We start from the raw sequence: 55,153 nt of genomic DNA, 5'->3' as shown, positions 1-55,153 counted from the left end.
TGCTGTTCGCTCTCGCCCGGACACGGGCTTCTCTGTCGACCCTCCGTGAGCACCGCTTCGTCACGTTCGCGGTCCTCACCGACACCATCGGTGCCGGACTCACCCTCCCGCTGACGATCGTCTACTTCACGCTCACCACCGATGTGCCGCTGGCCGCGATCGGCGTCCTCTCCACCGTCGGCTCGCTCATCGCCCTGCCCATCGGACTGATCGGTGGCGCCCTCACCGACCGGTTCGGTGCGAAGGCATCGATGATCCTCAACAACCTGATGTCCGCGGCGGGGTTCGCGCTCTACCTGATCGCCCATGACCCGGTGATGATCTTCGCCGCGATCTTCCTCGTCAACGCGTCCGAGCGATTGTACTGGACGTCATGGACGGCGTACGTCCACGACCTCGCCGACGGGCGCCCGTTCGAACGGTGGTTCGCGTTCCTCGAGGCGACGAAGGCCGCGGCCCTCGGTACCGGCGCGATCATCGCCGCCGTCACACTGGCGCACGGCCCGGGCGGGCTCCGTTGGTTGGTCCTCGCCAACGTGGTGACGAGCGTCGCCGCGGCGGTCGTGTTCGCGTCGCAACGCACCGGTCGACGGTTCACCGCTGCGACGGAGGCGATCGGACGCGGTGGCCGGACCGGGTCGTTGCGCGAGTTCGCTGCGGACCGGTCGATGCGTCTCATCACGCTCGGTCAGTTCCTCATCGGGCCGGCCATGGTCCTCCCGAACGTCGCGCTCAGCGTCCTGTTCGTCCAGCGATGGGACATGCCGCCCGCGGTCGCGCCCGTCCAGTTCGCCATCGCGACCGGCCTGTGCGCCCTCCTGCAGACGACGGTGACGGAACGAGTCGCCGGGCTGCACCGTGGCCGGTTGATCGCCTTCGGAGCGGTCCTCACAGCGCTCACCGCCGTACCCCTCGTCTTCCTCCCCGCCCTGCACGGCGCGGCGGCGTGGACGTACGTCGTCCTGGTCGCGGTCCTGCTCGCGGTGGCCGACATGGTGTACCTCCCGGCCGCGAACGCGGTCATGGCGGAAGCCCCACACCCGCGCATCCGCGGGCGAGCCATCGGTGTCTTCCAGACCGCGGGCTCGGTCGGCATGGCACTGTTCCCGCTGACGCTCGGCCTGCTCGACTCACCCGTCCCGTGGACGCTGTGGGTCGTCACCTCTGCCGTGTTCGTCGCTGCAGCGTGGGCATGGCACGCCGCGCTACAGGGGCTGTCCGGTCGGGTGCGAATCGCCTCGGCAGCTGACCTGGACGCGTGAGCCGTTCCTCCGCAGGCCGTCAGCCGATGACGCAGGGCGTCTCGAAGCGCAGGCCGAGGACGGTGGCGAGCTGGCGCCCGGAGGCTTCGGCTTCCGCACGCGTGTCGACGCGGAGCAACGGGGTCCGGCCGACCGACAACAACCACTGCGCCCCGGTGAACCGGGCACTGATCGCGTTCTCGCCCACGGCTACGCCCACTCACCGATCGTCGGGAGGCCCCATTTGTCGGCCCCTGGCGCCCACGACCCGCCGAGGTCCTGACTGAGCGCCGCTGAGGTGAGTGCGGGAGCGACACAGTGGAGGTGGAGACGAACGGGACGCTGCAGGAGGTGCTGCGATCGGGTCGACGTTCCGGTGCGGAGTCCGGGGGCGGCGGTGACGTGCTGCATGGTTGCCTTCCTGACGCGGTGTCCACGGCGGACCGGAGTCGGATCGGGGAGTGCGCGACGCGGCTGGCAGGGTCTGGGCCAGTCACGCCAGGCTACGAGCGGAACCGGCCCGCGTCATGGGGGTGGACGAGGAGCCCTCGGAGTGCTACATGGCCACCGCGCCGATCCCCGGGACACGCCGGAGCGCGTCCGCGACTTGACGGAGTGTTCGAACACACGTTCGAATACGGGAGTGGGACGGCGTCGCGAGAACCGGTGGCAGCCCCCGGAACACCCGGAGGTCGAACGCCCGCGCGCCTTCTCCCTGTCCGAGGAGGCACGCGGTGGTGACGTTTGCCACGCGGTCACCCCGATGCCGGTCTGGGCATGGGTGCAGTTCCCGACGTTCCACGTCCGGGTCAAGGCGTTCGCCCGCAGCTGGACGCGCGACGCGGTGCTCGTCGAATGGGCGCAGTTCGGGCAGCAGGCCGACGCCTGGATCTGGCGTTCGGCCGTCAAGCACCGGACCCTCCGAGCCACCGACCCACGGACCGGGCACGCACCGACGAACGGGGCGCGTTCTGATCCCCGACCGGTGCGACAGCGCTCAGCGGAGTCCGTATGACGCACTGCGTTGACTTCGCGGACGAGCGCGAGGATCGTTCCCGACACACCGGTTCGCGAAGATGCTCGAGATTCGAGACATCCGTCCGGACCGGAGATCGGAAGGAGGCACCATGAAGAAGACCGAGGTGCCGTCCTGGGTCGCCCACCTGCTCACCCCACCCGAGGTCATCGAGGCCTACGTCGACCAACGGGTCAACGACCCGTCGCTCTTGTCGGACGTGCAGGCGGAACCCACGTACGCGGACTTCCTCCGCGGCGAGTAGACGGATCGTGGTGCGCGACCGATGACGGTCGCGTCGCCGACGTGGCACGGGCCTCCCGGCCGGCCGGGAGGCCCACCTCACGTCCCGCACACCCCCGACGGTGGTCGTGTCCGCCGTCGGTCAGAGCGGCGCCGCGCTGCGGCGCGCCGTGAGCGTCACCCCGGCGCTCGCCGCCGTGACACACGCGAGGGCGACGACCTCGACGGGAGACAGCGCCTCGCGGAGGACGACGAGCCCGGCGAGCGCCGCGAGTGCCGGCCCGAGACTCTGCAGCACGCCGAACACCCGGGTCGGCATGCGCCGGAGGGCCGTCATCTCGAGCGAGTAGGGCAACACGCTCGACAGGACCGCCACGGCGCCGAAGACCAGCAGGAGCACCGGGTCCGCGACGACGCCCTCGGCCGCGGGCCGGAGCCCGAACGGCAGTGCGACGACCATCGCGACGAGCATCGAGACGCTCAGGCCGTCGATGCCCGGGATCGCCGCACCGACGCGTCGGTTCATGACGATGTAGGCGGCCCAGCACCCGGCTGCGAGCACCGCCGCGGCGACTCCCCCGAGGTCACCCACCGCGGACGGCCCGACGCCGAGCAGCACCACGCCGGCGAGCGCCAGGGCGGCCCAGACGGCATCACGCCACCGGCGGGTGTGCACGAGGGACAGTGCCAGCGGACCGAGGAACTCGATCGTCACGGCGACGCCGATCGGGATCGTCGCGAACGCGAGGTAGATGAAGACGTTCATGCCGCCGAGGGCGAGGCCGAGCACGACGGCGCCTCGCCACTGCACGCGGGTCCAGTGCCGCACCCGCGGGCGGACGAGCAGCGCCAGGACGAGCGCACCGATGACCAGGCGGAGCATGACCGCGCCGAGCGAGCCGACCTCCTCGAAGCGGGTCTTCGCGACCGCGGCCCCGATCTGGACCGACACCATCGCGGCGAGCGCCAGCAGTGGTGCCGGGACGCGGGTCATCCGAGGTACGCCAGGACGGCCAGGACACGGCGGTGGTCCTCGCCGGTGTCCTCGAGCGCGAGCTTGGCGAAGATGCTCGAGACGTGCTTCTCGACCGCGCCGGTCCCGATCACCAGGGCGCGGGCGATGGCGGCGTTCGTGCGGCCCTCGGCCATCAGCCCGAGGACCTCACGCTCGCGCGGGGTCAGGGCGGCGAGCGGGTCGCGGCGGCGGCTCATGAGCTGCGTGACGACCTCGGGGTCGAGCACGGTGCCGCCGGAGGCCACGCGGCGCACGGCGTCGTCGATCTCGTCGAGGCGGGTCACACGGTCCTTCAGCAGGTACCCCACGCCCGAGCTGCCCGCGGCGAGGACGTCCTCGGCGTAGGTGGCCTCGACGTACTGCGAGAGCAGCAGGATCCCGGTCCGGGGTGCGATCCGACGGGCCTGGACGGCGGCGCGGACGCCCTCGTCGGTGAACGTCGGCGGCATCCGGACGTCCATGACCACGACGTCGGGCGCGAGTGCGGGGAGCGCCGCCAGGAACGAGGCCGGGTCGCCGAACTGCCCGACGACGTCGATGCCGGCTTCGTCGAGCACGCGGGCCAGCCCCTCGCGCAGCAGGACGGCGTCGTCGACGACGACGGCCCGGATGCGCGCTGCATCCGGGCCGTCGGTCATGCGGTCAGCCTAGTGGCGACCGGACGCCGGTCACGCGCGGTGCGTGGGGACGCCGTTCAGCGCGCCGAGCGGGATCCGCGCGGTCGCCTCGGTCGGGCCGCCGGCGGGGCTGGAGACCGTCAGCTCCCCGTCGAGGGCGCGCATCCGGCCCATCAGCCCCTGGATGCCGTGCCCCTCGCGCGGGCTGGCACCGCCGCGGCCGTCGTCGGTGACACTGACGGTGAGGAACCAGGTACCGGACGCGTCGACGAGCAGCCCGAGGTAGACCCCCGCGGCGGAGGCGCCGGCGTGCTTCGCCGTGTTCGTCAGGAGCTCGCTCACGGTGAAGTACACGTTCCGCTGGATCTCGGACGCGAGCTCGAGCCCGTCCGGCAGACGGACGTCGAGCCCGACGGGGATCGGCGACCGCGCGCACAGTGCTTCGAGGGCCGCGACGAGCCCGCGGTCGAGCAGGATAGGCGGCGCGAACCCGCGGGACAGCGCCCGGAGTTCGTCGAGCGCGTCCTGGGCGTGCCCCGACGCCTCGGCGATGAGCTGCTTGGCGCGCTCCGGGTCCTTCTCGAACGACCGCTCGGCCGAGGCCAAGTCCATGCGGAGTCGGACGAGTCGCTGCTGCGGGCCGTCGTGCAGGTCGCGCTCGATCTGGCGGAGCGCCTGCCCCTCCGCGGTGACGGCACCGGCGCGGGACGCCTGGAGGCCCGCCACGCGCTGCTCGAGCACCTCGGCCCGGAACCCGCCGAGCAGGCCGTGGTCGATCCAGTAGTGGGCGAGCACGGAGCCGCGCAGCCACAGCGGGAACAGCAGGACGCTCGCGGCCATCGAGAGCAGCGCGAGGGGGCCGAGCCCGGCGATCGACCCGATCCCGTTCGGGTCGACCAGGTACGTCCCGGCGACGACGTAGGCGAGGACCGCGACGACCGGCCAGAGGAACCCGACCGCCAGGAGGAGCCCGGCACCGACGGTGACCACCGCGGCCATCGGGTAGACGACCACCGCGTGCAGCAGGTACAGCCAGTAGTGCGGATTCGCGACCGCGGACCCGGTGCGGGTCCACCAGTTCTGCTGCCAGCGGGGTGTCCAGTCCACCGGACGGATCGGTCGCGGGTCCGCCCAGCTCATCCGGAGCTTCTCGAACTGCCCCAGCCACCGGGCGACGAACAGCGCGACGAAGAACAGCAGCAGCGTGAACGGGTTGAGGACGTCCCGCGAGCCGAACCCGCCGATGCCCAGGACGGCGGGGAACGCGAAGTACAGCGTGCAGAGGAGCACCGCCGTGAGTGCCATGTAGCCGAAGTCCCGCGGCGACCGACGCCAGGCCTCCCGGTAGAAGGCACCGGCCGTCATGCCGCCGCCCCCGCCACGGACCGGGCTCGACGGCCCCCGCGTGGCGCTGCCCTCGGCGGACAGGGGCGGTGTCGCGTCCCAGCTCGGGTGGGTGCCGTCGCTCGGGGCGGGCTGGGAGGGCATCGGGGTGGTGGCTTCCGGTGTCGGTCGGTCAGGGGCGCTGTCGCGGTCGGGCGTCGTGTCCCGGTCGGCGGTGGTGTCCCGGCCGGGTGTGGTGTCCCGGTCGGTCGCCGTCACGTCGTGGAGCGGAACGGTCTCGGCGTGGTCGGGCGAGGCCACCGCCTCGTCCAGGGGGACGGTGCGGGCCAGGTCGAGCCGGTCGGTGTCGGTCATGCATCGAGCCTCGCGGAGACGAGGGCCCGGTCCCATCCTGCCGTCTCCCGGACCAGGGGTGGGGTTGTCCCCACCCCGACACGGTGGTCCTCGCGTTCGTCGTCCGGTGATGTGTAAGGTGCCGGTACTGCATCGCGTCACGAGGGGGAACCGTGGACCAGACCCGGTACGAACGACTGTCCGCGCTGGCCGCCGTGGTGGCCGCGCTCGTCCCGGCCGTCACGGTCGTCATCGGGTGGCTGGACCGGATGGCCGCGTGGCCGACGTCGTCGGGGCTGGGCGTCGTCGGGCTCGGCGTCGTCGGGCTGGTGGCGGGAGCCGTGACTGCCGTCCTCGCCGCCCGACGCGGGGACCGTGCATCGCTCGGCTTCGGGCTGGCGGCCGTCGCCCTCCCGCTCGGGGTCCTGCTGCCCACCGCGCTGCACCCCGTCGCGACCGTGCTGCTGCTCCTCGCGCGCGTCCTGCTCCTGGTGTTCGGCGTCGTGCTCGTGGTGCGGTCGTCCGGGTCGCGCCGCACCGCGGGCTGGTTCGTCACGGTCGGAGCCGGCGTCTGGCTGCTGTCCGAGGCCGTGATGAACGTGCTGTTCCGCGTCTGGATCCCGCCGCAGGGAGCACTCCTGCCCCTCTTCACCGTGCCGCAGGTCGGCGAGTTCGTCGGATTCGCCGCGGCTGCGCTCGTGTTCGTCCCACCGCTCGTCCGCCCGGTCGGCGCGGGCGTCCGCCGACTCTGGGACACCGCCGACGTGCGCTGACGCCGCCGGTGCGCAGGGCCGGGCCGCGCGGCACCGTGGTCGGGATCGGGATCGGGATCGGGATCGGGATCGGCCGAGCGGACCGTGCCCGGCCAGCACCGCCGGGCCCGGCCAGCAGGGCGTCACACGAGGGCGGCCGCGACCTCCGGCGTCTCGTCCGGCACCGACCACGGCCGCTGCGTCATGCCGCTGTCCCCGCGGACGGACACGACCGCGCCGGAGTCGTCCCGGGTGTACACGATGTCCTCGTCGACGGACCCGAACCGGTTGCCGGATGCCATGCGGAGCGTGTCGGCGTCGACGACCTCGAGCCGGACCGGCGACTCGGTCGGCACCGGCTGCGTCGGGTCGATCGCGAGCAGGCGGTCACCCACCCTCGCGATGTCGGTGATCCCCTCGAAGGTCGCGAAGCGCCCCGTGTACCGTGCGGCGTCGACGTCGGCGGGGATCGCCGGACCGGCCGCGTGCTCGTCGGCGGCCGCGTCGAGCAGGTGCACGATGCCGTACGCCAGCATCGTCGCCGGACCGGTGGCGCTGCTCGTCAGGACGGACACGACCAGTGAGGACGCGGGGTCGAACACGGACTGCGTGATCTGTCCGGGGAACCCGCCGGAGTGGCCCCGGACCTCCCGGCCGTTGATCCGGTCCACGATGAACCCGGCACCGTAGCCGCGGGCGGCCGGGTCGGAGTCGAGCGCACTCCACGCCTTCCGCTGCGCGAGGCGCTTGGCGTGGTCGGAGAGCAGCGTCCCGCGACCCGGCACGTGCGCCGAGAAGTAGCGGACCAGGTCCGAGGCCGTGCCGTGGAAGCCGGTCGCCGCGGCGAGCGCCCCGGTCGTCACGTGCGGGACCGGCTGCCGGGTGCGCGCCGTGTGGAGGCCGGTGTAGCCGACGACGAACTCGTCCTCGCGGGCGGGGTCGAACTCCGCACCGGTGTGGCGGAGCCCGAGCGGCTCGGTGATCGCGGTGCGGACGTGCTCGGCGTACGGGGTGCCCGTCACGGCCTCGATGACGAGCCCGAGCAGCCCGTAGCCGAGGTTCGAGTAGTTGAACGCCGACCCGACCGGGACCTTCGCGCCGCCCGCGACGACGAGGTCGACGAGCTGCTGCGCGTCCGGGAAGGGGCGCGCGAGCGCCCAGTGGTCACCGTCGGCGCCGTCACGGACGACCCCGGCACCCATCTCCATGAGCTCGCGGACGGTGGCGTCGGCGATCGGGGAACCCGCCTCGACGAGCGCGGGGACGAACGAGCCGACCGTGTCGTCGAGCCGCAGCGCGCCCTGGTCGACCAGCTGGAGCAGCGCGGTGGCGGTGAAGGTCTTCGAGTGCGAGGCGATCCGGAACAGGTCCGTCGTCGTCAGTCGCCGTCCGGCTGCCACGTCGGCGTACCCCCAGGCGTCGGCGAACAGTTCCTCGTCCTCGAAGCCGATCGCGACCTGCACGCCGGGGAGCCGAAGCTGCCACACCTTGTAGGCGACCCACTCTCGGACGTAGGGCAGGACGGACTCGTAGGCTGCGCGCTTCTCCATGCCGACCAGCCTGGCATGTGCCACGCTCGTCGCATGCGGCACACTCCCTCCTTCCTGATGACCGAGGTCGACGAGGTCCGACGACTCGTTCGCGCCAACCCCTGGGCGACGATCGTGTCCTCCACCGCGGAGGGGCTCGTCGCGTCGCACTACCCGTTCCTGCTCGAAGAGCAGCCCGACGGCAGCGACGACATCGTCCTCGTGTCGCACGTCGGTCGGCCGGACGAGGTGGCGCACGAACTCGGGCAGCACGAGGTCCTGGTCGTCGTGCAGGGCCCGCACGGGTACGTCTCCCCCGCCTGGTACCCGCCGGAACAGTTCATCCCGACCTGGAACCACACCACCGCGCACCTGTGGGGGACGCCGGAGATCCTGTCGGACGAGGAGAACTTCCGTGTCCTCGGTGACCTCGTGGACCACTTCGAGGCCGCGATGCCGTCGCCGGTGTCGCTCGACGTCGACGCGGACGCCGCCCGCCGGATCGCCCGCGGCACCGTCGGCATCCGCATCCGCGTCACCCGCTTCGACGCCCGCGCGAAGCTCAGCCAGAACAAGGCACCCGAGGTGGTCGACCGGATCATCGCCGGCCTGCGGACCGACGGCCCCTACGCCTCCCCCGCGCTCGCCGACGAGATGGCGCGCGTCCACGGGACCGGGACGACCGGCCGGGAGGCGTGATGGCGGCGACCCTGCTCCGCACCGTCCGACGGGTGGGCACCTCCGGCGCCCCCGCCGACGTCCTGGTCGTCGACGGGCGGGTCACCGCGGTCTCGCCGGCCGGCACGCTCGACCCGCTCGACCGAGCCACCGGCACCGACACCGAGGTCGTCGAGGCCGAGGGCGCCTGGCTCGGGCCCGGTCTCCGCGACCACCACGTGCACCTCGACCAGTGGGCACTCGTGCGCCGACGGATCGACGTGACGGACTGCGGCTCCGCCGAGGAGACCGCGGACCGCCTCGCCGCCGCAGTGCGCACCGGCCTCCCGGACCGGGTGCTCGTCGGGCACGGCTACCGGGACGGACTCTGGCCCCGCCCCGCTCGACGGGAGCTGCTCGACCAGGCCGCACCGGGCCTCCCGGTCGTCGTCGTGAGCGCCGACCTGCACGCCGTCTGGTGCAACGAGGTCGCCCTGGCGCACTTCGGCGCCGTGCTCGGCCGGGCGCTCCCGGCCGGTACCGACGGTGTGCTCCGGGAGCAGGACGCGTTCGACGTGACCGCCGCGCTGTCCCGGGTGCCGGAGGACCAGCTCGACGCCTCCGTCGCGGACGCCGTCGAGGCGGCCGCGGCCCGGGGCGTCACCGGGGTCGTCGACCTCGAGATGGACGCCGACATCGACCGGTGGGTGCGACGCATCCACGCCGGGACGGACGGCCTGCGCATCGCCTCCGGGGTGTACCCGGCACGGCTCGACGAGGCGGTCCGCCGAGGACTGCGGACGGGCGACGTCGTCGACGGGACGCGGGGCCTGCTCACCGTCGGGCCGTTCAAGGTGATCACCGACGGGTCGCTCGGCACCCGGACCGCCGCGACCGCCGACGGCGAGGGCGTCCTCACCTGGGCGCCGGAGGACCTCGTCCCGCTGCTGCGTCGGGCGGTCGACGCCGGGCTCGTCCCCGCCGTGCACGCGATCGGCGACCGCGCGGTCACGCTCGCGCTCGACGCGCTCGAGACCGTCGGGAGCCGCGGCTCGATCGAGCACGCGCAGCTCCTCGCCGTGCCCGACGTCGAGCGGTTCGCCCGGCTCGGCGTCGTCGCGTCCGTGCAGCCCGAGCACGCCATGGACGACCGGGACATCGCGGACCACCACTGGGCGGGACGCACGGACCGGGCCTTCCCGTTCGCCGCGCTCGAACGTGCGGGCGCCGCGATGGTGCTCGGCTCGGATGCCCCGGTCGCGCCGCTCGACCCGTGGGTGTCGATGGCCGCCGCCGTCGGACGGGACCGCGACGGCCGCGAGCCGTGGCACCCGGAACAGCGGATGTCGGCGCTCGCCGCGTGGCGGGGGTCGACGGACGGGCGGGTGTCGGTCACGGTCGGCGACGTCGCGGACCTCGTCCTCGTGCCGACCGACCCGCTCACCGCGCCGTCGGCGACGCTCCGGGCGATGCCGGTCCTCGGCACCGCGATCGCCGGCCGCTGGACCCACCGCGACCTCTGACCGGCGGGGCTACTTCTGGTCCTTGGGGCACCAGTAGAGCTTGCGGCCGGCCATGTCGGCGACGCGGATCTCGGTGCCGCACACCCGGCACGGCTCCCCCGCGCGGTGGTACACCCAGTGTCGGTCGGCCCGGGAGCGCATCGCCTTCCGGTACTCGGCGTCGGTCAGGCCGTCCATCGTCATCATCTGCCCGATGCGGACCCCGTCGTGCAGGAGCTTCGACCAGTCCTGCCACAGCGCCTTCGCCTGCCTGACGGTGATCTCCTTCCCGGGCTTGTACGGGTCGATGCGCTGCCGGAACAACAGCTCCGCCCGGTACACGTTGCCGATGCCGCTCACGACGGACTGGTCCATGAGCAGTTGGCCGATCGCGACGTTGCGCTTCCGGACGTTGTCCACGAAGACCTTCTCGGCCTCGGGCCCGTCGTCGTTCATCGGGTCCGGGCCGAGCTTGTCGAGCGCACGCTGCACCCCGGCCGGGTCCTCGACCACGCAGGCGGTCGGTCCGCGGAGGTCCGCCACGGCGGTCTCGGTGAGGATCCGCACGCGCACCTGCCCGACCGGGTCCGGCGGGAAGGCCTCGATCGGGTCCTCGACCTTCTCCTGCTCGGCCATCCGGTAGCGGGAGCGCCGCGGGGCACCGATGGAGCGGAGGGAGTCCTCGCCGTCGTCGTCGGGCACGTGCTCGGCGTCGTCGCCCGCGTCTCCGTCCTCCGCGACCGTGCCACGCTGGTTCGTCTGCCCGATCCGCCCCTTCGCGCTCCGCATCGTCGCGTCGGTCGAGATCTCACCCGCGAAGTCCCACGCGCCGTACAGGCCGAGGTGCACGCGGAGGAACAGGTCGCCCTCGAACTCGAGGAACATCTGCTTCGCCACGGCTCGTGCGGCGATCATCTTCCGGCCGTCGAGCTGCGCGGCTCCGGCGGCGAACCGACCCTGCGGGCTCGAGACCTCGCAGACCCGGCCGACGAAGTGCAGCTCGAACTGGCGGGCGATGCGGTGGACGGAGTGACCCTCGGGCATTGCTCTTGTCTACTCGGCCCTACTGGTCGATCTGCTTGCCGGCGATGTGCCCGGTGGTCTCGTACTCGGCGAGCTGCGCGATGCGGCGGGCGTGGCGCTCCTCGCCCGAGAACGGCTCGGCGATGAAGAGGTCGACGAAGCGGATCGCCTCTGCCTCGGTGTGCTGGCGCGCGCCGATCGAGATGACGTTCGCGTCGTTGTGCTGGCGGGCGAGCAGCGCGGTCGACTCGTTCCACACCAGGGCCGCGCGGATGCCCTCGACCTTGTTCGCGGCGATCTGCTCACCGTTGCCCGAACCACCGAAGACGACGCCGAGGGCCTGGACGCCCGCGCGCTGGTCCTGCACGACGGCGTGCGCGGCGTTGATGCAGAACGAGGGGTAGTCGTCGAGCGGCTCGTACTCGGTCGGTCCGTGGTCCACGACCTCGTGGCCGGCTTCGGTCAGGTGGACGCTGAGGGTCTTGGTGAACTCGAGGCCGGCGTGGTCCGTACCGAGGTGGATGCGCATGGACCGATCCTATTCCTGTGCCCACGCCGGACGGGACCTGTCCGGCGGACGGCGGACGGGCCTCCCGTCAGCGGTGCCGCACGACGACCACGACGTACCGGCACGGCTCGTCGCCGGGGTTCCGGTAGACGACGTCAGCGGGTTCGCCGAGCTCGATGCGGTCGCCGGCACCGAGGCGGCTGGTCGTGTCACCGGCCTGGAGTTCGAGCGTCCCCTCTACGACCCAGATGCAGTGCCGGAGGAAGGCGTAGGCGCTGGCGGGGTACGCGACCTCGCGTCCACCCGGAAGGCGCACCTCGGTCACGTCGGCCGGGAAGTCGGCGCTCGACAGCGGGCGGCGGCGGTACCCGGTCTCCGGGTCGGTCCAGGAGTCCGCGGACGCGGCGCGCTGGACCCCGCGGGCCTCGTCCGGGTCGCTGGAGCGCGGGACCTCGTGCTCGAGGGCCTCGTCGAGGAGTTGCGAGACCGTCAGGCCGAACGCTCCGGACAGGCGGCCGAGGATCGTCGCGGTGGGACTGGAGACGCCCCGCTCGACGCGGTTGATCATCGCGCGGGAAACGCCGGACTCGTCGGCGAGTTCGGTCAGGCTCCACCGGCGCTCGGTGCGGAGGCGCTGCAGCCGTTCCCCGAGGCGGCGCTGGTCGGCGTCGTCGGGGTCCTCGGAGGTCACGACGCCCGGGAGTGCGCCGGCGCCCTCCTGCTCGTCTACGATGTGAGACATGGCGACAGCATATGCGACGGACGCGGTCACGATCCGCGACTGCACCCCCGCCGACCTCGATGTCGTGCACGGTCTCCACGTCGACGCCGTCCTGCACTCCACCGCGATCTGGCAGGAGGAGCCGCACCCCCGAGCGTGGTTCGACACCTGGCTCGCCGAACGCCAGGGCGACGGCTGGCCGGTCGTCGTCGCCGAGGTCGACGGCGTCGTCGCCGGGTACGCCTCGTACTCGCAGTGGCGGCCGCACCAGGGCTACCGCCACACCGTCGAGCACAGCGTCTACGTCGTCGAGGGATTCCGCGGCCGGGGCGTGGCGTCGACGCTCATGCGCGCCCTGGTGGCCCGCGCGACGGCTGAGGGCCGACACGTCATGATCGCCGGCATCTGCAGCACGAACGCCGGGTCGATCGCCCTGCACGAGCGGCTCGGGTTCGAGACCGTGGCCGTCGTGCCCGAGGTCGGCCGGAAGGCCGGCCGCTGGCTCGACCTGACCCTGATGCGGTTGCCGCTGGCCTGAGCGGGCGATGCCCGCAGGGGGACGACGGACGGGAGGCGCGGTGCGGACCCGCACCGCGCCTCCCGTCGGGTCGTCGGGCCGGGCGGTCAGTCCTCGACGGTGTCGAAGACCGGGCCGGTCGTGCGGGAGCGCTTGAGCTCGAAGAAGCCCGGGTAGCGGGCTGCGGCGACGACACCGTCCCAGAGGTCGAGCGCCTCCTGCCCCTTCGGCGCCGGGGAGATGACCGGCCCGAAGAACGCGACGCCGTCGACGGCGATGACGGGCGTGCCGACGTCCTGGCCGACGCGCTCGATGCCGTTCCGGTGGCTCTGACGCATCGCGGTGTCGGTCTCGTCCGTCCAGGCCGCGTCGGCGAGGTCGGCGTCGAGGTCGAGCTGCTCGAGCACGGCCGGCACGACCTGCGCGGCGTCCTTCTGCTGGCGGTGGTGGATCTGCTCGCCGAGCGCGTCGTAGAGCGGCTTGACGACCTCCTGGCCGTGCCGGGTCTTCGCGGCGGTCACCAGGCGCGCGTACACCTGGTTCCGCTCGAGGGCCTCGCGGTACTCGGCGGGCATGTCCTCCTTGTGCTCGTTGAGGACGAACAGGCTCATCACGTTCCAGGTGACGTCGAGGTCGCGGTGCCGCTCGACCTCCCCCACCCAGCGGCTCGTCATCCATGCCCAGGGGCAGGTCGGGTCGAACCAGAACTCCACAGCAGTCCGGGTCGCAGGGGTCGTCTCCACAGTCGTGTCGGTCACGGATCGCAGCGTACGCCCGCTCGCTAGGCTGGTCCCGAGCCGTCCCACCGGTGCACGACGCCGGCCGGGACCCCGACACGCGGACATCGATCGTCCGCGTCCGCAGCGAAGATGGAGCGTCCGTGCCCGGAGAGAACCTCACCCGAATCGAAGCCCAGGAACGCGCCGGCATCGTCAGCGTGCAGACGTACGACGTCGAGCTCGACCTGACCCGCGGAGCCGAGACCTTCGGCAGCACCACCCGCGTGCGCTTCAGTGCCACGCCCGGCGCCAGCACGTTCATCGACGCCATCACGAAGACCGTGCACTCGGTCACATTGAACGGCACCGCGCTCGACGTCGACGCGGTGAACGACGGCGTCCGCATCCAGCTCGCCGACCTGCAGGAGCAGAACGAACTCGTCGTCGTCGCCGACGCGCTGTACACGAACACCGGAGAAGGCCTGCACCGCTTCGTCGACCCGGTCGACGACGAGGTCTACCTGTACTCGCAGTTCGAGGTGCCGGACAGCCGCCGGATGTTCGCCGTGTTCGAGCAGCCGGACCTCAAGGCCGAGTTCTCCTTCACCGTGACCGCGCCGGCGCGCTGGCAGGTCGTGTCGAACGCCCCGACGCCGGAGCCGCACGTCGACGGCGACCACGCCACGTGGACCTTCCCGCCCACCGCGCGCATCTCGAGCTACATCACCGCGCTCATCGCCGGCCCGTACGAGGTCGTCCGCAGCGAGCTCACCAGCCGCGACGGTCGGACCATCCCGCTCGGCGTCTTCGCGCGCAGGTCGCTGGCCGAGTACCTCGACCCGGACTACGTCTTCGAGACGACCCGGAAGGGCTTCGCGTACTTCGAGGAGAAGTTCGACTTCGCCTACCCGTTCGAGAAGTACGACCAGCTCTTCGTGCCGGAGTTCAACGCCGGCGCGATGGAGAACGCGGGCGCGGTCACCTTCACCGAGACCTACGTCTTCCGCTCGAAGGTCACCGACGCCATCAAGGAGCGCCGGGTCGTCACGATCCTGCACGAGCTCGCGCACATGTGGTTCGGCGACCTCGTCACGATGAAGTGGTGGAACGACCTCTGGCTGAACGAGTCGTTCGCCGAGTGGGCCTCCACCATCGCGACCGCTGAGGCCACCGAGTGGACCGGCGCATGGACGACGTTCCAGGCGATGGAGAAGTCCTGGGCCTACCGCCAGGACCAGCTCCCCTCGACGCACCCGATCGTCGCGACGATCAACGACCTCGAGGACGTCCAGGTCAACTTCGACGGCATCACCTACGCGAAGGGCGGTTCGGTCCTCAAGCAGCTCGTCGCGTGGGTCGGCATCGACGCGTTCTTCGCGGGCGTCGCGGCGTACTTCCGGAAGCACCATCACTCCAACACCGAGCTGAAGGACCTGCTCGTCGAGCTCGAGGCCACCAGCGGCCGCGACCTGTCCGAGTGGTCGCAGCTCTGGCTGGAGACGGCGGGCGTGAACACCCTGCGCCCGGAGATCGAGACCGACGCCGAGGGCGTCATCACCTCGTTCGCCGTCCTGCAGGAGGCGCCGTCGGACCACCCGACGCTGCGACCGCACCGCCTGGCCATCGGCGTGTACGCCTTCACGAACGACCCGTCGGCCCCCTTCGGCGCGGACACGGCCTCGTCCGGCGGCAAGCTCGACCGCGTCCACCGCGTCGAGATCGACGTCGACGGCGCCCGCACCGAGGTCCCCGAGCTGGTCGGCGTGCACCGCGGCGACCTCGTGCTCCTCAACGACGACGACCTGGCGTACGCCAAGATCCGCCTCGACGAGCAGTCGCGGCGCACGGCGATCGAGCACCTGGCGTCGATCGCGGACCCGCTCGCCCGGTCGATCGTCTGGGGTTCCGTCTGGGACGCCACGCGTGACGCCGAGTCCCCCGCCAGCGACTACGTCACCCTCGTGCTCGGCAACATCGCGACCGAGACCGAGTCGACGACGATCCGCACCACGCTGTCGCAGCTGCTCTTGGCGGCGCGCAACTACGTCGCACCGTCGAAGTCGGACGCCACCGTGCGCACCGTCGGCGACACGCTGTGGCAGCTGGCCTCGTCGGCCGAGTCCGGATCGGACGCGCAGTTCCAGTTCGTGAAGTTCTTCGCGCAGATCCCGTCGACGCCCGAGCACGTGGCGACGCTGCAGGGACTGCGTGACGGATCGGTCACACTGCAGGGGCTCGTCGTGGACACGGACCTGCGCTGGGAGCTGCTCGAGGGCCTCGTCCTCGCGGGTGCCGCGGGCAACGACGAGATCGACGCCGAGCTCGCCGCCGACCGGACCGCCTCGGGCGAGCAGGCCGCGGCCCGCGCTCGCGGGACGATCCCCACCGCCGAGGGCAAGCTCGCGGCGTTCTCGTCGCTCGTCGACACGGACGACGCGCCGAACGCCATCGTGCGGCAGACGACCGTCGGGTTCCAGCACGTGAACTCCCCGGTCGTGCTCGAGGGTCTCGTGCAGCGCTACTTCGAGGTCATCACGCGGATCTGGGACGAGCGCAGCTACCACATCGCCGACACGATCGTGACGGGCCTGTACCCGGCACCGCTGGCGTCGACGGAACTGCGTGACGCTGCCCGGGCCTGGCTCGACGCGCACCCGGAGACCCCGGCACTGCGTCGGATCGTCAGCGAGAACCTCGCGGGCACCGAGCGTGCGCTCCGCGTCCAGGCGGCCGACGCCTGATCCCGATGGGAGCAGTGGCGAGGCTCCGGCGTTCCTCCAGGGGCGTCGGAGCCTCGCCGTTTAGCATCGTCCGGACATGACCTCGGCAGCAGACACCACCGACGACGTCTCGAAGTGGGCGTCGAACACGTTCACCCAGTTCGTCGACACCTGGCACGTCCCGATCACGATCCTGATCGTCCTGCTCGCGGCGGTCATCATCCGCCTCGTGCTCCGCCGGACCATCAAGCAGGTCGTCGACCGCATCGTCAACGGCGTCAAGAAGCGGCAGGGCGCTGCGGACACCCAGGCCCTGGTGGCCTCCCCGTTGCAGACCGCCCGCGTCGTGCAGCGCACCCGGACGCTCGGCAGCGTGCTCGAGAACCTCGCGACGGTCGTGGTCGCCGTGATCGCCTTCGCCATCATCATCTCGACCGTGTTCCCGACCGCGGCGGTCGGCATCGTCGGTGGCGCTTCCGTGGTCGCCGCCGGCCTCGCAGTGGGCGCGCAGAGCATCGTCCGCGACATCCTGTCCGGCATCTTCATGATCCTCGAGGACCAGGCCGGCGTCGGTGACGTCGTCGACACCGGCCAGGCCACCGGGGTCGTGGAGTCCGTCGGGCTCCGGGTCATGCAGATCCGCGACGTGAACGGCATCCTCTGGTTCGTGCCGAACGGACAGATCCTCCGCGTCGGCAACCTGTCCCAGGGCTGGTCCCGTGTCCTCGTCGACATCACCGTGCCGTACGACACCGACATCGACGCCGTGCAGGACGCCCTGCTGCACGCCGCGGTCACCATGTCCCAGGAGGCCCGCTGGCGGCAGCGCATCGTCGAGAAACCGGAGATCTGGGGCCTGCAGTCGATCACCGACACCGGCATGGTGTTCCGCCTGGTCGTGAAGACCCGCGCGTCGGAGCTCGACGTCGTCGGACGGGAACTCCGCGTGCGGCTCAAGCGCGGCGTGGACGAACTCGGGGTCACCCTGCCGGCGATGGCCATGATCATGCCGGAGGGGTGGGAGAACGCCACGTCGGTGAACGGCCTCCGTCCCGTCCGCACCGCGCCGGTGCCCACCCCCGCGCCGCGGGCCCGCCGCGGCCGGATGAACATCCTGGGCCGGGCGATCCGGACCGGCGACGACAATGACCCTGAGGACACCCCATGACCGGACCCGCCATCCCCCTCGGTCCCCCCACGGGTGAGCCGGCCCCGGGCGTCCCCGCGCAGCCCGTCACGCTCCGTGTCGGACTCGGCGGGGCTGCGGCGAGCGGTTCCCTGTTCGACCGCATCGGCGGCGCCCCGACCTTCGACCGCCTGGTCCGCCGCTTCTACGAGGGCGTGCAGCAGGACGAGGTGATCTGGCCGATGTACCCGGCAGACGACCTCGACGGTGCGGTCTGGCGGCTCTCGCAGTTCCTCCAGCAGTACTGGGGCGGCCCGTCGACCTACAGCGAGCAGCGCGGCCATCCCCGGCTCCGGATGCGGCACCACCCGTTCCGCATCACCCCCGAGGCGCGCGAGCACTGGCTCCAGCACATGCAGGACGCGGTCGAGTCACTCGACCTCGCGCCCCTCGACGAGGCCGAACTGTGGGCGTACCTCGACCGCGCGGCACACGCGATGACGAACGCGTTCGACTGACGGGAGCGGCGGCCGCCGACGCGGCGGAACGACGGACGGGAGGCCCGTGGCGACCCCGCCACGGGCCTCCCGTCCGTCCGTCAAGAACTGAGCGTCCAGGCCCGCCGCTTCACGAGCACGTGCCCCCGGGAGGTCGTCAGCCGGCTCCACGGCCCCGTCTCGAACAGCCGGACCGGTTCGGTCCCGAGGAAGCCGAGGCTCTCGGCGGCGAAGCCCGCGCCGGCCGGCAGGTGCTCGACGTCCGGGATCGGCCGACCCCAGACCTCAGAACGGACGCGGCGGACGATGGACTCCCCCGAGCTCGTCGGCACGGAGGCGGCGACCTCGTCGATCCCCTGGCGCGCAGCACGGTGCAGCAGTTCCGCCGACACGTCGGGCAGGGGCACCCAGCCGCCGCGGGGCGGGGAGATCGCAGCCCAGGTCACGGTGTGCACCTCGAGCGGCAGCTCGACCTCGATCGGGGTCGCTCGGGTCGGGTCGGCTGCGTCGGCGTGCTCCACGTCGTTCGCTTCCGCGAGCAGACGCAGGCGCTCCTGGAACGAGCGGAGCGGCACCACGACGTCGATGTGCTCCGGCTGGGTGAGGGCGAACGTGCGCAGACCGAGCACGGTGGGCAGTTCGTCGAGCAGCCCGAGCGGGTAGAGGATCGCCGTGTAGACGGCCAGGACACCGGAGTCGGCGATGAGCCGGACGGACCCGTCCTCGATCCGAGCGGCTCGTCCGAGGTAGGTGCGGAGGTCACCGAGCGAGGCGGCGTCGGGAAGGGTGAACGAGCTGCTCATGTCACCGTCGATCCTAGCCGCGACCGTCCTGACGCTCCCTGGTCCGGCCCTCAGCGAGCTCTGAGCCCACTCTTGGCACTCTTCGGGTTCGAGTGCTAGGACGGATGGCAGTTGAGTCACGGCGACTCAACCGCGAAGCACTCAGTGAAGGAGTTGATTCAGATGGCCATGACCTTCGATCCGTTCCGCGAGCTGGACCGTCTCGCCGGATCCCTCCTCAGCGGAGCAGCAGCCGGGCCCCGCTCGATGCCGATGGACCTCTACCGCGCCGGCGACCACTACGTGATGGACGTCGACCTGCCCGGAGTCGATCCGGGATCGGTCGACATCGACGTCGACGGATCGGTCCTCACCATCCGGGCCGAGCGCACCCTCGGGGCTCCCGACGGCGCGCAGTGGCTCACGCGGGAACGCCAGCCCGGCTCGTTCGTCCGTCAGCTCACCCTCGGCGACGGCCTCGACGTCGAGCGGATCGCCGCGCACTACGACAACGGCGTGCTGAGCGTCACGATCCCCGTGCAGGAGTCGTCGAAGCCCCGGAAGATCGCCGTCAGCACGAGCGGTGCCGACACCGGTTCCGCGGCCGGCGCGCAGCCGCTCGCGGTCGGTCAGGGTGGCTCCGGCAGCTGAGCCCACGCACCCCGAGGGCGACGGGCCGACCCGCAGCGGGTCGGCCCGTCGCTCCGCCTCCCGATGGCACAGCCGTCGTTCCCACCCGTCTCGTCCCGTCTCGTTTCCTCCTGTCCCGCCCATGCCACACCTCGTCAACGCACTGCTCTCGGTCCTCGTCGTCACCGGGCTGCTGGCCGGCCCGAGCCTCCGTCCTCGTCTCGCCCTGTTCCTGGGCGGAACGGGTTCGGTCGTCGCCAACCACCTCGTCTGGCTCGTCGCACCCGACCTCTGGTCCCGTGCGCTCACCCCGTGGGTGGCCAGCGTGGGTGGAGCCCTCGTCGCGGTGGCGGCGTGGAGTCTGCTCCGGACGTCCCCGACGGCGGCGGGGCTCGTCGACCCGCAGGTGGCGGTCTCCGCGGACGTCGCGGACGACGCCACCGAGCAGGAGGACCCGGCCCCGTCGGGCGTCGGCGCCCACGGTGCCGCGATGGGTGCGCCCGCGTCCTCCCCGGCCACACCGGGACCCGTTCGTAGACTGGCGGCGTGATCCGCGAACCCGACTTCCTCACGACCCTGCGACTCGAGGACACCGGAGCGAGCACCCGGGAGACGATCCTGACCGGTGCCAGCCACTGGTCCCCCGGAGGACGGGTCTTCGGCGGCCAGGTGCTGGCGCAGTGCATCGTCGCGGCGCAGGCCACCATCGAGGGCCGGGACATCCACTCCGTCCACGGCTACTTCCTGCGCCCCGGTGCGATCGACGTCCCGATCACCTTCGGTGTGGAGCGCATCCACGACGGCCGCTCGTTCGCGACCCGACGGGCGCAGGCGTACCAGAACGGTCTCCCGATCTTCTCGATGATCGCGTCCTTCCAGGTGCCGGACGCCGGAGCGGAGCACCAGGACCCGTTCCCGGTGGACGTCCCCGACCCGGAGTCGCTCCCGTCGGCGGCGTCGGTGCTGGGCGCGGTCGACCACCCCACGGCGCAGGCCTGGGCGGAGCGGTCGATCGACCTGCGGCACGTCGACGGTCCGGTCTACTTTGACGTGCAGGGCGCCCGCGTCGCGCACCAGGCGGTCTGGTTCCGGGTCGAGGGCGACCTACCCGACGACCCCGCTCTGCACCGCGCGGTCCTGGCCTACGCGAGCGACCTGTCCCTCCTCGAACCGATCATGCGTCGGCACGGCGTCGCGTGGGGCACCCCGGGCGTGAAGCTCGCGAGCCTCGACCACGCGATGTGGTGGCACCGCGACGGCCGGGCGGACGACTGGGTCCTCTACGCGCAGGAGTCGCCGAGCGCCCAGGGCGGTCGGGGGCTGGCGCTCGGTCGCATGTTCTCCCGCGACGGCCGGCTGCTGGCGACCGTCGCGCAGGAGGGCATGATGCGCCTCCCCGTCGCGTGAGACAGGCCCCGCTCGACGAGCGGGGCCTGTTCTGGTGCGGCGGAGCGGTCAGCGCCGGACCGGGGTCACGGCCGGGAGAACTGCACGGCCGGCTCGATGTACGGCTGGCACGCCGCCCGCTCGGCTTCGGTGAGCCGTCGCGGTCGGTTGGTCGTCGCGTCCACGAGGACGAGCGCCGTGGTGGCGCGCGTGTACAGCTCCGCCGGCTCGTGTCCGACGGGCGACCAGACCTCGTACGAGATGTCCAGGCTGGCCCCGCCGATCCGCCCGATCCACAGCTGGATGTCGAGCGGCCGACGGAAGTACGGCGTGGACGCGAGGTACTCGAGCCGCTGCGCCGCGATGACCGTCATCGTCCCGGAGCCCGGGCGCCCGTCGATCACGGGTTCCGGCGCGGACCCCGACTCGTCGACCTCGTCGGGGTCCGGCGCCCAGAACGCCAGCACGCGCGCTTCCTCGAGCAGCCGGAGCATCGCCGAGTTGTTGACGTGCCCGTAGGCATCGATGTCGCTCCAGCGGATGCGGACCGGCGCGTGCAGTCTCGCCACGGGGACTAGTCCCGCGTGAGCTTGCGGTACGTCGCGCGGCCGGGCTTCGCGGCGTCGGCCCCGAGGCGCTCGACCTTGTTCTCCTCGTAGGCCTCGAAGTTGCCCTCGAACCAGTACCAGATCGGCGTGCCGTCCTCGTTCAGGCCCTCCCACGCGAGGATGTGCGTCGCGATGCGGTCGAGGAACCACCGGTCGTGCGTGATGACCACGGCACAACCGGGGTACTCGAGGAGGGCGTTCTCGAGGCTGCCGAGGGTCTCGACGTCCAGGTCGTTCGTGGGCTCGTCGAGGAGCAGCAGGTTGCCGCCCTGCTTGAGCGTCAGCGCGAGGTTCAGACGGTTGCGCTCACCGCCGGACAGGATGCCCGCACGCTTCTGCTGGTCCGGGCCCTTGAACCCGAACTGCGACACGTAGGCGCGCGACGGGATCTCGGTCTTGCCGACCTGGATGTAGTCGAGGCCGTCGGACACGACCTCCCACAGGTTCTTGTTCGGGTCGATGCCACCGCGGCTCTGGTCGACGTAGGAGATGTCGACCGTCTCGCCGATCTTGAGCTGGCCGCCGTCGAGGGGCTCGAGCCCGACGATCGTCTTGAACAGCGTGGTCTTGCCGACGCCGTTCGGGCCGATGACCCCGACGATGCCGTTCCGCGGCAGCGTGAACGACAGGTCGCCGATGATGACGCGCTCACCGAACTGCTTGTGGAGGTGCTCGGCGTCGATGACCTGGGACCCGAGGCGCGGACCGACGGGGATCACGATCTCCTCGAAGTCGAGCTTGCGCGTGCGCTCGGCCTCGTTGACCATCTCCTCGTAGCGGGCCAGACGCGCCTTGGACTTCGCCTGGCGGCCCTTCGCGTTGCTGCGGACCCAGTCGAGCTCGGACGACAGGCGCTTGGCGAGCTTGGCGTCCTTCTTGCCCTGGACCTCGAGTCGGGCGCGCTTCTTCTCGAGGTAGGTCGAGTAGTTGCCCTCGTACGGGTAGAGCCGGCCGCGGTCGACCTCGGCGATCCACTGCGCGACGTGGTCGAGGAAGTACCGGTCGTGGGTCACGGCGAGGACCGCACCGTGGTACTGCTGCAGGTGCTGCTCGAGCCACTGCACGCTCTCGGCGTCGAGGTGGTTGGTGGGCTCGTCGAGCAGGAGCAGGTCGGGCTTCTGGAGCAGGAGCTTGCAGAGCGCGACACGGCGCTTCTCACCACCGGACAGGTGCGTGACGAGCTCGTCCCCCGGGGGGCACTGGAGCGCGGCCATCGCCTGCTCGAGCTGCGAGTCGAGGTCCCACGCGTCCGCCGCGTCGATCTCCTCCTGCAGCGTCCCCATCTCGGCGAGGAGCGCGTCGAAGTCCGCGTCGGGCTCGGCCATCGCGGCCGAGATCTCGTTGAAGCGCGCGAGCTTGCCGTGGATCTCCCCGACACCCTCCTGCACGTTCTCGAGCACCGTCTTGGTCTCGTCGAGTTCGGGCTCCTGCATGAGGATGCCGACGGTGAAGCCCGGGGTCAGCTTCGCCTCGCCGTTGGACGGCTGGTCGAGCCCCGCCATGATCTTCAGGATCGTCGACTTGCCCGCACCGTTCGGTCCGACGACGCCGATCTTGGCGCCGGGGAGGAACGACATCGTGACGTCGTCGAGGATCAGCTTGTCGCCGACCGCCTTGCGGGCGCGGACCATCTGGTAGATGTACTCAGCCATATCGGAGCGAGTCTACCGATCCGACGCGGCCAGCGCTGCCCCGCTCGCGGTGTCGTCGCGGTCGGTGTCGTCGCGGTCGGTGGTGCCCAGGACGCCGTGGCGACGGTCGCGGCGTCATCCGGGCTCCTGCCCCGGGAACAGCTCGTCGGGAGACACGGGGCCGTCGCCGCGCGCCACGGTGTCGTGCACGCCGACCTCTCCCGCGTCGTACGACGCGTCCTCGAGGGGTCCGGCGAGCACGTCGTCACCGTGGTCGCCGTGTCCGCGCACGTGCTCGACGGACTCGGTCGCGTGCGCGACCGGGCCGTCGTCGTGCAGGTCCGCGTCGGGGTCGTCCGGGCCGACCTCGCCCGTCCGGGGGTCGACGTCCGGGCCCGGTGCGGTGGTGGTCTGCACATCGCCGACGTGGCGCGGGACGCGGATCCAGTTGCTGATGCCCCAGGCGAGGTCGTGGCCGAGCGCGTCGGCGTCGATCTCGACGGAGGTGCCGCCCCGCCCGTCGCGCTCCCAGTTCCGGATCCGGACGCGTCCGGTGACGACGATGCGGTCGCCCTTCTTCACGGACTTGTGCACGTTGGCCGCGAGCGACCGGAACGCCGTGACCGTGTACCAGTTCGTGGGGCCGTTGACCCAGCTGGACGTCCTGCGGTCCCAGCGGCGCGACGGCGAGGCGAGACGCATGCTCGTGATGGCGACACCCGTCTCGGTGACGAGGTGTCGGGGTTCGGTGGCGATGATGCCGCAGACCGTGATCGTGTCGTTCATGCACCGATCGTCGATCGGGGGGCCGCTCCGACCGTGGCGCGTCGTCGAACTGTGGACGCGAGGCCCGGATCACGGTCCCTGTGGAGGGAAGGTGATCCGGGCCTCCCGGTCGGGAGCCGCGTCAGCGGCCCCTCGGTCAGTGCGCGTGGAACTCGGGCCGGTCCGCGAGCGGACCCATCGCCTTGTGGACCGCGCCCTTGGCCGACTGGAGCGACGGGTACGTCCCGCCCGGACCGCGTCGTCCGTAGAGCTCGACCCGGAACCCGTCCGCCGCGCGGTGGATCGTGCCCACCGCACCGGCCGGACCGACGGCCACCCAGGTCTCCGTCGTCGTGTCCGGCATCGTGTCGTTCGTCATCGTCCGACCACCTCCTCGTGGCCCCGGCGCCCCTCCGTCAGGACGCCAGGATGTACTGACCGTACGCCTTGCGCACCTTGTTCACCTTGGGCAGCGCGACGGCGAGGCAGTAGCCCTGACCCGGGTTCTTCGCGAAGAAGTCCTGGTGGTACTCCTCGGCGCGGTGGAACGCCCCGAGCGGCTCGAGCGTCGTGACGACCTCGCCGTCCCACATGTCGGACGCGCGTTCGATCGCCCGCTCGAACAGCGCACGCTGCTCGTCGTCCGCCGGGAACATCGCGGAGCGGTACTGCGTGCCGACGTCGGCTCCCTGACGGTTCAGCTGCCGCGGGTCGTGGAGGGTGAAGAAGACGTCGAGGACGACGTCCGCCGGGAGGACCGACTCGTCGAAGGTGACGGCGACCGCCTCGGCGTGGCCGGTGGTGCCGGTGCACACCTGCTCGTAGGTCGGGTGCGGGTCGCTGCCGCCGGTGTACCCGGACACGACGTCCTGCACGCCCTGGAGCGTGCGGTAGACGGCGTCGAGACACCAGAAGCAACCACCGGCGAGGACGAACGTGGTCATGGGGACCTACCTTCCTGGCTCCGGAGAGCGCGGTACTGGACTGTCCTCCACAACACGGCGGCGCTCGGCGGTGTTCCCCACCCTGTTCCGGCGCCTCCGGCGTGTCGGTGGTCGGTCGTACGGTCGTCCTAGATCACACGACCAGGAGGCCCACATGCAGTCCACGACGGACGCCCGGCTCAGCATCCACTCGCCCCGCCCGACGGCGCGGTCGCGAGGCGACCTCCGCATCCTCGACGTCCGTGACGACCTGAGCCGCGTCACGCGGGCGAACGGGGAGATCGTGGGCTACGTCGACCGCGTCGACGTGGCCGGTGGCACCGCCTACCGCGCACGTCGCTACGTGGCTGCCGAGCGACGGTTCGTCGAGCTCCCGAACGTGTGGAACGCCGAGGACGCGGTCGACACCCTCCGCTGGTGACGGTCGCGCACGGCGGCACGGGGTGGAGCGGATGTCCGCCCCGTCCGCCTGTCGTCCCCGGGACCTGACCGATCCGGAAGTACGGTACGCGCATGCAGTGGTGGAACGACCTGATCGACTGGACCTCGTCCGACACGGGCTGGCGCGTGCTGTCGGGGGCGGTCATCCCCTTCGTCGCGATCATCGTGGCGGGCGTCATCGCGGCGCTGATCGGCCGCGGAGCCGCCAAGCGCGTCGTGGCCCACCAGGAGCGCGAGGCGAGGAACGCTGCCGTCGCCGGCCTCGTCTCGGCGGCGCGGAAGGCAGCCAGCTGGGGGTCGCTCGGTCACGACGAGCGCGCCTACGCGGACCACCTGGCCGAGGACGCCGACATCCGCCTGCGCTTGCTCCCGATCGCCGGAGCACCGGTCGCCGCGGACTGGGCGAAGCACGAGATCGCCGACATCAAGAAGAACTCCTCGACCTTCACCTCCCACGCGGACAACGCCCTCGCCGAGTTCCGCGACCGGATGCTCGAGTGGCAGGCCCGCCCCAACCGGACGCGCAAGCTCTTCAAGAGCGACCTGGAGCGGTGGAAGTTCGACACACCCGACCCGGACGCCGACCTCATCAAGCGGCAGCAGGAGTGGAACGCGGACAAGGTCGACTCCTCCCGGGCTCCCGAGCCGGCACCCACGCCGACGACGACGTCCCTCCGCCCGGCACAGCCCAGCGTGACCCCGTCGGCCCCCGCCGCCTCCGCCCCGGCGAACGGCCAGGACGCGACCGTGCCGATCTCGGACAACGTCACCCGGCCCTACTCCGACGGCGAGACGACCCCGATCCGCCCGTCGCTCGGCTCCCCCGCGTTCCGGGCCGCCACCCCGGCACCGGCCGCCACGACGCCCGGGTGGTCGGCTTCCCGCGATGCGGACAACGACGACGTGGTCGACGACGTCCGCATCGACGCCGCGGGCCGCCCCGGGTCCGCCGACCGATCCCCCGTCCTGCGGGACGAGCAGCGGAACGAGCAGCCCACACGGAACGACCTGCCCGCCGCTCGCGACGACCGCGCCCCGGCCGGCGATCGTGAGGACCAGGGTGCTGGTACCCAGGGCGACATTGCCGACGCCGGGCCGGGGGCGTCGTACGCGAACCCGGTCAGTGCGAGCGAACTGCGTCGACGCGCGGACACCGACGAGGACTGACCCGTGACAGCATGACGGAGGCCGCCACCCGGACGGGGTGGCGGCCTTCGTCGTCGGTGCCCCCGGCAGGAATCGAACCCGCGGCACGGTGGGTAGAAACCACCTGCTCTATCCACTGAGCTACGGAGGCGGACGCCGACGATCTTATTCGGTGCCGGCCAGCAGGCGGTGGACGAACCGCTCGACGTCCCGCTGTGAGCGCAGCCGCACGACGCGGAGGTGTGGAGTCGAGTCGGCGAGCGCCGCCACCCGCTTGCGGGTCTCGTTCCGGGTCGCGATCCCCCACCGGAGGATGTGCTCGCGCCGGGTGACGACCGTCCACAACGGCGGCTCGACATTCCCGTTCCACAGCTCGATGCGCCGGAGCCGTCGTCGGACGGTCCTCCGGAGCAGTCGCCAGAACGCCACCGGCTTCGGGAGGTCCAGCCACACCAGGGTGTCCGCTCGGTCGACGAGGAGCGCCCGCACCGACCGGTACTGCCACTCGGTGATCCATACCGGTGCGGCCGTGAACGCGTCGACGTCCTGCGCGAAGGTCGGCCGGACCGTCCACCCGGGCCCGTGGTACAGCGCGTCGATCTCGGTGTGTGGAGCACCGACGGCCTGCGCGATGCGTCGGGCGGTGGTGGTCTTGCCGACGCCTGCGGTCCCCGCCACGAGGACGCGTCGAGGCGGCGGGTCGAGGACGTCGTCGGCACCGAGCATCCCTCGACCATAGACGAGGTGTCGAGCCCGGCCCCGGCGATCTGCGGTGCCGGCCCCGACGTGGTGTCGCGCCGTGGCGATGTCGATCGGGACACCCGTCCGCGCGGTGAGAGGGCTCCGCCGGCCGGCACTCCGGGCGCTGCGGCGCCCGGTGGAGCCGGTCGTCACCGGGGTGCGGCCGGTGTCAGTCGAGCGCCTTCGCCACCGCGACGAGGAACTGGTCGCGGGTCGGGACGCCCGCTGACCGGAAGACCTCGGTGCCGTCGTCCCGTCGGACGACGACGGTGGGCGTGGAGCGGATGCCGAGCTCCTCGACGACGTCGGGCTCGGCGGCGGCGTCCCGTTCGGTGACGGCGAGCCCCGGCACGAGTCGGGCGGCGTCGCCGACCACGCGTCGGGCGGCGGCGCACGGCGCGCAGAACGCGGACGTCCAGAGATCGACCTGCATGACGTCCTCCAACGTGTGACGGCTCCGGTGCACTCCCGATCGACCGGTCGGACCGGGACCGGGACCGGCGGGCGGCGGGCGGACCGCGTCCGGCCCCGGCAGCACGCAGCCCCGGCCGTCGCGGACGACCGGGGCTGCTGATGACCGCTACTCGCGGTCGAACTCGCCGCTGCGGTCGCCGCGGTCCTGCAGGTCGTCGACCGGGTCCGACTCGTCGGGCGCGAAGGTGTAGTCGACCGAGATCTGGTCGAGCACCTGGCGCGAGCCCGTGGACTTGTAGGTGAAGGCGGTCTGGAGGCCCTCGACGTCCGCGAACACCGTCACCTCGTCGTCCAGCGCGTCGCTCGTGGCCGTGCGGGTGTCCGTGGTCCCGTCGAACGGGCCCCCGTGGAAGATGGCGGTGAACTCGTCGCCCTCGTGGATCGTGATGTCGCTCATGCATCCCTTCTACCAGCGCCGGAGGTGGCACGGTCCAGCACCCGCGCGGTTGCCAGATCCATAGCCCTGCTATACAGTTTCACGGTGAAACCAAATCGGGACGAGACGCTCGAGACGCTCCTCGTCTCGGTCAACCGGCTCATCCGGTCGGCACTCCAGGCCACGGGGCACACCACGTCCACCGCCGTCTGGCGGACGCTCGGCATCCTCGAGACCGAGGAAGCCCTCCGGCTCGGCGAACTGGCCACGGCGTCGCGGGTGTCCCAGCCGACCATGACCCGCCTGGTCGCCGGCATGACCGCCGATGGGCTGATCGCCCGGACCGTCGACCCCGACGACTCCCGCGGGCAGCTCATCCAGATCACCGACGCCGGCCGCGAGCGACTCGTCGCCTGGCGAGCCGCCCTCACCAGCACCGTCGGCCCCCTCTTCGAGGACCTGGGCGACGACGACTGGGACGTCCTGCACCACGCATCGGCCCTCATCGCAGCGAGGGCCAGAACGGAGACCACCGCGTGAACGCGCACGCTCCCGCCGGGCAGTCCGGCTCGATCCTCAAGCAGTCCTCGGCGGTGTGGGCCATCGCCTTCGCGTGCGTCGTCGCCTTCATGGGCATCGGCCTCGTCGACCCGATCCTCCCCGCGATCGCCGAGTCCCTGCACGCCACCCCCGCGCAGACCGAGCTGCTCTTCACGAGCTACCTCGCCGTGACCGGCGTCGCGATGTTCTTCACCAGCTGGGTGTCGAGCCGGATCGGGGCGAAGAAGACCCTGATGACCGGGCTCGCCCTCATCGTGCTCTTCTCGGTGCTCGCCGCCGTGTCGAACGACGTCTGGACGATCATCGGCTTCCGCGCCGGATGGGGCCTCGGGAACGCCCTGTTCATCTCCACCGCGCTCGCCACGATCGTCGGCGCCGCCGCCGGTGGCACCGCCTCCGCGATCATCCTGTACGAGGCCGCGCTCGGTCTCGGCATCGCGGTCGGCCCGCTCGTCGGCGGCCTGCTCGGGTCGGTCAGCTGGCGCGGACCGTTCTTCGGCGTGACCACGCTGATGGCCGTCGCGTTCATCGCCATCCTCGTGCTGCTGAAGCCCGGGATGCTCGAGAAGCCGACCCCGACGAAGCTCTCCGCCCCGTTCCGGGCCCTCGGCCGCCCCGCACTCGCAGCCCTCGCCGCGACCGCGCTGTTCTACAACATCGGCTTCTTCGTGCTCCTCGCCTACACGCCGTTCCCCCTCGGGTTCGGGGCGCTCGGCATCGGGTTCACGTTCTTCGGCTGGGGTGTCGGGCTCGCGATCACCTCGGTGTGGGTCGCCCCGATGCTCACCGCGCGCATGCGCCGCACGAGCGTCCTCAAGCTCGCGCTGCCGCTGCTCGCGCTCGACCTGTTCGCCGCGGCCGTCCTCGTGCGGTCGCAGGCCGGGCTCATCGTCTGCGTCGTGATCGGCGGGCTCGTCCTCGGCGTCCTCAACACCGTCCTGACGGAGTGCGTCATGGAGGCGACCGACCTGCCCCGCTCCGTCGCGTCCAGCGCCTACTCCGCCGTCCGCTTCATCGGCGGCGCGATCGCACCGCCCGTCGCGACGCTGCTCGCCGACGCGTACTCGCCGAGTGCCGCCTACGTCTTCGCCGGTGTGTCCGTGGCGATCGCGTTCCTGGTCGTCGTGCTCACCACGAAGGTGCTGCGCCGCGTGGACGACGGGGCCGAGCCCGAGCGCGTCGAAGCCGAGGCGATCTCGGCCGGCGAGATGGCCTAGTCCCGGGGCGTCGGAGCACGGAAGTAGGATCGGGGCATGTCTGCAGGGAATGACCGTCTCGTCTGGATCGACTGTGAGATGACGGGACTCGACGTCGCCGTCGACGAGCTCGTCGAGGTCGCGGTCGTCGTCACGGACTTCGACCTCAACCCGGTGCACCCCGGGTTCGACATCGTGATCAAGCCGGACCAGTCGGCCTTGGACAACATGAACGAGTTCGTGACGAACATGCACACGACCTCCGGCCTGATCGAGGAGATCCCGAACGGGGTGTCCCTGGCCGACGCCGAGTACCAGGTGCTCGAGTACATCCTCGCCCACGTCCCGGCCGAGGGCACCGCGCCCCTGGCCGGCAACACGATCGGCACCGACCGCGCGTTCCTGGCGAAGTACATGCCCCGCATCGACAGCCACCTGCACTACCGGAGCGTGGACGTGTCGAGCATCAAGGAGCTCTGCCGTCGCTGGTTCCCGCGCGTGTACTTCAACTCCCCGGCGAAGCACGGCGGGCACCGTGCCCTCGCGGACATCCTCGAGTCGATCCGCGAGCTCGAGTACTACCGCCGTGCCGGCTTCACACCGGAGCCCGGGCCGGCGAGCGACGACGTCAAGGCCATCGCGGCCGAGGTCGTGGCGAAGTGGGAGCCCCGCTTGGCCCCGCAGCCGAGCCCGGCACCCGCCGAGTAGCGATCGTGGTCCGGGCAGGCGCTCGGATGTACTACAATCGAGTGGTTGCTCCGGCTCGCCGGACCGACACATGGTGGGTATAGCTCAGCTGGTAGAGCGCCTGGTTGTGGTCCAGGAGGTCGCGGGTTCAAGCCCCGTTACTCACCCCAACAGCGCACACGCTCCGTCGAGCGGAACGCGTCACGAAGGCCCCCGTCCGGTGGACGGGGGCCTTCTGCACGTCTCCCGGTCCCGAGGGGTCGAAGGACCGGGCGACCAGCTCTCCCCCGGCCTCGTGTGTCACGATCGCTCCCGTGATGGAGATGTCGCCCGAGGACTTCGAGCAGCTCGTGACCGACGAGCTCGACCAGCTGCCGGACGAGATGGTCGACGGCCTGGACAACGTCGTGTTCGTCGTCGAGGACGAACCCGAGGACGGCTCCGACCTGTTCGGCGTGTACGACGGCGTCGCGGCGACCGAGCGCGGGCAGTACGGCTTCGGCGAGCTGCCTGACCGGATCGTCGTCTTCCGGAAGCAGCACCTGGCGGAGTGCGACACGCTCGACGAGCTCAAGGACGAGGTGCACACCACGCTCGTGCACGAGATCGGCCACTTCCACGGCATCGACGACGAGCGGCTGCACGAGCTCGGTTGGGCGTAGGTCCCGGAGGCCCGGGAGACCGCCCGCGTGGCCGCGGCCCCACGGCCCCGCGGACATGCGCACCCGCGGTCAGGTCCGCAGCACCACGTCCGCGAGCGCTGCCGGCTGCTCCGTCCGGATGAACGCGTCCTCCTGGTCTGCCCACCGCGCCCACTCGCGTTCGAACGTGGCGCCGTCCCGACCGATCGCCCGGTCCCACCGCACGGCGTCGTCGGCCTCGAGCCACAGCCGCACGGTGGCCAGCGGAGCGGATGCGCGGGAGAGCGCCCCGCACCCCTCGATGACGAGTGGCGCATCGGGGTCGACCGTGCGCCACGCGGCCGGTCGGTCCGCCTGCCAGTCCCACGAGCGGTACCCGGACGGCGCGCCGAGCACGTCCGTCACGACGGCGTCCGCGGCCGCGCGCAGACCGTCCCACCCGGGGTAGACGTCGTCGAGGTGCACCACCTGCGCTCGGAGTGCGACCGCGAGGGCGTTCCCGAGCGTGGTCTTGCCCGTTCCCGACCGCCCGTCGACGAGCACCACCACCCGCCCACGGCCGTCGGCACCGTCACCGTCCGGACCGAGGCCGTCCCCACCGGAACCGGGAGCACGACCGTCGCCCCCGTCGCCGCCTCCGACCAGACCACCGCCGACCCCGCCCGCCACCGCGACGCGGATGCGTGCCACCACGTCGGCGACGACCGCCGCGGGGTCGGTCGTGTGACCGGTCAGCTCGTCAGACACGCCACGTCCCCGCCGCCACCGCCACGGCGACCGCGACGGCGCCGATGCCGACGAGCACCCCGACCATCGCCCACTCCGGTCCGGCGAACCGGACGCTCCGCGCCCACGTCCGCCGTCCGGGCGCACCGAACCCGCGCGACTCCATCGCCACCGCGAGCGTCGTCGCCCGCCGGAGCGCCAGCACGAGCAGCGCGAACGCCATGGACGCTCCGCGCCGCAGCCGCCCGGTGTCGGCCACGCCCCGGGCCCGCCGTGCGTTGCCGAGCTGCCGCCAGTCGTCGCCGAGCAGGGTCGTCATCCGGATCGCCGCGAGCGCGCCGAGCACGAAGCGCGCGGGCAACCGGAGCAGCTGGGCGAGCCCGTCGGCCAGGTCGGTCGGGTCCACCCGCACGAACAGCGCGATCGCCGGCAGCCCCACCGCGAGCACGCGCAGCGCGGTCGCCAGTGCGAGGGTCAGCGATCCGTCGGTCACGTGCGCGAAGCCGACGTCGAACCATTCGCGCCCGGACGGCCGGCCGTACAGGGCGATGCTCACGGCTGTCAGTGGCACCGCTGCGAGCAGCGGTGCGGTCCGCAGCAGGAACGTCCGCGGCGGGATCCGCAGGAGCGGGAGCAGGACCACCTCGAGTCCGAGCGCGACCGCGGCGGACACGACGTCCAGGCTGAGCACGAGGCACAGGCCGAGCGCCAGGACGCCGAGCAGCGACGCCACCGGCTGCACACCGCGGATCCCGCGGGGCCGGACGGGAGGCTCGGCCCGCACGGGCGGTCCGGCCGCGGCCCCGGCGGTCGTCGCGCGGGTGCGCTCGCGGCCCGTGCTGCTGCGCTCGTCCGCCGAGCGGGTCGACGCGGTCGACGTGACCGCGTCGGTCCGGGCGGCCGATCCGGTGCCGGCCGATACGGTCGCGGCCGACGCGGCCGGCGCCACGTGCGGCGGTCCGTCGTGCTCGTCCGCCACCGCAGCGCGCACGCCGTCGGACCCGAGGACGACCTCCACCGCGTCGAGCGCCCGCACGAGGTCACGGTCGTGCGTCACGGCGACGACCGCGGTCCCGCCGTCCGCCAGTTCGCCGAGCCGGTCGACCACGGCCTGCCACGTCGCCCGGTCCTGCCCCGAGGTCGGTTCGTCGAGCACGAGCACGGGCGGCTCGGCGGCGATGACGGCCCCGATCGCGAGCCGGCGCTGCTCGCCACCGGACAGGGTGAACGGGTGCTGGTCGGCGAGGTGCGCCAGGTCGAAGTCGGCGAGCACCCGGTCGACCCGGGCGTCCACGTCCGACCGGCCGACGGCACGCGGACCGGCGGCGAGTTCCTCCCGGACGGTCCGCGCGATGAACTGGTGTTCGGGGTCCTGGAAGACGGTGCCGATCCGGGCGGCGAGCTCGCGGCTCGACCACGCCGACGGGTCCTCGGCCGCGTCGCCCCGCAGTGCCGCGGTTGCGTGCACGGAGCCCGCGGCGGGTCGGAGGAGCCCACCGAGGGTCAGTCCGAGCGCGGACTTGCCCACGCCGTTCGGTCCGGTGACCGCGATGACCTGCCCGGCACGCACGGAGAGGTCGATCCCGCTGCCGATGCGGGGTCCCCGGCCCCGCGCCGTGCCGAGGGCCGATGCGACGAGGCGATCCGTGCCTCCCTGCCGGTCCGCGGTGACGCTCTGGGCCGCACGGTGTCGTGCGGAGCCGGGTGCGGGTTCGCTGCCCGGCACCCAGACGCCGGCCGCGGTGAGCGCCGGTCCGTGTGCGGCGAGCACCTCGGCCGGGGGCCCGTCGGCCACCACGCCGCCGGCCGGTTCGAGCAGCACCAGGCGGTCGACCAGGTCGAGCCAGGTGCCGATCCGGTGTTCGACGACCAGGAGTGTGGCGCCGGTCTCGTCGAGCACGGCGCGGACGGCGTCGTGCACCTGCGCGACCCCGTCCGGGTCGAGGTTCGCGCACGGTTCGTCGAGCACGAGGGCACCCGGGCGCATCGCGAGCACCCCGGCGAGCGCCAACCGCTGCCGTTGCCCGCCCGACATCGCCGCGGTGGACCGGTCGAGCGGGAGGTCCAGCCCCACGACGTCGAGCGCAGCGCGGACCCGCGGCGAGATCTCCTCCGGCGGGACCCCGGTGTTCTCGCACCCGAAGGCCACGTCGTCGCCGATTCGGGACATCACGGTGTGCGCCTCGGGGTCCTGCATGACGAGCCCGACCCGCCCGCGGGCGCTGCCCGGTGCGACCCCGTCGACGAGCACTTCGCCCTGGACCGCGGCGGCGGTGTCGTCGTCCGGGTCGGGTTCGTCGGGCAGCACGGCCGCGACGGCCCGGAGCAGGGTGGACTTGCCGGCACCGGAGGGCCCGACGACCGCGACGCGTTCGCCGGGCTCGACGGTCAGGTCCACCCCGCGCACGGCCCACCGCTCACGGGACGCGTACCGCCACCCCCAGTCGCGGAAGGTGATCCGTGCCGCGGACGCCGTGGTGTCGGACAGGGGCCCGGCGACGGCGGACGGTGCGGACGTCACGCCGAGGCGCGAGCCGCACGCTTGGTGTGCTCGCGGCCCGCGGCGAACGACGAGAGCACGCCGGTGGCGGCGAGGGCGCGGACGATGAGCCACGAGCCGAGTCCGGCAATGACGGCACCGGAGATGACGGCGCAGATCACGTAGACGACCTTGAAGCCGGCGTCGAGCCCCGCGTACCAGAGCAACGAGTCGTTGACGCCGAGCGCGAGTCCCGCAGCGGCCCCGGCGAGGACGACGACCGGCAGCCGGTACACGCGGTACAGGAAGAGCGCGAGGACGAGCTCGGCGCCGAGGCCCTGCACGAGCCCGGCCTCGAGCGTGAGCCACCCCCACTGCGTGCCGAGCAGGGCCTCGACCGACGCCGCGACCATCTCGGCGTACAGAGCCGCGCCGGGCTTCCGCACGACGATCGCGACGATCGGACCGGCGAGCAGCCAGACGCCGCCGAAGAGCGACTGGGTGCCGGGGAGCACGAGCGCGCTGGCGGCGCTGATCGGCTCGTAGCCGAACTCCCACAGCTTGAAGACGACGCCGATCGCGACGGCGAGGACGCTCGCGACGACGATGTCCACGACCCGCCACCGCAGTGAGCGGGTGGGCGTGGTGGACGGGACAGCAGACTGCATGACAGCAGGCATGACCTGGACTCCTCCCTGCGCCGGCATGATCCGGATCAGGTTCGACGGTCGGAGCGCCGTTCGCTCCCTCTCAGCCCGGTGGACCCGGACTCCCGTGTGTGTCCCGCCAGTGTAGTGGCGATGTGGACGCGGGACGCGACCGCAGACGGACAGGAGGCACGGTGCGGGTCCGCACCGTGCCTCCCGGTCGTCGTCCGGTCAGTCCGTCACTTCTTCAGCGCACGGATGAGCTTCGCGAGCACCTTGCCCGTGACCCAGATGACCGGGATGCTCACGGTGAGGAGCGAGATGAGGTTCGGCTCGAACGCGAGGTCCTGGCCGGGACGGCGGACGTACGCGCCGACGGGGAGCGAGACGGCCCCGCCGCCACCGCCACCGGCGCCGTCCTCGTCGGCGTCGGAGCCGCCGCCGAAGCCGTACCAGTTGACGGAGACGGGGATCAGCGTGCTGTCCCCGACGTCCACCGGGTCGCCGTAGTTCGAGGCGACGCCGACGGGCCGCACCTTGTCTGCGATCTGCGTGACGATGTTGGTCATGGCGGTGACGCTACTCCGCGGCCACTGGCTGTCCGGTCGTCCGTGACGAACTGTGGACGACCGGACAGCCGCGACGCATCATCCCTTGACCGCCCCGGCGGACATCCCGGACACCAGGTTGCGCTGGATGATCATGAAGAACACCACCACCGGCAGCGAGAAGAGCACCGAGGCCGCCATCTGCCCGGTGAAGTCGGTCCCGGTCGTCTGCGTCGTGAACGAGGCGAGCCACACCGGCAGCGTGTACTGCGCCTGGTCCTGCATGAACGTGTAGGCGACGATGTAGTCGTTCCACGCCGCGATGAAGGCGAACACGCTCGTCGCGATCATGCCCGGCATGACGAGGGGGAACAGGACCTTCGTGAGCACCTGCCAGGTACTCGCACCGTCGATGCGCGCCGCCTCCTCGATCTCCATCGGGATCGCGAGGAAGAACCCGCGCATCACCCAGATCGAGAACGGCAGCACCGAGGCGACGTAGGCGAGGATCAGGCCGACGTAGCTGCCGGTGAGCCCGGCCTGGTTGAAGATGAGGAACTGCGGGATGAGCAGCGCCGTCCCCGGGAGCATCTGGACGAGCAGGATCACCACCAGGATGGTCCGCCGTCCGCGGAAGCGGAAGCGCGAGAGTGCTGCGGACGCCAGGATCCCGACCGCGAGCGACAGGAGGACCGCGCCGGCGACCACGATGCTCGAGTTCTTGAGGTACACGAGGAAGTCGGCCCGGGTGAACGCGGTGACGAAGTTCGCGACGGTCGGGTGGGCGGGGACGAAGAGCGGCGTGCTCGTCAGCGCTTCGGTCCGCGGCTTGAAGGCGGTGTTCACCATCCAGTAGACGGGGAAGATCCACACCACGCAGAAGACCACGGCGATGGTGCTGCTCACCCACCGGACGGGACGGCGCCGACGGCGGATGCGCTTCGTCGCCGCGATGCCCTCCGGGGTGGGCACGGCTACGGGGACGTCGGCCTGGACGGGGACGCCCGTCGGCAGTGCGGTGGTCACAGCTCTTCTCCCGATCGGACGAGGTTCCGGATGTACAGGGCGCTGAGGACCATGAGGATCACCGCCGCGATCACGGCCACCGCGGACCCGGTACCGATGTCGTGCCCGACGAACGCGGTCACGTAGGTGAACACGCCGAGGGTGGAGGTCGCCCCGTCCGGGCCACCCTGGGAGACCAGCCAGATCTGGTTGAAGACGTTGAAGTCCCAGATGATCGACAGCATCGTCACGAGCAGGAGCGTCGGTCGGAGGTACTCGACGGTGACGACCCGGTAGACGGTCCACTCGGAGCCGCCGTCGAGCCGGACGGCCTCCTTCACCTCGAGCGGGATCTGCGTCTCGGCGGCGTACAGCGTCAGGGCGATGAACGGCACCGCCTGCCAGACGACGAGCATCCAGATGGACGTGTACGCGAGACCGGCGCTGTTGCCCCAGTCGGTGTCGGTCATGTCGCCGAAGACGTGCAGCTGGGTCAGCATCCAGTTGACGACGCCGTACCCCGGTTGGAACAGCCAGTTCCACACCAGCGAGGAGGCCACGTTCGGCATGCCCCACGCGCAGATGAGCACGATGGTCACGGCGTAGCGGAGGACGACGCCGAGCCGGGTCATCAGGTGCGAGACGCCGGCTCCGATCACGATGCTGCCGACGACCATCGCCACGGTGAACAGGACCGTCCGGACCAGGGAGGCCCAGAACGCGGGATCGGAGAGGATCTGCACGTACTGCGCCAGGCCCACGGCGTTGTAGGCCCCGGTGTAGAGCGTGCGCTGGTCGTAGTCGGTGAACGACGTGAAGACCAGGAAGACGATGGGGGCGATCGTCACGAAGACGAGCACGAGGCCCGCCGGGGTGAGCAGCCACAGGGGGGCGAACGACCGGGAGGGACGGCGGGGAGCGCCACCGGGGCGCTCGTCGGAGGAGCGGGTGGGACGGCCGGTGCGCTCCTGGCTCGGGCGGGTGGCTGAGACGGTCACGTCTGGCCTTTCCGTGAGGGGTGGCGGGGCGGGTGCTGCAAGGTCGTGCTGCGCACCCACCCCGTCCGGCTTCGGTCGAGGAGTGCTGCCTACTTCTTGTTGAGCGCGGCGTCGGCCGCCTCGTCGAAGTCGGCGGCTGCCTCCTCCGGTGTCTTCGAGCCGGAGACGACGCTCGAGAACAGCGTGTTGATGCTCTGGTCGCCCTCCAGGTCGGCCCAGCGGGAGTTCGCCGGGGTCGCCTTCGAGTTGAGTGCCGCCGTGAAGAAGCCCTTGTTGACGTCGCTCAGGGTGGAGTCGGCGGCCTTGATGCCGTCGGTGCTGTTCGGGATCCAGCCGTTGTCGCCGTAGACGTACTCGCTCTGGATGTCGGGGCTGGACGCGATCTTCACCCACTGCAGGGCGAGGTCCGTGTTCTTCGACTTCGCCGCGACGCCCCAGTCTGAGCCGCCGAGCATGACGGGCTGGGTCTTGCCGGACTTGCCCGGGAACGGGAAGGTGCCGAGCTGGTCCGCCGTCATCTCCGGGTTCGCCTGCTCGATGAGTCCGAGCGTGCCGCTCGTGCTGAGGATGGCCGAGGTCTTCTCGTCGGCGAAGACCTGGTTCATGTCCGGGCTGTCGGTGTTGAGCGTCGCCGAGGCCTTCGAGGAGTAGTCGTTCGCGAACTCGGCGAAGTCGGCCAGGCCCTGCTGTGCCTCCGCGTCACCGAACCCGGCCTTCCAGGTCCCGTCCTGCTCGGTCGCGATCTCGCCGCCCGCGTCCCAGACGAACTGCATGCCGGCGTACCAGTACTGACCGGGCATGTAGAAAGCGGAGAAGTCCTTCGCGGTGTTCGCCGCCTTGACCTTGTCGAGGTCCGCCGTGAGTTCCTCGTACGTGGTCGGGGCCTCCGTGATGCCGGCGTCCTTCCACATCTGCTTGTTGTAGATGACCGCTCGGGCACCGGCGAAGCCGGGGACCCCGTACAGCGCCCCGTCGACGGTGGCCGGGTCGGAGAGCCCGTCGAGCCACGTCTGTCCCTGCTTGAGCTCCTTCGCGTACGGCGTCAGGTCGAGCAGCGCTCCGTTGGCGGCGTAGCTCGCGACCTGGGTGTTGCCGAGGTCGAGGACGTCCGGCGGCGTGTTCGTCGCGAGAGCGGTGGAGACCTTGGTCGTGATGCCGTCCCACTGCTGGATCTGCACGCGGACCTCGGCCCCGGTCTTCGCCTCGAACTCCTTGTTGATCGCGGCGATGGTCTTGTCCGAGTAGTCCCCGGTCATCGCCCAGACGGTGAGCGTCTTGCCGTCGCCGTCGACGTCGGCGATCGCCTTCGTCCCGCCGCCGCCCCCGCTCCCGGCGTTCCCGGCACTGGAACAGGCGGTCATGCCCAGTGCGATGGTCAGGGCCACGGCAGTTGCTGCCGCGAACTTCGTCGTACGCATTGCTTCTCCTTGGTGGTCGTACTGCTGTGACGGGTCAGCTCACCCCGAGCTCCGCGGCGAGCAGGAAGGCTGCTCCGCCCCGGAGGATCAGGTCGCTGTTGGTGGTCGTGGCGGTCACGGCGAGGTCGTTGCCGACGCTCGCCAGGGTGCGGGCCGTCGCGGTGGCGTGCACCGCCTGGATGAAGGGGCCCTCGACGAGCTCCGCCGGGCCGGTGACGACGATCTCGGTGATGTTCACCGCGCTGATGATCGGCGCGAGGACACCGCCGAGGATGCTGCCCGCGGAGCGGAGCACGTCGGCCCGGTCGGCATCGGGCACCTCGGCGACCCGGCGTGCCAGGTAGTCCGCGCCGATGAGGACCTCGAGGCAGCCGCGGCGACCGCAGGGGCACGGCTCTCCGTCCTCGTCGATCGTCAGGTGGCCGATCTCACCGGCTGCGAACCGTTCGCCGACGACGAGGCGGCCGCCGAGCAGCATCCCGGTACCGACACCGTGTTCGAGCGCGACGACGAGCAGGTCGCCGGCGGGTTCGAGCTCGAACGCATGGACGCCGAGTGCGGCGACGTTCGCGTCGTTGAGCACGTGCACCGGCAGGCGGAAGTGCTCGGCGAGCTGCTGCTGCAGGGGCAGTCCCCTGCCGAGGGCGACCGAGTCGAGGACGGTGCCGGACGCGTCGATCACGCCGGGGCACCCGACCGCGATGCCGAGCAGGCGACGCGGTGTCATCGCGGCGAGGCGCTCGACGAGGCGGATGATCCGGACGAGGGCCTGGTCACCGGTCGCCCCGTCGACCTCGATCTTCGCGCTGTTCACGATGTCGCCGCGGAGGTTCGTCACCGCGCCGACGAAGTGGTCGGGCAGCGACAGGTCGACGACGACGATGTGGAACGCGTCGACGTTGAGGTTGATCAGGGTCGCGGGCTTGCCGACCCGGAGGTCCTCCCGTGGCCCGAGCTCGGTGACGAGCGCGTCCGCCTCGAGCTCCGCCACGAGCCCCGACACGGTGGGCCGGGTGAGGCCCGACTGCCGGGACAGGTCGGCGCGGCTCATGGCCCCGTCGGTGAAGAGCGTCTGCAGGATCAGGGACCGGTTGTGGGCCCGGCTGTGCTGCGGCAGCGCCTTGCTCCGCGGGCGCCGGAGCTGCGCGCCGAAGGCCGCCGGAGCGTCCGTCTCGTTCGCCATCAGATCTCCCTCGTCGAGCGGTTGCCTTAGTAAAGGGCCGTGCCTAATCCGCTGTCAACCCCCGATCCGAACCCGTAACAGCCGCGTGATCTCGCGGAAACACGGCCTGATTCCGTGCTTGCCCCGCTGGCGTAAGGCGTGTTTACTAACCCGCATGCGCAGCCTTGACGCCGCGTCCTCGACGCCGAGGTCGCTCCCCCCGACGACGGGAACCCCATGAGGATCGGCCTCGACATCGGCGGGACGAAGATCGACGCCGTCGCCGTCGCGCCGTCGGGTGCGGTCCTCGACCGGGTGCGTGTGCCGACGGGGTCCGGGCCCGACGCCGTGGTCGCGAACACCCTGCTGGTGATCCGGTCCCTGACCGAGCGCACCGGTCGGACCGCGACCTCCGTCGGCATCGGCATCCCCGGTCTCATCGACCCCGAGACCGGATGGGTCCGGCACGCGGTGAACCTCGGGCTGTCCGAGGTCGCGCTCGGCCCGATCGTCGCCGACACGCTGGGCCTGCGGGTGCAGGTCGAGAACGACGTGAACGTCGCAGCCCTCGGAGCGGCGCAGGCCATGCAGCTCGACGGGCCGCAGGCCTACCTCAACATCGGGACGGGACTCGCCGCCGGGCTCGTCGTCGACCGTCGACTCTGGCGCGGTGCGCGGGGCAACGCCGGGGAGATCGGGCACATCCCGGTGCTGGCCGACGGACTGCCCTGCGTCTGCGGACAGCGTGGCTGCCTCGAGACCGTCGCCTCCGGTTCCGCGCTCGCGGTCGCCTGGCCGGGACATGCCGGCAGCGCCGCGACGAGCGTCTTCGACTGCGCTGACGCCGGCGACCCCGCCGCGGTCGCGGTACGGGACCGGTTCGTCGCCGGCGTCGCATCGGCCGTCCGGATCCTCGTGGTCACGGCCGACGTCGAGTCCGTCGTGATCGGCGGCGGCCTCGCGTCCCTCGGCGAGCGCCTCCTCGTCCCCCTGCGCGCGGACTTCGACGAGGCCGCCCGCTCCTCCCCCTTCGTCGCGTCGCTCGGCCTGTCGTCCCGCGTGCTCCTCGCGCCCGCCGACCAGCCGCTCGCCGCCCTCGGCGCCGCGTTCCTGGCGCCCGAGTCGGCCGTGACGGCCGCATGACGCGGGCGACGGGACCGGCCGAGCCGGGCCTCCCGTCCACCGTGTCGACCGTCACCGCCGCCCCCTCCTCGCCCGGGCCGACCGGACCCCACCGGTCGGCCGGCGACCGCACCCTCCCCGTACGGATCCAGCGTCCGCCGCACCGGAGCGGCAGGAAGTGAGCACGTCATGACCGACCCGACCCGTCCCTCCACCCCCGACCGCAAGCCGAACGACCGCAGTTCGAACGACTCTGGGTCCGGCACGCTCAGCCGACGTGGCGTCGTCCTCGGCGGTGCCGCCGCCGTCGCCGCCGCGGCCGTCGCCTTCGGCACCCCGGGCATCGCGTCCGCCGCTCCCGCCCGCGCCGCGTCCGCCGCCACCGCGGGGCACCACCCGGGGCGCCCCGTGTCGTCCCGCATCCGGTCCCGCGACCTCGCCTACGACTACCTCGACCTCCGCATGGACGAGTACGGCACCGGGACCGCGCCCCGCCTCCCCCGCTCCTACTCCGGCGGCTACTTCGCGACGCTGCCGAGCGAGTTCGTCTCGTCCTTCGCGTACGACGACTCGCTCATGGTCCTCGCCTGGCTCGCCCGCCGCCGCCGTGGGGACGTCCAGCGGGCGACCGCCCTCGGCGACGCGCTCCTGGCCCTGCAGGCGGCCGACCCGATCGGCGACGGCCGGACCCGGGCCTCCTACCAACCGGACTCCTTCCCGGTGGCAGACCCGCCACGGCCGATCGACGTCGGCTCGCCGGCGTCGTACACCGGCAACCAGTCCTGGGTCGGCATGGCGTTCTGCCGGCTGTACGCGGTGACGCGGCAGCGGCGGTTCCTCGACGGGGCGCTCCGTCTCGGCACGTGGATCGAGACGAACGCCCGCGACGACGTGCGCCGACCCGCGGGCTACACCGGGGGCCGCAACGCCAACGACCAGCCGATCACGTACAAGTCCACCGAGCACAACATCGACGTCACGGGCTTCTTCACGCAGCTCGCCCAGCTCACCGGCGACCGCACGTGGGCACGCCGGGCGGCGCTCGCCGAGTCGTTCGTCCGCGCGATGCAGGACCCGACCGACGGACACCTGTGGACCGGGACCGACCCGGACGGCACGACGATCAACCGCACCCCGATCCCCGAGGACGTGCAGACCTGGGCGTACCTCGCGACGCTCGACCGCCGGTACTCGCCGTCCGTCACCTGGGTGCTCGACCACCTCACCGCACACGACGGCCCGTACACGGGCCCGTCGTTCTCCGACACCGACGTCAGCAAGGTCTGGTTCGAGGGCTCCGGGCACCTGGCACTCGCCCTGGAGGCCCGGGGTGCGCGGGGCGACCGGGCGCGAGCGGCGCAGATCCTGGACAGCGTCCAGCTCGCCCAGGCCACCGAGCCGAACGGCGACGGCAAGGGCATCGTCTCGGCGTCGTCCGACGGCCTCGACACCGGCTTCGGCGACCTCTACTACGCGAGCCTGCACACCGGGGCGACCGCCTGGTACCTGCTCGCGCTCACGCGGTCCAACCCGTTCCGCCTCTGATCCACCCCCACGGAAGGACCTGAGTCCGATGCTCATCCCACGCCCGCGTTCCCGCCACGACGTCCCTGGGACGTTCACGATCGACGACCGGACGCGCGTCAGCGCGGAGCCGGCCACCGAGACCGTCGCCCAGTACCTGCAGCAGGTGCTCCGCGCCTCCACCCGGCTCCCGCTCCTCGGTGTCGGTGGCACCGAGGACGCACCGGTGATCGCGCTGCGGCTCGCTCCGACGCCCGACGACCTCCCGACCGGGCCCGGTGGCGAACGTGCCGAGTCCTTCCGGCTTACCGTCACCCCGGACGGCGTCGTCATCGAGGGCGGTGGCCCCGCCGGTGTCTTCTACGGCGTCCAGGCCCTCCTGCAGCTGCTCCCCGCCGACGTGTACCGCCGCGGGCAGGTGCGGACGGGCGAGTGGACGCTCCCCGCCACGGTCGTCGAGGACGCCCCGGCCTTCGCGTGGCGGGGCGTGATGCTCGACGTGGCGCGGCATTTCCGCACCAAGGCCGAGGTGTTGCGGCTCGTCGACCAGCTCGCGGTGCACCGGATCAACCGGCTGCACTTCCACCTGACCGAGGACCAGGGGTGGCGCATCGAGATCCAGAAGTACCCGCGCCTGACCGAGGTCGGCTCGTGGCGTCGCGAGTCCCAGGTCGGAGCGCACGTCCCCGACGCCGACGGCGTGCTACAGGTGCCCGGGTGCGACGGGCGACCCCACGGCGGGTTCTACACCCAGGACGACATCCGCGAGATCGTGTCCTACGCCGCGGACCGGTTCGTCACCGTCGTCCCGGAGATCGAGACACCCGGGCACGTCCGTGCCGCACTGGCCGCGTACCCGGAACTCGGTGTGCACCCCGAGCGTGAGCTCGACGTGTGGACCGAGTGGGGCATCGCGCACGACGTGCTGAACGCCGAGGACAGCACCGTGCAGTTCTTCGAGGACGTGTTCGACGAGGTGATCGCCCTGTTCCCGAGTGCCTACATCGGCCTCGGCGGTGACGAGTGCCCGAAGGACCAGTGGGAGGACGACCCGCGGACCCAGGAGCGCATCCGCGAGCTCGGACTCGAGGACGAGGAGCAGCTGCAGGCGTGGATCGTCGGGCAACTCGCCGCGCACATCGAGTCGCGCGGGCGTCGGGCGTTCGGGTGGGACGAGATCCTCGAGGGCGGGACGCTCTCCCGGTCGGCGACCGTGGTCTCCTGGCGCGGGATGCAGGGCGCGATCACCGCTGCCCGCCGCGGGCACGACGTCATCTCGACGCCGGACGACCAGGTGTACCTCGACTACCGGCAGAGCGACCTGCCGAACGAGCCGATCCCGATCTCGATCGTGCTGACCGTCGACGACGTGTACGCGTTCGACCCGGTGCCGACGTCGCTCACCGACGAGGAGCGCGCGCACGTCATCGGGGGCCAGGCGAACATGTGGACCGAGCACGTCGACACCGTCCAGCGGCTCGACTACCAGCTCTTCCCCCGCGTCGCCGCCCTCGCCGAGGCGCTCTGGTCGGCCGACGTCGCGGGACCGCGTGACGTGAGCGAGTTCCGGGAGCGGCTCACCGAGCACCTCGCCCGGCTCGACGCGCTCGGCATCGAGTACCGCCGCGACTCGGGCCCGCGTCCCTGGGAGGAGATCCCCGGTGTGCCCGGCCGCCCTGCCTCCCGTGAGGAGCGCGCCGCCTTCATCGACGCGATCACCGCGAACATCGCCGACGCGGCCGAGTCGACGACCGCGTGAGCCGCGCCCGGGCGACGGGACGCAGTCCCCGCCCGGGCCCGGGCCCGGTCGCGGACCCCGCGGCACCGCCACCGGGCGCGCCAGGAGCCGGACATCACAGGGGTCCCTCGATACGTTGGCCGGGTTCACCCCTTCTGGAGGCACGTTTGCACACCTGGCCCGGCAACCCCTACCCCCTCGGCGCGACCTACGACGGCAGCGGCACGAACTTCGCCGTGTTCAGCGAGGTCGCCGAAGGGGTCGAGCTCTGCCTGTTCGACGCCGACGGCACCGAGGAGCGCGTCCGCCTCGTCGAGGTCGACGCCCACGTCTGGCACGCGTACCTGCCGACCGTCGGCCCGGGCCAGCAGTACGGCTTCCGTGTGCACGCCCCGTACGACCCGGCGAACGGGCTGCGCTCGAACCCGGCGAAGCTCCTCCTGGACCCGTACGCCAAGGCCACCAGCGGTGACATCGACTGGGACCAGTCCCTGTTCTCGTACACGTTCGGCGACCCGGACTCCACGAACGACGAGGACTCCGCGTCGCACATGGTCAAGGGCGTGGTCATCAACCCGTTCTTCGACTGGCAGGGCGACCGCCCGCCGCGCATCCCCTACGGCGAGACGGTCATCTACGAGGCGCACGTCAAGGGCCTCACCGAGACGCACCCCGACGTGCCCGAGGAGCAGCGCGGCACCTACGCGGGTGTCTCGCACCCGGCCGTCATCGAGCACCTCAAGCGACTCGGCGTCACGACGCTCGAGCTCATGCCGGTGCACCAGTTCGTCAACGACTCGACCCTGCAGGACAAGGGGCTGTCGAACTACTGGGGCTACAACACCATCGGGTTCTTCGCGCCGCACGCGCACTACTCGTCCTCGGGCGACGGTGGCCAGCAGGTGCAGGAGTTCAAGACGATGGTCCGCGAGCTGCACCGCGCCGGCATCGAGGTCGTCCTCGACGTCGTGTACAACCACACCGCCGAGGGCAACCACCTCGGACCGACCCTGTCGTTCCGCGGCATCGACAACGCGGCGTACTACCGCCTCGTCGACGACGACAAGCGGTACTACATGGACGTCACGGGCACCGGGAACTCGCTCAACGTCGGGCACCCGCACTCGCTGCAGCTGATCATGGACTCGCTCCGCTACTGGGTCACCGAGATGCACGTCGACGGCTTCCGCTTCGACCTCGCCGCCGCCCTGGCCCGTGAGTTCTACGAAGTCGACCGGCTCGCGGCCTTCTTCGAGCTCGTCCAGCAGGACCCGATCGTGTCGCAGGTGAAGCTCATCGCCGAGCCCTGGGACGTCGGCCCCGGCGGCTACCAGGTCGGCAACTTCCCGCCGCAGTGGTCGGAGTGGAACGGCAAGTACCGCGACACCGTCCGTGACTTCTGGCGCGGCGAGCCGTCGACCCTCGGTGAGTTCGCGTCCCGCATCTCCGGCTCCGCCGACCTGTACGAGCACGACGGCCGCACGCCCAAGGCGAGCATCAACTTCATCACCGCGCACGACGGCTTCACGCTGTACGACCTGGTCTCCTACAACGAGAAGCACAACGAGGCGAACGGCGAGGACAACAACGACGGCGAGAGCCACAACCGGTCCTGGAACTCGGGCGTGGAGGGGCCGACGGACGACCCGGACGTGAACGCGCTCCGACTCCAGCGGCAGCGGAACTTCCTCGCGACGCTGCTGCTCAGCCAGGGCGTGCCGATGATCGCGCACGGCGACGAACTCGGTCGCACCCAGCAGGGCAACAACAACGTCTACGCGCAGGACTCCGAGCTGAGCTGGATCGACTGGTCCACGGCGGACGACGAACTCATCCAGTTCACCGCCGACGTCGTGAAGCTCCGGCACGACCACCCGACCTTCCGCCGCACCCGGTACTTCAACGGCCGTCCGGTGCGTCGGGGCGAGGGCGAGCCGCTGCCCGACGTCGTGTGGCTGACGCCCGCCGGTGACGCCATGCAGCCCGAGGAGTGGGACTCCGGCTTCGGCAAGAGCGTCGGCATGTACCTGAACGGCGAGGGCATCCGCGGGCGTGACGCCCGCGGTGAGCGGGTCACCGACGTCGCCTTCCTGACGTACTTCAACGCGCACGACGGTGTCGTCACGTTCACCCTCCCGCCGGAGGAGTACTCCCCCGGCTGGACCGTCCGCATCGACACCGCCGAGCCGGGGGCCCGCGACGAAGTGCTCGAGGCCGGCGACGCGCTCGACGTGCCCGCGCGGTCGATGATCGTGCTGCGTGCCGAGCCGGAGCACGAGATCCAGCGCACGCCCGTCGACACCGCGGAGCAGAGCGAGCCGGAGCACCCGACCGCCACCCCCGCGAACCCCGCAGCGTCCGCGACACCGAGCGCGGCGGGGACGGCCGGCGCCGCCGGCGTCGCCCCGGCACCGGCAGCGGACACCGCCGGGACGCCGACGACCGGCACCGAGACCCCCGCCACACCCCCCTCCGACGACGCTGCGTCCGAGCGCGACGCCCCCGCCGCCGGATCCGACACCCCTGGAAGTGCCGCATGACCCGCCGCAACCCGACCTCCACGTACCGCCTCCAGGTCACCGCCGACTTCGACCTCGACGCCGCGCGCGACGTCGTGGACTACGTCCGTGACCTCGGCGCCGACTGGCTGTACCTCTCCCCCGTCCTGCAGGCGGAGCCCGGCTCCGGCCACGGGTACGACGTCGTCGACCACAGCCACGTCGACACCGAACGCGGCGGCGACGACGCCCTCCGGGCACTGGCCGAGGCCGCGCACGCGGCCGGGCTCGGCGTCCTCGTCGACGTCGTGCCGAACCACGTCGGTGTGGCCACGCCCGCGGTGAACCCGTGGTGGTGGTCGCTCCTCGAGCACGGCCAGGAGTCCCCGATGGCCTGGGCGTTCGACGTCGACTGGGCGGCCGGCGGCGGACGCATCCGCATCCCGGTCCTCGACGACCGGCTGCTCGACGGCGTCACGCTCGACACCGGCAGCGCCGACGACGCGCCCCGTCTGCTCGTCGGCGAGACCGCGTACCCGACCGCTCCCGGCACCGTGCACGACGGTGACGACGTCGCGACCGTGCACGCGCGGCAGCACTACGAGTTCGTGCACTGGAAGCGCGCCGACTCGGAGCTGAACTACCGCCGGTTCTTCGCGGTGAACACCCTCGCGGCGATCCGCGTCGAGGAGCCCGAGGTGTTCGCCGCCTCGCACGGGGTCATCGGCTCGTGGTTCCGCGACGGGCTCGTCGACGGGCTGCGCATCGACCACCCGGACGGCTTGACCGACCCGGCCGGCTACCTCGACGACCTCGCCGACCTGACCGGCGGCGCCTACACGCTCGTCGAGAAGATCCTGGAGCCCGGCGAACTCCTGCCGTCGTCGTGGCCCGTCGACGGCACGACCGGCTACGACGCGCTCGGCTTCATCGACCGCGTGTTCGTCGACCCCGCGGGCGAGGCACCCCTCACCGCGCTCGAGGACCGCCTGCGCGGCGAGCACGTCGCCTGGCAGGACCTGACCCGTGGCACCCGTCGAGGCATCGCCGACGGCATCCTCAACAGCGAGGTGCGTCGTCTCGCCCGCCTGCTCGTCGTCGACCCGGTCGTGCAGGCCGACGATGCGCCCCTCGCCGAGGACCGCATCGTCGACGCCGTCGCCGAGGTCGTCGCGAGCTTCGAGGTCTACCGGACCTACCTGCCCGAGGGCATCCACCACCTCGTCGAGGCGCTCGAGGTCGCGGCGGAGTCCCGCCCGGACCTCGCCGACGTCATTGACCGCATCGCGCCGGCGCTGTGCGATGGAGACGACGCCGCGGCGATCCGCCTGCAGCAGACCAGCGGCATGGTGATGGCGAAGGGCGTCGAGGACACCGCGTTCTACCGGACCTCCCGTCTGTCGTCGCTGAGCGAGGTCGGCGGTGACCCGAGCATCTTCTCGGTCACCCTCGACGAGTTCCACGCCGCCCAGCGCGAGCGCCTCGCCAGCTGGCCGCTCGCCATGACCACGCTCACCACGCACGACACGAAGCGGAGCGAGGACACCCGCGCACGCATCGCGGTCCTCGCCGAACTCGGCGAGGAGTGGACCGCGACGTTCGACCGGCTGAACGCCCTCGCCCCGCTCGCGGACGGGGTGTTCGCGAACCTGCTCTGGCAGGCGATCGTCGGCGCCCGCCCGGCCTCCCGCGAACGGCTGCACGCCTACGCCGAGAAGGCCTCCCGCGAGGCCGGCGACAGCACGACGTGGACCGAGCCGGACGAGGCGTTCGAGCAGCAGATGCACGCGCTCGTGGACGCGTCGTTCGACGACCCGGCCGTGGTCGCCGAGTTGGACGCCCTCGACGAGCGGATCACCGCTGCGGGCTGGTCGAACGGCCTCGGCGCGAAGATCCTGCACCTCACCGCGCCCGGCGTCCCCGACGTCTACCAGGGCACGGAGGCCTGGGACCGCTCGCTCGTCGATCCCGACAACCGTCGTCCGGTCGACTACGCCGAGCGCCGCCGGGTCCTCGCGACGCTCGACGGAGCGGACGACGACGGGCCCGACGTGCTCCCGGCGATCGACCTCGACGCCGCTGCCAAGACGCTCGTCACGAGCCGTGCCCTGCGCGCCCGCCGGGACCACCCGGAGCTCTTCAGCCGGTACGTCCCGCTCGACGCGACCGGTCCGGCCGCCGACCACGTGGTCACGTTCGACCGTGGCGGCGCCGTGACGATCGCCACCCGGCTGCCGCTCGGCCTGGAGGCCGTGGGCGGTTGGGCGGACACGCTGCTGCACGTCGTCCCCGTCGAGCGCGTCGACCTCTTGACCGGTCGCCGGTTCCCGGCGGACCGCGACCTGCTGCTCGGCGAGCTGCTCGCGGACTTCCCGGTCGCGCTCCTCGTGCCCGCCGACGTCGTCGACGGCGCCGGACGCGACGCCACGGACGCGGCGAGCACGGACGCGGCGAGCACGGACGCGGCGAGCACGGACACCACGAACACCACCACCGACGACACCGAGACCGACGCGCAGGCCGAGGTCGAGATCCTGGAGGGTCACGCATGACCAGTCCTGACCGCTACGGCGTCTGGGCCCCCGAGCCCGAGAACGTCCGCCTCGTCGTCGACGGGACCGAGTACCCGCTGACACGCGGCGACGACGACTGGTGGACCACCGACGCGGTCCTGCCGGTCGTCGGCGCCCGCTACGGGTTCCGCATCGGCGACGACGACGCGGTCCGCCCCGACCCGCGCAGCCGGTTCCAGCCCGAGGGCGTGCACGGCCCGTCCGAGGTCGTCGACCCGTCCCGCTTCGCGTGGACCGACGACGCCTGGACCGGCCGCCCCGTCCGCGGTGGCGTCGTGTACGAGATGCACGTCGGCACCTTCACGCCCGAGGGCACCCTCGACGCCGCCGCCGCGAAGCTCGAGCACCTCGTCGAGCTCGGCGTGGAGTTCGTCGAGCTCCTGCCCGTGAACGGCGTGAACGGTGAGTGGAACTGGGGCTACGACGGCGTCGCGTGGTACGCGGTGCACGCCCCCTACGGTGGGCCCGACGCGTACGACCGCTTCGTCGACCGCGCGCACGCGCTCGGTCTCGGGGTCATCCAGGACGTCGTCTACAACCACCTCGGCCCGAGCGGCAACTACCTGCCGCTGTACGGCCCGTACCTCGTCCAGGGCCTGGCGAACACCTGGGGCGACTCGGTCAACGTCGAGCACCCCGAGGTCCGCCGCTACGTCCTGGACAACGTCCGCATGTGGTTCCGCGACCACCACGTCGACGGCCTGCGCCTGGACGCCGTGCACGCGATCCGCGACACGACCCGGCCGCACGTCCTGGCCGAGATGGCGAGCGAGACCGACGCCTACTCGTCGTTCACCGGCAAGCCGCTCTCGCTCATCGCCGAGTCGGACCTCAACGACCCGGTGATGTTCCGTCCGCGCGAGGCCGGCGGCTACGGGCTCGCCGGGCAGTGGTCGGACGACTTCCACCACGCCGTGCACGTCGCCGTCACCGGGGAGACGAACGGCTACTACGCCGACTTCGCCCCGCTGACGGCACTCGCGAAGGTGCTCGACCAGGGCTTCTTCCACGACGGCACGTGGTCCTCGTTCCGCGGCAAGCGCCACGGTCGCCCGATCGACCGTGGGACCTCGCCCACGACAGCGCTCGTCGTGGCGAACCAGAACCACGACCAGATCGGCAACCGGGCCGCCGGCGACCGCCTGGCTGCGACCGTGTCGGACGAGGGGCTCGTCATCGCGGCGGCCCTGACCCTGCTCGGCCCGTTCACGCCGATGCTGTTCATGGGCGAGGAGTTCGCCGCGACGACCCCGTGGCAGTTCTTCACGTCGCACCCGGAGCCGGAGCTCGGCAAGGTGACGGCCGAGGGCCGCATCAAGGAGTTCGCGGAGCACGGCTGGGACGAGTCGACGGTGCCGGACCCGCAGGACCCGACGACGTTCACCAACTCGAAGCTCGTCTGGGCCGACGCCGAGTCGGAGCGTGGTGCCCGCATCCTCAACGCCTACCGGGTGCTCGTCGCCCTCCGCCGGACCGACGAGGCGTTCGTCGACCACCGGTACGAGGCGAACGCGGTGCGGTTCAGCGAGGACGAGCGCTGGCTCGTGCTCACCCGCGGGCTGCTCGGCCCCTCCGCGGCGCCGGTGCACGTCGTCGTCAACCTGTCGGACGCCGCGACGGAGGTGCCGCTCGTCGGCGCCGGCGGCGAGGTGCTGTTCAGCTTCGGCGACGCCGACTTCGACACCGACGGCGTCCGCTTCGGCGGCCGTGGCCTCGTCGTGGTGCGCTGACCGCGCACCCACCGCGTGACGGACGGGAGGCCCACCACCAGCTGGTGGTGGGCCTCCCGTCCGTTCGTCGGTACGCCCGTCAGGCGGTGGGGTTCGGCACCGTGTGTGCGTTCGCGCGCACCGACGGGAGCCGCCGGCGGTGCCGGAGGAGCGACCGGGCCTCGCGGAGCCGCCGGTCGATCCCCCACCGCGTCACGAGCGTCAGGCTCTCGCGCACGATGTTCCCGCTCATCTTCGAGACCCCGAACTCCCGTTCGGTGAACGTGATCGGCGTCTCGACGACCCGCAGCCCGGCCTCGAGTGCGCGCCAGCAGAGGTCGACCTGGAAGCAGTAGCCCTTCGACGCGATGCCGTCGAGGTCGATGCGTCGGAGGGCGTCCGCGGTGAAGACGCGGAACCCGCCGGTGGCGTCCCGCACGTCGACGCCGAGCGCGAGCCGCGTGTAGAGGTTGCCGCCGCGCGAGAGGAGCTCCCGGTGCCAGGGCCAGTTCTCCACGCGCCCGCCGTGCACCCACCGGGAGCCGAGGACGAGGTCGGACGTGTCGGCGAGCTCGGTCATCCACGGCAGGTACTCCGGGTGGTGCGAGCCGTCGGCGTCCATCTCGACGAGCTTCGCGTACCCGGCGTCGAGCCCCCACGCGAACCCCGCCAGGTAGGCACCGCCGAGGCCGTCCTTGACGGTGCGGTGCAGGACGTGCACCCGGTCGGTCTCGCCGGCGATGGTGTCGGCGATCTCCCCCGTGCCGTCCGGGGACGCGTCGTCGACGACGAGGACGTGCACGTGCTCGTCGGTGGCGTCGAGCGTGCGGCGGATGATCGGCCGGATGTTCTCGGCCTCGTCGTACGTGGGGATGATCACGAGGGTGCGGTCGGGCATCGGGTGCTCCTGTTCGGTGTCCTGCCAGGGTCCGGGTCGGGTCGAGTGTCCGGGTCGGGCGTCCGGGTCGGGTCGGGTGTCGGGGCCGGGTCGGGCGTCCGGGGCCGGGTCAGTCGTCGACGAGGTCGGCGAAGACGATGAGGTTGTCCGTGTAGTGCCCGGTGGCGGTGTCGAAGGTGCCGTCGCACGTGATGAGCCGCAGCGTCGGGGTGGGTGTGGTGCCGTAGACGTCACTCGTCGGGAAGGCGCTCTTCGCCGCGCGTTCGGTGCGGTCGACGGCGAAGGTGCGGGTGCTGCCGTCCGTCATGGCGACGGCGATGCGGTCACCGGCGACGAGCTCGTCGAGGCGGAAGAAGACCGCGGCGCTCGTCGGGCTGTCGACGTGCCCGGCGATGACGGCCGGTCCGACCTCGCCCGGCACGATGCCGTCGCTGAACCAGCCGGCGTCGTCCCAGGCCTCGGGCGGGTCGAGTTCGCCGGCGGCCCCGCGGTGGAGGTCCTCCAGGCCCGCGTCGACCCCGATGGCCGGGATCGACACCCGGGTCGGCGTCGCGTCGGAACGGGCCGCCGGTGCCGCGGGGTCCTGGAACCCGGCGATGTCCCGGTCGCCGCTCGGCGCGGACGAGGGACCGGACGCGGACGACGAGGCCGCGGACGGGGTCGCGGTCGGTACGCCGGCTGCTCCGTCGGTCCCGTCATCGGCAGCCACGGCGACACCCGTCGCCACGGCGCCGGCGGCGACCACGACGGCCACGGCCGCGCTCAGGGCGACCCGGTGCCGGCGGAGCCGCGTGCGCAGTGCCGTCCCCGCTGCGCCGCCGTCCGGGCGGACGGCGCGACGACCGCGCTGCCCGGTCACGACGTGCCTCCGCCAGCGGTCGCGCACCCGCCGAGCACGTCGGACGTGAGCATCGTCGCGCCGAGTGCCGCCCACGCGTCGCCGTAGTACGTCGGCGTCGTGGCGGCGGTCCGGTCGGCACGCTCGAGGTCGGCCGCCGCCGCACTCGTCGACCCGGCGGCCCGTTCGGCTGCGGCCCGGGCGACGTAGGCGAGCGCGCTCCGGTCCCCCGTGACGGCCGTGCCACCGAGGTCGAGCTGCGCCGCGAGCTCGGTGCTGCGGCGCAGGGTCGGCACGAGGCCGGCGGCGAGGGCCCGGTCGGACGGGGTGCACGCCTCGGCGTACCGGAGCGGCATCCGCATCGCGTCGTACCCGTACAGGACCCGTGGGTCGGACGCGCTCGTGGGCATCGCGTCGACGGCGCCGTCCGAGTGCACCTGCGACCAGTCGCTCGGCAGGTCGGTCTCCTCGAGGACCGCGGAGGTCACGGCCGTGGATCCACGCTCCAACGCTGCCCACCGCGCGTCACCGGTCGCGTCCCCGAGGACCCGGTAGGCGGCCGGGGACGCGTAGGAGGCGTTGTACCGGTACGGGTCGGAGTCCGCCCACGGTCCCGGCAGGAGCACCAGACCGGCGTCGGTCGAGGCGGTCTCGTGGTCGAGCACGGCGTCGGCCAGCCGCGTGCCGGCAGCCGTGAGACGGTCGTCGCCCCACGTCTTCCCGGCCAGCACGAGCGCCCGGGCCGCGTCGAGGTCGGCGTCGCTCGCGGACTGCGCGTCCGCCACCCCGCCGTCGGTCGTCCAGCGCCACGCGAGCAGGTGGTCATCGGTGAGGAGGTGCTCCGCCGTCCACGACCAGATCTCGCCGAAGCGCTCGCGGTCGCCGGCCGCGTACGCGATGAGCAGGCCGTACGCCTGACCCTCGCTGACGGTGTCGTTCCCCTGGTCCTTCCGGACGACCCGGCCGTCCTCGACGTACCGGTCGAGGAAGTCCGTGCGGAGCTGCTCGGGGGTCCGCGGCCCGCCGGCCGCGGTCGTCGACGTCGGGGTGGAGACGCCGCCGGCCTCCGGGGCGCGGTCGGACCACGGCTGGACCGCGGCCACGGCGATGCCGCCGGTCACGAGGACCGCGGCGAGCGCGACGGCGGTCACGGGGATCCAGTTCCTGCGGGTCATGCTGGCTCGCTCTCTGCTGGGTGGTGGACGTGCGGTGTCGGACGGGAGGCCCGGCGGGCGTCCGCCGGTCGGCACACGACGGCCGGGCCTCCTGTCCGGGTGGACGTCGGCCGGATCAGCCGAACAACCCGCGGAACACACGGACGACCGCGTGGACCAGGTCGGTCGTCGGCCGCGCGGCGGCCGTGCCGCCCCCACCGGTCTGCACGCCGCCGGCCGGGGTCTCGGCGGTCGCCGCCGCGTCCGTGACCGGGACGACCGTGAGGTCGCCCTCGCTGTCGTCGAGGACGAACAGCGTCGAGACGGTGTTGCCGGCGAGGTCGACGTCGGCGCTGCCGGTCTGGCCGCCACCCGAGATGTCGAGGTCCCACTTGCCGGCGTCGACCGTCGCGTACTTCGTCGCGGTGCCGAACGCGGCGTCCGAGGCGATCGCGGTGCCCTCGGCGGTGCTGACGTCGACCGTCTTCGCGGTGGTGGCGGCCTGGACGAGGCGGAGCTTCGCCTTGCCGTCGCCGGGCTGCTGCAGGTCGTCGGTGAACGCGGCCGTCTCCAGCGCGCTGCTCTTGCCGAACGCCACGACGGTGCTCGCGTCGCCACCCTGGACGGTGACGTCGGTCGAGATGACCGGCGTCGAGTCCGGCGCGTCGGACGCACGCATGGACAGGACGTACGTGCCCGTCGGGAGCTTCTCGTAGGGGCTGACCTGGCCGTAGGCGACGTCGTCGAGCTCGAAGACGGTCTTGCCGCCGGACAGGCCGGACAGCTCGACGTCGACGCTCTTGGTGTCCGGCGACAGGTGCCCGATGCGGAGCCAGCCCTGGTCGGTCGCGGCACTCGCGGACTGCGGGGCGAGGCCGACGGTGGCGGCGACGAGGGACGCCGCGAGGGCGCCGACGACGACCGTGCGGCGGCGGGTGGGGAGGGAGGCGGTCATGGTGGTGCTCCTTCGGGTGGGAGGCGTGCTGGGTCTGTCTCTTATACACATCTCCGAGCCCACGAGACATCTC

55 protein-coding genes, 2 tRNA genes and 1 riboswitch (1 of these 58 cut by a window edge) are annotated in these 55,153 nt (G+C 72.0%); of the genes, 26 read left to right on the top strand and 31 right to left on the bottom strand.

The genetic code is table 11. The annotated features are described in order from the left end of the window. Positions 1 to 1,262 carry the 3' portion of an MFS transporter gene (locus DEJ32_RS06295; protein ID WP_110900668.1) on the top strand. It extends 1 nt beyond the left edge of the window, so the window shows 1,262 of its 1,263 coding nt (coding positions 2–1,263); its start codon straddles the left edge of the window (only 2 of its three bases are visible, at positions 1 to 2); the stop codon is at positions 1,260 to 1,262. 19 nt (positions 1,263 to 1,281) lie between these two features. On the opposite strand, the gene DEJ32_RS15975 is transcribed toward DEJ32_RS06295, so the two are convergent. Continuing rightward, positions 1,282 to 1,461 carry a hypothetical protein gene (locus tag DEJ32_RS15975; RefSeq protein WP_146232771.1) on the bottom strand — a complete coding sequence of 60 codons (180 nt, stop codon included), beginning with the start codon at positions 1,459 to 1,461 and terminating at the stop codon, positions 1,282 to 1,284. A gap of 423 nt (positions 1,462 to 1,884) precedes the next feature. Here DEJ32_RS15975 and DEJ32_RS06290 point away from each other — a divergent pair, with 423 nt between their 5' ends. Next, positions 1,885 to 2,256, top strand: coding sequence for a hypothetical protein (locus tag DEJ32_RS06290; protein WP_110900667.1), 372 nt, complete (start codon positions 1,885 to 1,887; stop codon positions 2,254 to 2,256). Between the two features lie 112 nt (positions 2,257 to 2,368). Beyond that, a complete protein-coding gene (locus DEJ32_RS16185) occupies positions 2,369 to 2,521 on the top strand; it encodes a hypothetical protein (protein ID WP_181419398.1) in 153 nt (50 codons plus the stop codon). Positions 2,522 to 2,641: 120 nt separating this feature from the next. On the opposite strand, the gene DEJ32_RS06285 is transcribed toward DEJ32_RS16185, so the two are convergent. From DEJ32_RS06285 to DEJ32_RS06275, 3 genes are read right to left on the bottom strand one after another with little or no spacing between them, the layout of a single operon-like run. After that, positions 2,642 to 3,493, bottom strand: a complete 852-nt coding sequence (locus DEJ32_RS06285; protein WP_110890235.1) for a DMT family transporter — start codon at positions 3,491 to 3,493, stop codon at positions 2,642 to 2,644. Beyond that, positions 3,490 to 4,152 carry a response regulator transcription factor gene (locus tag DEJ32_RS06280; protein ID WP_110890236.1) on the bottom strand — a complete coding sequence of 221 codons (663 nt, stop codon included), beginning with the start codon at positions 4,150 to 4,152 and terminating at the stop codon, positions 3,490 to 3,492. The genes DEJ32_RS06285 and DEJ32_RS06280 overlap by 4 nt, the downstream gene beginning before the upstream one ends. A 30-nt stretch (positions 4,153 to 4,182) precedes the next feature. Continuing rightward, positions 4,183 to 5,829 carry a sensor histidine kinase gene (locus tag DEJ32_RS06275; protein ID WP_110900666.1) on the bottom strand — a complete coding sequence of 549 codons (1,647 nt, stop codon included), beginning with the start codon at positions 5,827 to 5,829 and terminating at the stop codon, positions 4,183 to 4,185. Between the two features lie 152 nt (positions 5,830 to 5,981). On the opposite strand from DEJ32_RS06275, the gene DEJ32_RS06270 reads away from it, so the two are divergent. Beyond that, the gene (locus tag DEJ32_RS06270) at positions 5,982 to 6,581 is read left to right on the top strand and encodes a hypothetical protein (RefSeq protein ID WP_110900665.1); all 600 of its coding nucleotides are present in this window, start codon (positions 5,982 to 5,984) and stop codon (positions 6,579 to 6,581) included. A gap of 122 nt (positions 6,582 to 6,703) precedes the next feature. Here the strand turns inward: DEJ32_RS06270 and DEJ32_RS06265 are convergent, their stop codons facing one another. Further along, positions 6,704 to 8,110, bottom strand: coding sequence for a serine hydrolase (locus DEJ32_RS06265; RefSeq protein WP_110900664.1), 1,407 nt, complete (start codon positions 8,108 to 8,110; stop codon positions 6,704 to 6,706). A gap of 33 nt (positions 8,111 to 8,143) precedes the next feature. Between DEJ32_RS06265 and DEJ32_RS06260 the strand changes: the two genes are divergently transcribed. Together DEJ32_RS06260 and DEJ32_RS06255 are read left to right on the top strand one after the other, a co-directional pair. Beyond that, a complete protein-coding gene (locus DEJ32_RS06260; protein ID WP_110900663.1) occupies positions 8,144 to 8,788 on the top strand; it encodes an FMN-binding negative transcriptional regulator in 645 nt (214 codons plus the stop codon). Further along, positions 8,788 to 10,269, top strand: coding sequence for an amidohydrolase (locus DEJ32_RS06255; RefSeq protein ID WP_110900662.1), 1,482 nt, complete (start codon positions 8,788 to 8,790; stop codon positions 10,267 to 10,269). Before DEJ32_RS06260 ends, DEJ32_RS06255 begins: the two co-directional genes overlap by 1 nt. A gap of 9 nt (positions 10,270 to 10,278) precedes the next feature. Here DEJ32_RS06255 and DEJ32_RS06250 read toward each other — a convergent pair whose 3' ends face one another. From DEJ32_RS06250 to DEJ32_RS06240, 3 genes are all read right to left on the bottom strand, one after another. After that, complete coding sequence (locus tag DEJ32_RS06250) at positions 10,279 to 11,292, bottom strand: Fpg/Nei family DNA glycosylase (protein WP_110900661.1); 1,014 nt, start codon at positions 11,290 to 11,292, stop codon at positions 10,279 to 10,281. A 19-nt stretch (positions 11,293 to 11,311) separates the two neighbouring features. Beyond that, positions 11,312 to 11,800: a ribose-5-phosphate isomerase gene (locus tag DEJ32_RS06245; RefSeq protein WP_110823777.1), complete on the bottom strand. Its 489-nt coding sequence runs from the start codon at positions 11,798 to 11,800 to the stop codon at positions 11,312 to 11,314. A 67-nt stretch (positions 11,801 to 11,867) separates the two neighbouring features. Then, on the bottom strand, positions 11,868 to 12,521 hold the full coding sequence (locus DEJ32_RS06240; protein ID WP_110900660.1) for an XRE family transcriptional regulator: 654 nt from the start codon (positions 12,519 to 12,521) through the stop codon (positions 11,868 to 11,870). On the opposite strand from DEJ32_RS06240, the gene DEJ32_RS06235 reads away from it, so the two are divergent. After that, entirely contained in the window at positions 12,520 to 13,038 is a 519-nt protein-coding gene (locus tag DEJ32_RS06235; RefSeq protein ID WP_110900659.1) for a GNAT family N-acetyltransferase, read from the top strand. The genes DEJ32_RS06240 and DEJ32_RS06235 overlap by 2 nt on opposite strands. 86 nt (positions 13,039 to 13,124) lie before the next feature. Here DEJ32_RS06235 and DEJ32_RS06230 read toward each other — a convergent pair whose 3' ends face one another. After that, entirely contained in the window at positions 13,125 to 13,775 is a 651-nt protein-coding gene (locus tag DEJ32_RS06230) for a DsbA family protein (RefSeq protein WP_284180705.1), read from the bottom strand. Between the two features lie 122 nt (positions 13,776 to 13,897). On the opposite strand from DEJ32_RS06230, the gene pepN reads away from it, so the two are divergent. From pepN to DEJ32_RS06215, 3 genes are all read left to right on the top strand, one after another. Beyond that, positions 13,898 to 16,477 carry an aminopeptidase N gene (gene pepN / locus DEJ32_RS06225; RefSeq protein ID WP_110900657.1) on the top strand — a complete coding sequence of 860 codons (2,580 nt, stop codon included), beginning with the start codon at positions 13,898 to 13,900 and terminating at the stop codon, positions 16,475 to 16,477. 76 nt (positions 16,478 to 16,553) lie between these two features. Beyond that, entirely contained in the window at positions 16,554 to 17,624 is a 1,071-nt protein-coding gene (locus DEJ32_RS06220; RefSeq protein ID WP_110823772.1) for a mechanosensitive ion channel family protein, read from the top strand. Then, the gene (locus DEJ32_RS06215) at positions 17,621 to 18,100 is read left to right on the top strand and encodes a globin (protein ID WP_110823771.1); all 480 of its coding nucleotides are present in this window, start codon (positions 17,621 to 17,623) and stop codon (positions 18,098 to 18,100) included. The genes DEJ32_RS06220 and DEJ32_RS06215 overlap by 4 nt, the downstream gene beginning before the upstream one ends. A gap of 80 nt (positions 18,101 to 18,180) precedes the next feature. Here the strand turns inward: DEJ32_RS06215 and DEJ32_RS06210 are convergent, their stop codons facing one another. Beyond that, positions 18,181 to 18,882, bottom strand: a complete 702-nt coding sequence (locus tag DEJ32_RS06210) for a hypothetical protein (RefSeq protein WP_110900656.1) — start codon at positions 18,880 to 18,882, stop codon at positions 18,181 to 18,183. Positions 18,883 to 19,044: 162 nt separating this feature from the next. Between DEJ32_RS06210 and DEJ32_RS06205 the strand changes: the two genes are divergently transcribed. The 3 genes from DEJ32_RS06205 (at position 19,045) to DEJ32_RS06195 (ending at position 20,898) form a co-directional block, all read left to right on the top strand. After that, entirely contained in the window at positions 19,045 to 19,512 is a 468-nt protein-coding gene (locus tag DEJ32_RS06205) for an Hsp20/alpha crystallin family protein (RefSeq protein WP_110823769.1), read from the top strand. Positions 19,513 to 19,633: 121 nt separating this feature from the next. Next, positions 19,634 to 20,041 (top strand): hypothetical protein, encoded by a 408-nt coding sequence (locus DEJ32_RS06200; protein WP_110900655.1) that lies wholly within the window; start codon positions 19,634 to 19,636, stop codon positions 20,039 to 20,041. Next, positions 20,038 to 20,898 (top strand): acyl-CoA thioesterase II, encoded by an 861-nt coding sequence (locus DEJ32_RS06195; RefSeq protein ID WP_110890248.1) that lies wholly within the window; start codon positions 20,038 to 20,040, stop codon positions 20,896 to 20,898. Before DEJ32_RS06200 ends, DEJ32_RS06195 begins: the two co-directional genes overlap by 4 nt. 65 nt (positions 20,899 to 20,963) lie before the next feature. On the opposite strand, the gene DEJ32_RS06190 is transcribed toward DEJ32_RS06195, so the two are convergent. From DEJ32_RS06190 to msrA, 5 genes are all read right to left on the bottom strand, one after another. After that, positions 20,964 to 21,446, bottom strand: a complete 483-nt coding sequence (locus DEJ32_RS06190; RefSeq protein WP_110890249.1) for a thioesterase family protein — start codon at positions 21,444 to 21,446, stop codon at positions 20,964 to 20,966. A gap of 5 nt (positions 21,447 to 21,451) precedes the next feature. Beyond that, entirely contained in the window at positions 21,452 to 23,137 is a 1,686-nt protein-coding gene (gene ettA / locus DEJ32_RS06185) for an energy-dependent translational throttle protein EttA (protein WP_110823765.1), read from the bottom strand. A 114-nt stretch (positions 23,138 to 23,251) separates the two neighbouring features. Beyond that, positions 23,252 to 23,902 (bottom strand): single-stranded DNA-binding protein, encoded by a 651-nt coding sequence (locus DEJ32_RS06180; protein ID WP_110900654.1) that lies wholly within the window; start codon positions 23,900 to 23,902, stop codon positions 23,252 to 23,254. 136 nt (positions 23,903 to 24,038) lie between these two features. Then, on the bottom strand, positions 24,039 to 24,260 hold the full coding sequence (locus tag DEJ32_RS06175; protein WP_258365732.1) for a methyltransferase: 222 nt from the start codon (positions 24,258 to 24,260) through the stop codon (positions 24,039 to 24,041). Between the two features lie 37 nt (positions 24,261 to 24,297). Then, the gene (gene msrA / locus DEJ32_RS06170) at positions 24,298 to 24,825 is read right to left on the bottom strand and encodes a peptide-methionine (S)-S-oxide reductase MsrA (RefSeq protein WP_110900653.1); all 528 of its coding nucleotides are present in this window, start codon (positions 24,823 to 24,825) and stop codon (positions 24,298 to 24,300) included. A 154-nt stretch (positions 24,826 to 24,979) separates the two neighbouring features. Between msrA and DEJ32_RS06165 the strand changes: the two genes are divergently transcribed. Together DEJ32_RS06165 and DEJ32_RS06160 are read left to right on the top strand one after the other, a co-directional pair. Further along, positions 24,980 to 25,246: a hypothetical protein gene (locus DEJ32_RS06165; RefSeq protein ID WP_110823762.1), complete on the top strand. Its 267-nt coding sequence runs from the start codon at positions 24,980 to 24,982 to the stop codon at positions 25,244 to 25,246. A gap of 92 nt (positions 25,247 to 25,338) precedes the next feature. Beyond that, positions 25,339 to 26,433: a hypothetical protein gene (locus tag DEJ32_RS06160; RefSeq protein ID WP_110900652.1), complete on the top strand. Its 1,095-nt coding sequence runs from the start codon at positions 25,339 to 25,341 to the stop codon at positions 26,431 to 26,433. Between the two features lie 57 nt (positions 26,434 to 26,490). Here DEJ32_RS06160 and DEJ32_RS06155 read toward each other — a convergent pair. The 4 genes from DEJ32_RS06155 to DEJ32_RS16180 form a co-directional block, all read right to left on the bottom strand. Further along, positions 26,491 to 26,563 (bottom strand) — tRNA-Arg (locus tag DEJ32_RS06155). Between the two features lie 14 nt (positions 26,564 to 26,577). After that, a complete protein-coding gene (locus DEJ32_RS06150) occupies positions 26,578 to 27,138 on the bottom strand; it encodes an AAA family ATPase (RefSeq protein ID WP_110900651.1) in 561 nt (186 codons plus the stop codon). 184 nt (positions 27,139 to 27,322) lie between these two features. After that, positions 27,323 to 27,586 carry a thioredoxin family protein gene (locus DEJ32_RS06145; protein ID WP_110824008.1) on the bottom strand — a complete coding sequence of 88 codons (264 nt, stop codon included), beginning with the start codon at positions 27,584 to 27,586 and terminating at the stop codon, positions 27,323 to 27,325. Positions 27,587 to 27,733: 147 nt separating this feature from the next. After that, positions 27,734 to 28,024, bottom strand: coding sequence for a hypothetical protein (locus DEJ32_RS16180; RefSeq protein ID WP_110823756.1), 291 nt, complete (start codon positions 28,022 to 28,024; stop codon positions 27,734 to 27,736). Positions 28,025 to 28,108: 84 nt separating this feature from the next. On the opposite strand from DEJ32_RS16180, the gene DEJ32_RS16175 reads away from it, so the two are divergent. From DEJ32_RS16175 to DEJ32_RS06120, 5 genes are all read left to right on the top strand, one after another. Further along, complete coding sequence (locus DEJ32_RS16175; protein WP_181420597.1) at positions 28,109 to 28,543, top strand: MarR family winged helix-turn-helix transcriptional regulator; 435 nt, start codon at positions 28,109 to 28,111, stop codon at positions 28,541 to 28,543. Beyond that, entirely contained in the window at positions 28,540 to 29,781 is a 1,242-nt protein-coding gene (locus DEJ32_RS06135) for an MFS transporter (RefSeq protein WP_110900649.1), read from the top strand. Before DEJ32_RS16175 ends, DEJ32_RS06135 begins: the two co-directional genes overlap by 4 nt. A 36-nt stretch (positions 29,782 to 29,817) precedes the next feature. Then, on the top strand, positions 29,818 to 30,468 hold the full coding sequence (gene orn, locus DEJ32_RS06130) for an oligoribonuclease (protein ID WP_110900648.1): 651 nt from the start codon (positions 29,818 to 29,820) through the stop codon (positions 30,466 to 30,468). Positions 30,469 to 30,541: 73 nt separating this feature from the next. Next, positions 30,542 to 30,617 (top strand) — tRNA-His (locus DEJ32_RS06125). Between the two features lie 147 nt (positions 30,618 to 30,764). Continuing rightward, entirely contained in the window at positions 30,765 to 31,109 is a 345-nt protein-coding gene (locus DEJ32_RS06120) for a metallopeptidase family protein (RefSeq protein WP_110823752.1), read from the top strand. 69 nt (positions 31,110 to 31,178) lie between these two features. Here the strand turns inward: DEJ32_RS06120 and DEJ32_RS06115 are convergent, their stop codons facing one another. The 8 genes from DEJ32_RS06115 to DEJ32_RS06080 all read right to left on the bottom strand — a co-directional run bounded on the left by DEJ32_RS06115 (position 31,179) and on the right by DEJ32_RS06080 (position 40,092). Further along, positions 31,179 to 31,835, bottom strand: coding sequence for an ATP-binding protein (locus DEJ32_RS06115; RefSeq protein WP_258368912.1), 657 nt, complete (start codon positions 31,833 to 31,835; stop codon positions 31,179 to 31,181). Continuing rightward, on the bottom strand, positions 31,828 to 34,335 hold the full coding sequence (locus DEJ32_RS06110; protein ID WP_181420596.1) for an ATP-binding cassette domain-containing protein: 2,508 nt from the start codon (positions 34,333 to 34,335) through the stop codon (positions 31,828 to 31,830). Before DEJ32_RS06110 ends, DEJ32_RS06115 begins: the two co-directional genes overlap by 8 nt. Further along, entirely contained in the window at positions 34,332 to 34,961 is a 630-nt protein-coding gene (locus DEJ32_RS06105; RefSeq protein ID WP_110824006.1) for an ECF transporter S component, read from the bottom strand. The genes DEJ32_RS06110 and DEJ32_RS06105 overlap by 4 nt, the downstream gene beginning before the upstream one ends. Positions 34,962 to 34,967: 6 nt before the next feature. Further along, positions 34,968 to 35,079: riboswitch (TPP riboswitch) on the bottom strand. 100 nt (positions 35,080 to 35,179) lie between these two features. Continuing rightward, entirely contained in the window at positions 35,180 to 35,509 is a 330-nt protein-coding gene (locus DEJ32_RS06100) for a hypothetical protein (RefSeq protein ID WP_110824005.1), read from the bottom strand. A 78-nt stretch (positions 35,510 to 35,587) separates the two neighbouring features. Continuing rightward, complete coding sequence (locus tag DEJ32_RS06095) at positions 35,588 to 36,514, bottom strand: carbohydrate ABC transporter permease (RefSeq protein WP_220032994.1); 927 nt, start codon at positions 36,512 to 36,514, stop codon at positions 35,588 to 35,590. Next, a complete protein-coding gene (locus tag DEJ32_RS06090; protein WP_110900646.1) occupies positions 36,511 to 37,491 on the bottom strand; it encodes a carbohydrate ABC transporter permease in 981 nt (326 codons plus the stop codon). Before DEJ32_RS06090 ends, DEJ32_RS06095 begins: the two co-directional genes overlap by 4 nt. Positions 37,492 to 37,580: 89 nt before the next feature. Next, entirely contained in the window at positions 37,581 to 38,909 is a 1,329-nt protein-coding gene (locus DEJ32_RS06085) for an extracellular solute-binding protein (protein ID WP_110900645.1), read from the bottom strand. Positions 38,910 to 38,943: 34 nt separating this feature from the next. Then, positions 38,944 to 40,092 carry an ROK family transcriptional regulator gene (locus tag DEJ32_RS06080; protein WP_110900644.1) on the bottom strand — a complete coding sequence of 383 codons (1,149 nt, stop codon included), beginning with the start codon at positions 40,090 to 40,092 and terminating at the stop codon, positions 38,944 to 38,946. 216 nt (positions 40,093 to 40,308) lie between these two features. Between DEJ32_RS06080 and DEJ32_RS06075 the strand changes: the two genes are divergently transcribed. From DEJ32_RS06075 to treZ, 6 genes are all read left to right on the top strand, one after another. After that, the gene (locus tag DEJ32_RS06075) at positions 40,309 to 41,214 is read left to right on the top strand and encodes an ROK family protein (RefSeq protein ID WP_110900643.1); all 906 of its coding nucleotides are present in this window, start codon (positions 40,309 to 40,311) and stop codon (positions 41,212 to 41,214) included. A gap of 168 nt (positions 41,215 to 41,382) precedes the next feature. Continuing rightward, positions 41,383 to 42,738: a hypothetical protein gene (locus tag DEJ32_RS06070; protein ID WP_181420595.1), complete on the top strand. Its 1,356-nt coding sequence runs from the start codon at positions 41,383 to 41,385 to the stop codon at positions 42,736 to 42,738. A 28-nt stretch (positions 42,739 to 42,766) separates the two neighbouring features. Beyond that, positions 42,767 to 44,476 (top strand): beta-N-acetylhexosaminidase, encoded by a 1,710-nt coding sequence (locus DEJ32_RS06065; protein ID WP_110900641.1) that lies wholly within the window; start codon positions 42,767 to 42,769, stop codon positions 44,474 to 44,476. 146 nt (positions 44,477 to 44,622) lie between these two features. Beyond that, the gene (glgX, locus tag DEJ32_RS06060) at positions 44,623 to 46,995 is read left to right on the top strand and encodes a glycogen debranching protein GlgX (RefSeq protein WP_110900640.1); all 2,373 of its coding nucleotides are present in this window, start codon (positions 44,623 to 44,625) and stop codon (positions 46,993 to 46,995) included. Next, complete coding sequence (gene treY, locus DEJ32_RS06055; protein ID WP_110900639.1) at positions 46,992 to 49,505, top strand: malto-oligosyltrehalose synthase; 2,514 nt, start codon at positions 46,992 to 46,994, stop codon at positions 49,503 to 49,505. Before glgX ends, treY begins: the two co-directional genes overlap by 4 nt. Continuing rightward, positions 49,502 to 51,256: a malto-oligosyltrehalose trehalohydrolase gene (treZ, locus tag DEJ32_RS06050; RefSeq protein WP_110900638.1), complete on the top strand. Its 1,755-nt coding sequence runs from the start codon at positions 49,502 to 49,504 to the stop codon at positions 51,254 to 51,256. Before treY ends, treZ begins: the two co-directional genes overlap by 4 nt. A gap of 79 nt (positions 51,257 to 51,335) precedes the next feature. On the opposite strand, the gene DEJ32_RS06045 is transcribed toward treZ, so the two are convergent. The 4 genes from DEJ32_RS06045 to DEJ32_RS06025 all read right to left on the bottom strand — a co-directional run bounded on the left by DEJ32_RS06045 (position 51,336) and on the right by DEJ32_RS06025 (position 55,080). Continuing rightward, positions 51,336 to 52,133 (bottom strand): polyprenol monophosphomannose synthase, encoded by a 798-nt coding sequence (locus DEJ32_RS06045; protein WP_110900637.1) that lies wholly within the window; start codon positions 52,131 to 52,133, stop codon positions 51,336 to 51,338. 109 nt (positions 52,134 to 52,242) lie between these two features. After that, a complete protein-coding gene (locus DEJ32_RS06035; RefSeq protein ID WP_181420594.1) occupies positions 52,243 to 52,992 on the bottom strand; it encodes a class F sortase in 750 nt (249 codons plus the stop codon). Further along, positions 52,989 to 54,146: a glycosyl hydrolase family 8 gene (locus DEJ32_RS06030; RefSeq protein WP_110900635.1), complete on the bottom strand. Its 1,158-nt coding sequence runs from the start codon at positions 54,144 to 54,146 to the stop codon at positions 52,989 to 52,991. The genes DEJ32_RS06035 and DEJ32_RS06030 overlap by 4 nt, the downstream gene beginning before the upstream one ends. Positions 54,147 to 54,261: 115 nt before the next feature. Then, complete coding sequence (locus DEJ32_RS06025) at positions 54,262 to 55,080, bottom strand: DUF4397 domain-containing protein (protein WP_181420593.1); 819 nt, start codon at positions 55,078 to 55,080, stop codon at positions 54,262 to 54,264. Between the last annotated feature and the right edge of the window lie 73 nt (positions 55,081 to 55,153).

Source organism: Curtobacterium sp. MCPF17_046, from assembly GCF_003224295.1.
GTDB lineage: Bacteria > Actinomycetota > Actinomycetes > Actinomycetales > Microbacteriaceae > Curtobacterium.
This window is presented reverse-complemented; position numbering and strand designations above follow the sequence as displayed.

Excerpts from the sequence above, each read along its gene's own strand:
- DEJ32_RS06255 (WP_110900662.1), top strand. The coding sequence starts at position 8,788 with ATGGCGGCGACCCTGCTCCGCACCGTCCGACGGGTGGGCACCTCCGGC.
- DEJ32_RS06150 (WP_110900651.1), bottom strand. The coding sequence starts at position 27,138 with ATGCTCGGTGCCGACGACGTCCTCGACCCGCCGCCTCGACGCGTCCTC.
- DEJ32_RS06285 (WP_110890235.1), bottom strand. The coding sequence starts at position 3,493 with ATGACCCGCGTCCCGGCACCACTGCTGGCGCTCGCCGCGATGGTGTCG.
- DEJ32_RS06165 (WP_110823762.1), top strand. The coding sequence starts at position 24,980 with ATGCAGTCCACGACGGACGCCCGGCTCAGCATCCACTCGCCCCGCCCG.
- DEJ32_RS06085 (WP_110900645.1), bottom strand. The coding sequence starts at position 38,909 with ATGCGTACGACGAAGTTCGCGGCAGCAACTGCCGTGGCCCTGACCATC.
- DEJ32_RS06070 (WP_181420595.1), top strand. The coding sequence starts at position 41,383 with ATGACCGACCCGACCCGTCCCTCCACCCCCGACCGCAAGCCGAACGAC.
- DEJ32_RS06160 (WP_110900652.1), top strand. The coding sequence starts at position 25,339 with ATGCAGTGGTGGAACGACCTGATCGACTGGACCTCGTCCGACACGGGC.
- DEJ32_RS16185 (WP_181419398.1), top strand. The coding sequence starts at position 2,369 with ATGAAGAAGACCGAGGTGCCGTCCTGGGTCGCCCACCTGCTCACCCCA.
- DEJ32_RS06210 (WP_110900656.1), bottom strand. The coding sequence starts at position 18,882 with ATGAGCAGCTCGTTCACCCTTCCCGACGCCGCCTCGCTCGGTGACCTC.
- treY (WP_110900639.1), top strand. The coding sequence starts at position 46,992 with ATGACCCGCCGCAACCCGACCTCCACGTACCGCCTCCAGGTCACCGCC.
- DEJ32_RS06280 (WP_110890236.1), bottom strand. The coding sequence starts at position 4,152 with ATGACCGACGGCCCGGATGCAGCGCGCATCCGGGCCGTCGTCGTCGAC.
- DEJ32_RS06025 (WP_181420593.1), bottom strand. The coding sequence starts at position 55,080 with ATGACCGCCTCCCTCCCCACCCGCCGCCGCACGGTCGTCGTCGGCGCC.
- orn (WP_110900648.1), top strand. The coding sequence starts at position 29,818 with ATGTCTGCAGGGAATGACCGTCTCGTCTGGATCGACTGTGAGATGACG.
- DEJ32_RS06100 (WP_110824005.1), bottom strand. The coding sequence starts at position 35,509 with ATGACCAACATCGTCACGCAGATCGCAGACAAGGTGCGGCCCGTCGGC.
- DEJ32_RS06200 (WP_110900655.1), top strand. The coding sequence starts at position 19,634 with ATGCCACACCTCGTCAACGCACTGCTCTCGGTCCTCGTCGTCACCGGG.
- DEJ32_RS06105 (WP_110824006.1), bottom strand. The coding sequence starts at position 34,961 with ATGCAGTCTGCTGTCCCGTCCACCACGCCCACCCGCTCACTGCGGTGG.
- ettA (WP_110823765.1), bottom strand. The coding sequence starts at position 23,137 with ATGGCTGAGTACATCTACCAGATGGTCCGCGCCCGCAAGGCGGTCGGC.
- DEJ32_RS06215 (WP_110823771.1), top strand. The coding sequence starts at position 17,621 with ATGACCGGACCCGCCATCCCCCTCGGTCCCCCCACGGGTGAGCCGGCC.
- DEJ32_RS06075 (WP_110900643.1), top strand. The coding sequence starts at position 40,309 with ATGAGGATCGGCCTCGACATCGGCGGGACGAAGATCGACGCCGTCGCC.
- DEJ32_RS06045 (WP_110900637.1), bottom strand. The coding sequence starts at position 52,133 with ATGCCCGACCGCACCCTCGTGATCATCCCCACGTACGACGAGGCCGAG.
- treZ (WP_110900638.1), top strand. The coding sequence starts at position 49,502 with ATGACCAGTCCTGACCGCTACGGCGTCTGGGCCCCCGAGCCCGAGAAC.
- DEJ32_RS06245 (WP_110823777.1), bottom strand. The coding sequence starts at position 11,800 with ATGCGCATCCACCTCGGTACGGACCACGCCGGCCTCGAGTTCACCAAG.
- DEJ32_RS06240 (WP_110900660.1), bottom strand. The coding sequence starts at position 12,521 with ATGTCTCACATCGTAGACGAGCAGGAGGGCGCCGGCGCACTCCCGGGC.
- DEJ32_RS06235 (WP_110900659.1), top strand. The coding sequence starts at position 12,520 with ATGGCGACAGCATATGCGACGGACGCGGTCACGATCCGCGACTGCACC.
- DEJ32_RS06180 (WP_110900654.1), bottom strand. The coding sequence starts at position 23,902 with ATGAACGACACGATCACGGTCTGCGGCATCATCGCCACCGAACCCCGA.
- DEJ32_RS06265 (WP_110900664.1), bottom strand. The coding sequence starts at position 8,110 with ATGGAGAAGCGCGCAGCCTACGAGTCCGTCCTGCCCTACGTCCGAGAG.
- DEJ32_RS06205 (WP_110823769.1), top strand. The coding sequence starts at position 19,045 with ATGGCCATGACCTTCGATCCGTTCCGCGAGCTGGACCGTCTCGCCGGA.
- DEJ32_RS06080 (WP_110900644.1), bottom strand. The coding sequence starts at position 40,092 with ATGGCGAACGAGACGGACGCTCCGGCGGCCTTCGGCGCGCAGCTCCGG.
- DEJ32_RS06065 (WP_110900641.1), top strand. The coding sequence starts at position 42,767 with ATGCTCATCCCACGCCCGCGTTCCCGCCACGACGTCCCTGGGACGTTC.
- DEJ32_RS16180 (WP_110823756.1), bottom strand. The coding sequence starts at position 28,024 with ATGAGCGACATCACGATCCACGAGGGCGACGAGTTCACCGCCATCTTC.
- DEJ32_RS06260 (WP_110900663.1), top strand. The coding sequence starts at position 8,144 with ATGCGGCACACTCCCTCCTTCCTGATGACCGAGGTCGACGAGGTCCGA.
- DEJ32_RS06175 (WP_258365732.1), bottom strand. The coding sequence starts at position 24,260 with ATGACGAACGACACGATGCCGGACACGACGACGGAGACCTGGGTGGCC.
- DEJ32_RS06220 (WP_110823772.1), top strand. The coding sequence starts at position 16,554 with ATGACCTCGGCAGCAGACACCACCGACGACGTCTCGAAGTGGGCGTCG.
- DEJ32_RS06145 (WP_110824008.1), bottom strand. The coding sequence starts at position 27,586 with ATGCAGGTCGATCTCTGGACGTCCGCGTTCTGCGCGCCGTGCGCCGCC.
- DEJ32_RS06030 (WP_110900635.1), bottom strand. The coding sequence starts at position 54,146 with ATGACCCGCAGGAACTGGATCCCCGTGACCGCCGTCGCGCTCGCCGCG.
- DEJ32_RS06275 (WP_110900666.1), bottom strand. The coding sequence starts at position 5,829 with ATGACCGACACCGACCGGCTCGACCTGGCCCGCACCGTCCCCCTGGAC.
- msrA (WP_110900653.1), bottom strand. The coding sequence starts at position 24,825 with ATGACCACGTTCGTCCTCGCCGGTGGTTGCTTCTGGTGTCTCGACGCC.
- DEJ32_RS06120 (WP_110823752.1), top strand. The coding sequence starts at position 30,765 with ATGGAGATGTCGCCCGAGGACTTCGAGCAGCTCGTGACCGACGAGCTC.
- DEJ32_RS06250 (WP_110900661.1), bottom strand. The coding sequence starts at position 11,292 with ATGCCCGAGGGTCACTCCGTCCACCGCATCGCCCGCCAGTTCGAGCTG.